The organism is Lactovum odontotermitis (assembly GCF_054658595.1).
Map to the genome: position 1 here is coordinate 1 of NZ_BAAGGQ010000016.1, position 54561 is coordinate 54561.

Genomic DNA, 54561 nt, shown 5'->3' on the forward strand with positions numbered 1-54561 from the left:
ACAAATCCGGTACAAATTTTTTGGAGACATACGATTCTCCACGATTTTATAAATTTATAAACCTTGTTATATCAATGTTTGTGAGGTCGTACAAAATCGTGAGAAGTCGTGATTATGATCCGGGCGGGGTTCGAACCCGCGACAACTCGCTTAGAAGGCGAGTGCTCTATCCAGCTGAGCTACCGGACCATAGAGAGAGCTAGGCTCTCAAATAATTTATTGACTTGCTGTATCACTTGTGATGTCTGATGATGAAGCTGACGACGACGAAGAGCTGCTGTCAGCCTCAACGGCGCCGCCGCTTGTTGAGACATACTTGTCAGCATTATCAGACGTGATGCTTACAAGACTTCCATCAGGGTCAACGCCTTTGACGGTCTGTTTTCCGTTCTCTGTGATGGTGACGGAGGGCAGGAAATAGGCACTTGGCTCGTAGCCGATATAGTTATCATAAGTAATGATGTCCGGATTTACATCAGCAATCGTCGGCTGGTCAATCGATTTCAGCATCAAATTCTGCACTGCAAGCAAAGTCTGGTCTGCTGTCAACTGATAAGAGCCGCCGTCAGCCGGATTTGTATACCCAACACCTTGATACTGAACGGACACGATTTTTTTGAAGCAGCTTCTGTAAGCGAGTAAAGACTGCAAATTGCTGTCACTCACCTGAATATTGGTCTTGATGTCTGCGCTGGCACTGCTCAAAAAGGTCTGATACTTACTCAGATTGTTCATGTTCAGCAGTTTCTTCATTAGCTGGGTAATGACTTCACGCTGCGCCGCAATACGGCCGTAATCACCGTTTGCACGGTGGTGGCGGTCACGGGCATAAACCAGTGCATGCTCACCGTCCAGCGTCTGTTCGCCCGGTGGAATGAAAACTCCGTCATATCCCGCGGTATCGGAAATATAAATTGTGCCTTCTGGATAAGCGTTGTCAGCGGTAGCTACCCAATTGTTCGGGTCGTTGTAAACGGTGATTCCACCCACGGCATTGACCAGGCTTATCAAGCCATTCATATTAATCGCTACAAATTTATCCAAACTGATGCCGACTTGCTGTGCCACAGTGTTCATTGACCAGGAGGCCGCACCTGTTATCCCATCCGCATTATAACCATTCGGGTAAGCCGAGTTCAGTTTTCCTCCGGACAACTCTGTATCCCCGTCCGAATCCAGAATATTGGCCACCGTGTCACGTTCCATTGAAACCATGGTTGTCGTATCGGTCTTCGGATTTAGTGTCACAACAATCATTGAGTCTGAATTTCCCTGCCAGGAATCTGTGCCGCCGCGGTCGTTATCTCCTGTGTCAACGCCCATTAAAAGAACGGTCAATGGCTCTGTCGCCTTGATTGTCTCAGCTCCTGCTTTTCCTACGCTGGTATAAGTCGTCTTCAGCGTCGTTTTCGTCGTCCCCCAAATCGTTGCCGCGTAAGCAAAGATGGTTCCGGCCGAAAGCGCAATTAACGCAAAAAGCATGAGTATGGTCTTTTGCCAAAGTTTCATCTGCTTATTATCTCAAAACTTTTGCCACTAATCAAGCGAAAATCATAAAAATCCGGAAATTATAGCTCGACTAATTCGCCGGATTGCAGGTATACCACCCATTCGCAGACATTTTTGGCAAAGTCGCCGATTCTTTCCAAATGCATCAAAGTCATCAGGTAATCTTTGCCCATTGCGACGCTGTCGTAATTTTCCTGCATAAAGGCAAGCACCGATTTCTGGATTTCATCAGCCATCTGGTCGATTTCTTTGTCCAATGTGGCGATGTCGCGGGCGCGCACGTCATCACGCTGGATGTAGGCGTTGAGCGAGGCATCTAAAATTATCTTGACTTTTTCGCCAAGCTTGCTGATGTCGGATTCGACGCCGAGAAGCGGCTCTTCGGGCGAGATGTTCTGCAGTGAGCGGGCGATTCCAACGGCATGGTCGCCGACACGCTCCAAATCGCTCGAAGCTTTCAGGACGGTGATAATGGTCCGCAAGTCGCTGGATACGGGCTGCTGGAGGGCAATCATCTCAAAAGACTTGATTTCCAGCTTAACTTCCAGCGCATTGATGTCCTGGTCGCCCTCGATGACTTCTTCGGCCAGGTCATGGTCACGGCTCACAAAAGCACGCACAGCCTTATTCAGCTGGGCGGAAACCTGCGTGCCCATGGCGTAAAACTGATTATGAAGTTTATTTAATTCTTCATCAAATTGTGTTCTTAGCATTTTATTTCTTCCTTTCGGTGTTTTCTTGGTTTAGGGGAAAATGGACAGTTTATCCGAATTTGCCTGCCACATAGTCCTCCGTTTCCCGCTTTTGGGGAGTCAGGAAAATGGACTTCGTGTCATTGTATTCAATCAAGCTGCCGTCCAGCATAAAGGCGGTTTTGTCTGAGATACGTGAGGCCTGCTGCATATTATGCGTGACGATTAGCAGAGTGTAGTCATTCTTCAGCGCTAAAAGTGTTTCCTCGACTCGTCCGCTGGAAATGGGGTCCAGTGCCGAAGTGGGTTCATCAAGCAGGATGATGTTCGGCTTGACCGCCAGCACCCGAGCAATGCAGACACGCTGCTGCTGCCCGCCTGATAGACCAAGAGCCGAGCTGTGCAGTTTGTCTTTGACTTCGTCCCAGATGTTGGCAGCTTTGAGCGACGTTTCAACGGCTTCATCCAGCACCGCTTTATCGCGCTCGCCTTTTAGACGCAGGCCGTAAATGACGTTTTCATAAATCGAAAAAGGGAAGGGGTTCGGCTGCTGAAAGACCATGCCGATTTCCTTGCGCAGCTCAACTGTGTCCACGCGCGAGCTGTAGATATTTTCGCCTTTATAGACAATCGAACCCGTAATCGAAACAGACTCAATCAGGTCATTCATGCGGTTAATGGAGCGCAGCAGAGTCGACTTGCCGCAGCCGGAGGGACCAATCAGTGCCGTGATTTCATTGGGAAAATAGTCCATGGTGATATGGTTCAGGGCCTGTTTCTTGTCGTAAAACAGGTCTAAATCCTTAATTTCTAAAATAGATTCTGTCATTCTATATCCTTTCCAGCTTTAACCGAAGTGGCCAGAAACGTAATCTTCTGTTGATTTCAGCGACGGGTTGGTAAAGACTTTGAGTGTCTCGTCGTATTCAATCAGGTCGCCTGAGTAGAAAAAGGCGGTGTAGTCGCTGACACGCGAAGCCTGCTGCATGTTGTGCGTGACGATGATAATTGTATAATTCTTCTTCAGCTCGGTCATGGTTTCCTCAATTTGCGAGGTTGAAATCGGGTCCAGGGCTGAAGCCGGCTCGTCCATCAGAAGAATATCCGGCTTGACAGAGACTGCCCGCGCGATGCAAAGCCGCTGTGCCTGCCCGCCAGACAAGGCCAGGGCTGATTTCCCCAGATTATCCTTGACCTGCTCCCAGAGCGCTGCCTGCTTGAGCGAGGTTTCAACAATCTCATCCAGCTTCTTTCTGTCTTTGATGCCTTCTCTGCGGTGAATAAAGGCAATATTCTCATAGATTGATTTCGCAAAGGGGTTCGGCCGCTGAAAGACCATGCCGATTTGCTTGCGGACTTCGTAGACATTCACGCGCTTTTCGTTGATATCTACATCCTCGTACATAATTTTCCCTGTGACACGGGCGCCGTCAATCGTATCATTCATGCGGTTCAATGCCCGCAGATAGGTCGATTTGCCTGAGCCAGACGGTCCAATCAGTGACGTGATATGATTTTCCGGAAATTGCATTGTCACACCGTGAATCGCTTCTTTGTCGCCATTGTAAAAGACGCGCAAATCTTCTGTGTGAAGAACGATGTTACTGTCAAATGTTTTGATATGCCGTTGATTCCAGTCATATGTAGCCATAGTTCTCCCTCCTTAAGCCGATGTTAGTTTTTTGTAAATGGCGCGGCCGATAAAGCGTGCGCTCAGATTAAACAGAAGCACGAATATAATGAGTACTGCACCTGCGCCTGCTGAAATCTGCTGCGCGGTCGAAATCGTGCCTTCCGTATTGAGCGCCCAGATATGAACGGCCAGTGTCTCTGCCGGACGAAAGAGGCTCAGCGGACTTGTCAGCTCGAAGGGATTCCAGTTTGACCAGTTAATCGGCAGGTTCGTTTGTCCCGCGGTGTAAATCAAGGCTGCGGCTTCTCCAAAAACGCGTCCTGAGGAGAGGATAATGCCTGTGATAATTCCTGGTACAGCCTCTGGCAGTATGATTCTCGTGGCCGTTTCCCACTTAGATAAGCCTAGAGCTAGTCCGCCCTCACGCTGGATGGTCGAGATGGCCCGCAGTGATTCTTCGACGTTTCGTGTCATCAGGGGCAGGTTGAAGACGGTCAAGGCAAGTGCGCCCGATAAAACTGAGAAGCCGAGGCCGAACTGGAGTACAAAAATCAGCATGCCGAAGAGGCCGACAACGATTGACGGGAGTGAACTCAGCACTTCAATGGCAGAGCGAATCATGCCTGTCAGCCAATGTTTCTGGTTGGCGTATTCTGAGAGATAAATTCCCGCGCCCAGTGACAAAGGCACTGAAATAATCAGCGTGACAATCAGTAAATAGACAGAATTAAAAAGCTGTACAGCAATTCCGCCGCCGGTTAATGGATTAGAGGCGGTTGTCAGGAAAGTCCAGGACACATGCGGCAGGCCTTTTACCAGTATGTAAATCAGCAGAAATGCCAGAATCGCGATGATGATGCCTGAAAGAAAATAAAGTACAAATGTGGCGATTTTGTCTGTTCGTTTTGCGTTCATTTAAAGCTCCCCCTCTTTGCAATCGCCCGCATGGCAAGGTTGAAGACTAATGACATGATAAGCAGTAAAAGCGCCAGCGACCAGAGCACGTTGAGCTGCAGGCCAGGCGTGGCATTTGGAATACCGGAAGTCAGAATTGATGTCAGCGTTGAAGCAGGCGAAACCAGACTTGTCGGCATAATGGCCGCATTTCCGACGACCATTTGAATGGCCAGCGCTTCACCAAAGGCACGCGCCATGCCGAAAATCACTGCGGTCAGAATTCCTGGTGCCGCTGCACGCAGCAGAACACGCCAAATCGTCTGCCAGCGTGTTGCTCCAAGCCCCAGTGAAGCTTCACGATAATGCCTGGGAATAGCCTTCATGGCATCCACCGTCATTGACGTGACCGTCGGCAGAATCATGACAAAGAGCACGAAAACGCCGGATAAAAGTCCGAGTCCTGTGCCGCCGAACCAGCCGCGAATTAGCGGAACAACTACTGTCAGGCCGATAAAGCCGTAAACCACGGACGGAATCCCGACCAGCAGTTCAATGACCGGCTGCAGGATTTTCGCTCCGCGCTTGGGTGAGATTTCCGTCATATAGATGGCCGCACCAATCGCAAAAGGGGTAGCCACAATCGCAGACAAGACGGTTACAATTAGTGAGCCTGTAAACATCGGCAGGGCGCCGACCGCAGGTTTTCCGTCAGGCCCAATTGAGCCGGGTGACCAGTTCGTGCCGAAGAGGAAGCTGAAAGGATTCACGCCGTCTGAAAAAAATGTTGACAAACCTTTTTGTGCAACAAAAATTAGAATCAGAGCGACCACGAAAACGATGACTGCAATACAAAAGAACGTGAGGCTGCGGCCGAATTTTTCGAGACGTGAATTTTTATTACCGGATAGTAATTTTTCTCGGATTTCTGAGTGCTGATTTTCCATATTTATACTTATAGGTTCACAGTGAATCACTGTGAACCGTCTCCTTTGAGTTTAACACTATTACTTGATTTTCGTGACGTTGCCGTCGGCGTCGCGGTCGACTTTCATTGCAGAGGTTTTATAATAGCCGAGCAACTCCAGATTCTTGCTGTCATCTGCAACATATTTGATGAAATCTTCCTCGACGGTATTGTCATTGGACTTGTTGAGGTACATGTGCTCGTAAGACCAGATTTTCCAGGCATTGTCGGCAACGTTTGTGTAATCAGGCTCAACGCCGTCAATGCTCAGCGCCTTGATATTCGGCTTTGAGCTGTAGCTGAAGGCCACATAGCTGATGGCGCCAGGGGTCTGACCCACTAGCTGTACAACTGAGCCCGACGCGTCTTGTGTGGGGCCGTTTATCTCAGTGGCATTATTTAGGCCGTATTTATCGAAATTGACGCGGGTTCCGGAGCCGGCAGTCCGTCCGATGACCGTAATCGCCAGGTCTTGTCCGCCGACTTCTTTCCAGTTGGTGACTTTGCCGGTGAAGATGTCAATGAGCTGCTGCTGTGTCAGATTTGAGACCGAAACTTTTCCATTGGCAATCGGCGCGATGCCCAGAACGGCGACTTTGTAGTCGACCAGCTTCGAGGCGTCAATCCCGGATTTTTCTTCCGCAAAAATATCTGAATTTCCAATCTTAAAAGAGCCCGCAGCAACTTGCGCGAGACCCACACCAGAGCCGCCGCCCTGGACCATTATAATCTTCTCCGTATTGGTTTTCATATAGTTCAGTGAAGCCTGCTCGACCAAAGGCTGCAGCGCTGTTGAGCCGCCGGCAATCACCTGTTTATTTCCGGCACCGCAGGCGCTCAGGATTGACAGAAATAATGCCGCGAGCATTACCAAGAGGAAGTTCTTTCTCCGATTTTTCATACTCTGATTTTAACATAAGTTCTTTTCAAAAGTCAAAAAATCGACTATTAATGTCCATTTTCAGCAATTTGGCTGCTCCTTTCACTACTTTTTCAGGCAATGAGAGGAGCAGCCTACCAAATATATTCAATTGTACAAAACTAGAATTAGAAGCTCTTTACTTGTTAGTGACTGTGCCTTCGGCATCACGGTCAACTTTCATATCTGAAACTGCGATGTAGCCGAGTTTTTCAATATCTGCTGTGTCTGATGCAACATAATCAATGAATGCTTTATCTGCATCTGTTTCTTTCTTAGTGTTCGTGTACATATGCTCGTAAGCCCAGACTTTCCAGTCATTGCTTTCAACATTTTCATTTGTCGCTTCTACACCGTCAAGTTTGACTGCTTTGATTGTGTCGCTGGTGCTGATGTAGCTGAGTGCGACATAGCTGATTGCGCCCGGCGTCTGTCCGACCATTGTGACAACGGCGCCTGTGGCGTCCTGAGTAGGGCCTGCGACCTCTTCTCTGTTTTTAAGCGCAAATTTGTCGAAATTCACACGTGTACCGGAGCCTTCTGTACGGCCGATAACGGTGATTTCCAGGTCTTTTCCGCCGACGTCTTTCCAGTTTGTTACTTTACCAGTAAAGATGTCAATCAGCTGGTCCTGCGTCAGATTTGAGACAGAATTGTCAGCATTGATAATAGGTGCAATTCCGACCACGGCCACTTTGTAGTCAGTCAGGGCTGAAGTGTCCAGTCCAGTTTTTTCTTCGGCGAAAATGTCTGAATTACCAATCTGGAAAGTGCCTGCGGCTACTTGTGTCAGACCGACGCCGGAGCCGCCGCCTTGAACAGTTAATTGGACTTTAGGATTATCTGCCATGAATTCTTCAGCCGCTTGCTGAGCCAATGGCTGCAGGGCAGTTGAGCCGCCGGCAATTACTTTTCCGGAAAGAGCCTTGCTTGAGCTGGAAGCTGATGAACCTGAGCCGTCAGAGGTGCTAGTGCTGCTGCAGGCAGCTAAAGTAACGAGTGAAAGTCCAGCGACCAGACCAAGAATAAGTTTCTTTTTCATTGTTTTTTCCTTTTTTGGGTCAATTTGAATGTGAACTTTTATTCACAAATTCATCTTAACATGGAATCCGGAATTTTCAGGTAAACCTTTAGTAAACGAAATGTAAATAGTTTGTAAATGTAATTGTCCAGCGCCGATTCTGCCGCTTCTTCTGTTAAAATAAAAGCATGAAGAAAATATTGATTGCAGATGATGAGCCGGCAATTCTCACGCTGCTGGACTTTCATTTTCAAGCGGCTGACTTTGACGTGACACTGGCTCATGACGGGCAGGAAGCCTTGGAATTGACGCGGCAGCATGATTTCGACCTGCTTCTGCTTGACGTCATGATGCCGAAATTCAGCGGCATTGACCTGGTCAAGATTCTGCGTCAGGAGAAGAATTTTGTTCCCATATTGATTTTAACCGCCCGCGACGACGAAGAGATGCGCCTGTCCGGGCTTGACCTCGGAGCCGATGACTATCTGGATAAAACGGTCAACATGGAGGAAGTCGTGCTCCGAGCCAAAGGCCTGATACGGCGGGCGCAGGATTACAAAAAGTCCGACTCTAAAAACTTTGAGTCGGCAGATTTACAGGTCGATTTTCAAAAAAAGGCGGTCAAACTTGACGGGCAGCTGATTGAGCTAACCAGGCGCGAGTTCGACATTCTGGAGTTTCTCATCAGACATCAGGGGGAAATCGTCAGCCGTGACGCCTTGCTGCAGGCCTTCTGGGGCGTCACCAATGCAGACGTCGAAACGCGCACCATCGATGTCCTCGTCGGCCGCCTGCGAAAAAAGCTAGACAACCGTTTCATCAAGTCAAAACGCGGATTCGGGTATATTTTCGATGAAAAATACTAAAAAATCAATTTTACTGGTAACTTTTCTTACAGCTGTCCTTCTGGCAGTTTCGATTTTTATGCTGCGGGAAAACGCGCTGCGCGCTGATACCACGCGCATAAACAGTGAGCTGGACAAAGTCATCCTCACTGACGCTCCTGACAAAGCCGCCGGCACATCAGTCAGGCAGCTTTCGAGAAATACTCAGTCAGATGCCACAAACGCCATCAAGAATGGGGCCTCCTACAGCCGCCAGGTCAAAAACAGCCAGCTGACCATCACCAAGGCCTACTATGAAAATGGACAGATTCTGGGCTTTCTCGCTTTGACAGAGGAGAGAACGAGTGCCAGCGGGTCGATTCAGCTGATGATTGTCGTTGTTGTGATTTTCTACGTTGTGTTGTTAGCGCTGATTCTTAAAGGGCGAAAAGTTGACGGCGGAGCACCGCAGGAGCCGGCCATTGTCCCGCAGACGGAAACTGAGAAGCCTTATGAATTTACAGAATTTTTCAATTTTCCGATTTTTATTTATGATAATTATGGGAAAATCCGCTACGGGAATGGGGCGTTTGAGCGTGAATTCCCGGGCCATTCGGAGATTAGCCAGTTCAGCGGCCAGCTTGATTTTCTGAACTTTTTGCTCGGAAAAATGCTTAATCCCAGTCCGGCCGAGGCACTGATTCATTTTGAGGCATTGAATCAGGATTTTGAGACACAATTCCTACCGATGTCCGAAAACAATAACTTTCTCGTCACCCTTCGTGATGTCACGGCTTATCGCAATGCGCTGCAGGCACAGAAGGAGCTCATCGCCAATGTTTCGCACGAGCTCAAGACGCCGATTGCCTCAATTCATGGACTCGCCGAGCTTTTGGGGACTCATCCGGAGCTGACCGAGGAGAAAAAACAGGAATTTGTCCGGCTCATTGCCGCAGAAAGCGACCGCCTGCTTGAACTGGTAACGGACATTCTACTGCTCTCGCAGACTCCAGCGGGACAGGTTTCAAAGACAGAGGTCAATCTCAAGAGGCTGCTTGAGCAGACCTTGGCGCAGTTTCAGCGAGAAATTGAGCGCAAAAAACTGGACATTGAGACCAGCTTTGATGAAATTTCTTTCATGAGCAACGAGAAAAAACTCCGGGCAATTTTTAAAAATCTTATTGAAAATGCTGTCTTTTACAGCAATCTCAACGGGAAAGTTGTTTTACGTCTGCATCAGAACAAAGACACCATCAATTTCAGCATCACAAATACCGGGCAAGGACTCAGCGAAGTCGAGAAAAACAGGATTTTTGAGCGTTTTTACAGAGCAGAAAGCGCCGGCCGCATGAATCCGAAAGGCACTGGGCTCGGGCTGGCGATTGTTCAGAAGAATCTGCTTGAGCTTGGCGGGAAAATCAGTGTTGAGAGTGTTGGCGGGCTTGAGACAAGTTTTCAGGTAACATTTACGCGCTAAAATATAGTTCGCGATGCCGACCGAAAACCACATTGACGGCACAATGTGGCTTATTATTTCTTCGAACGAGGAAAAGTCATTACCGTGTCTGATAATTCTTCAACTGCCGCTTCACATCACGATTAATGTCTTTACGCTTGATTGACTCACGTTTATCATAATTATGCTTCCCGCGCGCCAGGCCCATCAGCACCTTGGCGAAGCCGTTCTTCAGGTAAACTTTCAGCGGAATGAAAGTCATACCGCCGTCCTGCAGCTGCTTTTCAATTTGGGCAATTTGCTTTTTATGCAGTAAAAGCTTACGCGTACGCATTTCCTCATGATTAAAAATATTGCCTTGTGTGTATTCGGCAATATGAACGCCGGACAGCCAGACCTCGCCGTTTCTGACCCGTGCAAAACCGTCGCGCAGCTGAATTTTGCCCGCGCGGATAGATTTAATTTCCGTCCCTGTCAATACAAGCCCAGCTTCAAAAGTCTCCACGATTTCATAATCATGGCTGGCTTTTTTATTTTGTGCCAAGGGCTTGTCTAAAGCTGTTTTCACCATCTCATTCCTAACTGAGTTCAGCGCGCCTGAAGCTAGGAAATTAGATAAATCGGAACCTGCCCTGCGGGCAGAACCGCGATTTCCTAAGCAGACTCTTACCGCTTTAGCGGTTTAGAGGTCGCTTTCCCCTTTAGGGGTAAATTTCTACGCTTCATAACGGGCGCGCTTCACATCTTATTTTTTCTTTCGTTTTTGCTGTTTTTTCGCAACTTTCTTATAAAACGCCTGCTTGGGCTTCTTCTCAGACATGGTATATGGGTGTTTGCCTGATTTTTTACCCTTCCCAGGTTTCGCTGTCGTTTTTGCCGAGGCTTTGCCCGAAGTCTTTCCAGAAACTTTCCCAGAAACCTTCCGTCCTTTTCTGTCCGATTTCCCGGTTTTAGCAGATTTCTCAAAAACATCCAAATCAGATTTCACATAAGCAAAGTCAATCTCACCCGTCATTTTGTCAGCGCGCACAACCTTAATCCGAATCGGCTGGCCAATTCTGAGCGTCAGCCCCGTCTTCTCCGAGCGCAGCGACAAATCACGCTCATTATAGCGCATGTATTCTTTCTTGAAAGAATTCACATGAATCAAGCCCTCGACCGTATTCGGCAGCTCAATAAAGGCGCCGAAAGCGGTCACGCTCGAGACAATCCCGTTAAACTCCATATCCACAAAGGCCGACAAGTACTCAGCCTTCTTCATCTTGTCCACTTCACGCTCCGCATCCACGGCACGGCGTTCACGCGACGAGCTCTGCTGAGCAATCTCAGGAATCTTTTCCGCCCAGAAATCAGCCTTGGATGTCCCCTCAAGATAGTCGTCAATCAAACGGTGCACCAGCAAATCCGGATAACGCCGGATCGGACTCGTAAAATGCGTATAATCCTCCGCCGCCAGACCAAAATGCCCGACATTGTGCTCAGAATAGCGCGCCTGCTGCATCGAGCGCAGCAGCAGCATTGACAGCACCTGCTCATAAGGCTGACCGGCAATCCGGCGGGAAATCTCCTGCAAATCCTTCTGCTCCATATGATTCGCAGTTCCCGGGGTTTTTATGCCAAAAGTTCCAGCCAAGTCGATAAATTTCTGCAACTTTTCTGCTTTCGGTGTCTCATGAATCCGGTAGATGAAGGGCAAATCCAGACGGGCAAAATGCGCCGCCACGCACTCATTGGCCGCCAGCATAAAGGACTCAATCATCCGCTCTGCCAGGCCGCGTTCGCGTTTGACAATCTCTGTAGGAACCCCATTCTCATCTACGAGAATGCGTGCTTCGTTCTCAGCAAAATCCAATGCCCCGCGCTCACGCCGCATGGTCGCGAGAATCTTATGCAGCCTGACCGCATTTTTTACAGATTCCGTGATTTTGTCAAATAATGCCGATGTTGCGGCATCACCATTAATTATCAGATTCACATCATCATAAGTCATCCGGTAAGTCGTTTTGATGACACTGTGTACAATTCTGTGCTCAACAACCCGCCCTGCCTGGTCAATCTCCATGACGCAGGACTGCGTCAGCCGGTCCACCTGCGGATTGAGCGAGCAAATGCCGTTAGACAGCGCCTCCGGCAGCATTGGCACCACACGGTCCGTCACATAAACTGAAGTTCCGCGCTCCAGCGCCTCCTTGTCCAGCGCCGTGCCCATTTTTACATAATGCGACACATCCGCAATATGCACACCCAGCTCATAATGTCCATTATCGAGCCGCTTGACATGAATCGCATCATCCAGGTCTTTAGCATCCGCGCCGTCAATCGTATAGACAATTTCTCCGCGGAAATCTTCCCGCCCGCGTAAATCAGCAGCAGTAACCTCACTCGGAATCGCAGCCACTTCAGCCGTCACAGCTTCAGGAAAGGCACTGCGGATGCCCATACCCTCAAGCACCTCCAGCACATCCATGCCCTTGTCATCGCTGTTTCCGATAACCTTGGTGATTGCAGCCACAACTGTTGTCGGGAATTTTTGGCTCGGGAAATCAATAATTTCAGCAGAGACGACCTGCCCAGGCGCAGCCTTCAAACCTTTACCGGAAACCAGTATCTGCCAGTTGAATTTTCGCTCACGGCTGACAATCTGACCAATAAAGCCCTCAGTGTCTGTGCTTTTAAATTCGCCGACAACACGACTCCAGTTACGCGACTTAACCGCAGTGATTTTTCCCTCCGCCGCCGTACCGGATAAAGGATTTGCCGTTTTAGAAATCACAAGGCTGACCTCATCGCCGTCCATCGCAAAAGCTGTCTGGCCTTTCGCCACGAAAACATCCGGCTCGCTTGCGTCAATCGTCACAAAACCGAAACCAGCCGCATTAGCATGGAAAATTCCCGTCAATTCAGGCTCAAAACTGTGCAGGCTGACCGTCCCAAAGTCTGTAAAGTCAATCAGCTGCTCCTTTTCCATTAAAGTCAGGATTTTTACCAGTTCGCGAAAATCCTTGGCTGCTGCCAGCCCAAGGTCATTCGCCATTTCACGCGTCGTCACCGACATCTTCGGCTTCTGCCGCAAATAATTTAAAATTTTTTCTTTCATATTCCAATCAAACTGTTCATTAGTATTTTATAAAACGGCACAAGAAAAAGCCGTTTGCCGGCTTCTCTCATTTTGTTGATAAAATAACAAGCGCAAAGCCGATGAGCATCCAGAGTCCAATCATCACGGCCGTGAATGTTTGCATAACTGCCTCAAAACCGCGTGCCTTATGACGCTCAAACAAATCATCAGAACCGCTGGAACCCGAAAAGAGGCCAGCCGACCCGTCTTGGCGCGAAGGCTGAAGTAAAATCGCAATCAGAATGATAAAGGAAACCACCAGCAATAGCACGATTAAAACGTCATAAATTGTTTTCTGCATAACTTAAGTTATTATACCCTAAAAGCCTGAAAAAGGCAAGAAATTGCCTTGATGTAAGTGTCCAAAATTACAAACTGGTGATATATTTATAAGCTTCATTCGCCGCCAAAGCCCCGTCGCCCACAGCAGTCGTGATTTGACGCAAATCCTTCTGACGCACATCCCCAATCGCGAAAACGCCAGGAATCGCCGTATGCATGCGCTCATCCGTCTTTATCCAGCCATCGGCGTCTGTAATACCGAGCTCCGCCACAGCCGCTGACTGCGGAATCAGGCCGACATAGATAAACACGCCTTGAACAGCCTTCTCCGTAATTTTGCCCGTCTTGACATTCTTTAATTTGACCGACTGAACTTTACGCTCATCGCCCGAAATCTCTTCCAGCACAGTGTCCCAGATAAATTTCAGCTTCGGGTCTTTAAAGGCACGTTCTTGAATAATCTTCTGAGCACGCAGTTCATCGCGCCGATGCACGATTGTCACTTCGCGACCGAAACGTGTCAGAAACATGGCTTCTTCAACCGCAGAATCGCCGCCGCCAATCACTAGAATCTCTTTGTCACGGAAAAATGCCCCATCGCAGACTGCGCAGTATGACACACCGCGGGCCGCATATTCTTCTTCGCCGGGAACGCCGAGTTTACGGTAGCGTGCGCCTGTTGCCACAATCACTGCTTTTGTCACATAGACGGCATCTTCAGTGATGACGCGTTTTATCTGGCCGCCGTTTTCGACTGACTGGACGATGCCGTAGGCATTTTCGACGCCGAGAGCTTCGAGCGGTTCGTACATCTTCATTGATAGCTCAGGACCCATGATTTGTCCGTAGCCGGGATAATTCTCGATTTCGGCTGTGTTGTTCATCTGGCCGCCGGGCGCCCCCTGCTCCAGTAAGAGCACTTTGAGATTGCTGCGGGCCGCATAAAGGGCGGATGTCATACCGCCGGGGCCTGCGCCGATTATTACCAAGTCATATATTTCATTCATTTTTAAGTCCTCTTTCGTTTACAAGTGTAAATTTATTTTATCATGAACTTGCCATTTAGACAAAAACTCTGCTCAGACGGCCAAAGAGCGCATGACCACCATCACAGACAGAATCGCAAAGCTCAGCACTGGAATTACCAGCAAATTCAAGATTAAAAGCTCATGCATAAAGCGGCTGGCCCGTCTTTTTCGCCGGCTGCTTTTACCAGTCAGGAAAATAATCGTATAAATCAGACTGAGAATCACCGCAATCACAAGTGTAATCAGGAATGCCGGAATGTAAAATTGTAAAACTAAATTAATCATCTCAAGCCAAACCTCTTATTCTTTGATAGAAACTGTTTCATGCGCTCTGTTTTCGGGTGATTGAAGACTTCATCCGAGCTGCCGGATTCAATCATCTGCCCTTGGTCAAGAAAATAGACTTTTGTGGCCACTTCGTAGACAAAGTCCATCTCATGACTGACGAGAATCATGGTCTGTCCCTGTTTCGCCGCCCGCAGAATCGAGTCTTGAACCTCGCCGACCAGCTCCGGGTCAAGCGCTGAAGTCGGCTCGTCCAATAACAGCAGCTCAGGCTTCATGGCCAAGGCACGGGCAATGCCGACACGCTGCTTCTGCCCGCCTGACAGGAACTTAGGATAGTAGTCCAGACGGTCTTCCAGACCAACCTTTATCAGCTCCTCGCGGGCTTCTTTTTCGGCCTCGGCCTTATTTATCTTCTTAACCTGAGTGAGCCCTTCCATAACGTTCTGCAGCACGGTGCGGCGCTCGAAAAGGTTGAACTGCTGAAAGACCATGGCGGTGCGGCGGCGAAGCTCCAGAATCTGATTTTTCGTCATTGCCGCAAAATCGGCTTCAAAGCCGTCATCAAACGTGATAGAGCCGCTGTCAGGTTCAACCAGGTAATTAATTGAGCGCAGAAAAGTTGATTTACCCGCGCCGGATGCGCCGATAATCGCCACTACGTCACTTTCGCTGACATTAAGACTGATATTGTCCAAAACCTTTTCATCTGAAAATGATTTTGTGAGCTTGGAAATTTTTATCATAAATTACACACCTCCAGCCTTATTATGGACAGTTGACGTTTTTTCTTCAGTGCGGACAATGGTTTCGGGGTCAAACGGACTGCGGCTCAGTGAAATCTTAGCAGGGTTCTTGCGCTCATCTTTCATTTCAATGCGAAGCCATTTTTCCACCCGCCCTATCAGGATTTCCAAGATGATGCACATAATCCAGTAGAGCACGGCCAGAGCCAGGTAGTTCTCGAAGAAGCGGAAGGTCGAGCCGCCGGTAATCTGGGCTTGGGCGGTCATCTCGACATAGCTGACGACGAACGCCAGCGATGTGCCTTTGAGCAGGCCGATGAGCGCATTGCCTAGAGGTGCTGTGGCTACGACTGCGGCCTCTTTCAAGGTCACGCGCATGAAGACCTGGAAATTGGTCATGCCGAGCGACTTTGCGGCCTCTATCTGGCCGGTGTCCACCGACTCAATGGCCGAGCGAATCGTCTCAGAACCGTAGGCCGCCTCGTTTAAGCCGAACGCCAGGATAACGTAAAAGAGCTCAGAAATCCCGTTGACGTTCCAGTGCGTGCCGTAGTTCAGGTTGATGGCCTGCAGAATCAGCGGAATACCAGTGTAGGACAGGTAAAGCTGGACAATCAGCGGCGTCCCGCGGATAAAGCTGACAAAGAGTGCCCGCAGCTGATTCAGAACCGGCACCTTGTTGATTTTTATAAGCGCCAGCAGCAGGCCCAGAAAGAGCCCGACAATGGCCGAGATAAAGGTGGCAATCAGCGTCGCAGGAATTTTCGCAATAATCAGCGGAAAAGCATCCACAAAAGCCTTCAGATTGAAAATCTTGTCAAAAAACATTCCCCAGAAGGCGTTGAAGCTGTATTTACCCGAAAGTACCAGAAAAGGGATGACCAATGCCAGCAGAATCACCAGCAGCACGCCGATTCCAATAAAATAAGGTAACTTACTATTCTTTTTCTTCATATCCTAACCCTAACCACGCTCACGCCTAAAATTTATCTGCAGCCGGCACAAAGGCATCGCCCAAATACTTCTCCGAGAGCTCTTTCAATGTTCCGTCCGCCTCAAGCTTCTTCAACTCGGCATTCACAGCGCTCTGAAGCTTCTTGCCCGCATCCGTCTTGGCAAAGAGAAAATACTCATAGCCGTCATGCTCCGCATCTGAGGACGTGGCATCAATCTTCTCGACCTTGAGCTGACTGTCAAAGCCCATGTCCTTAATCGACTGTTTAAGCGAAATCGCGTCATAGAGCACAAAATCAATCTTGCCGGAAGCCGTGTCTGACAGACGATTCGAAAATGGCGACTGGCCAGAAACATAATTGACCTTCACAGCCTTATCAGCATTTTTATCATTATAATCCCGCAGAATCTTAGCATAATTCGACGCCGCATTCACCTCTGTCGACAGGCCGGCCAAATCCGCTAAACTCTTATAAACTTTGGCGTCAGACTTGACCGCGACCGCATTATCCGACTTGGACAAAGGCGATGAAAAATAATACTTCTCATCACGCTCCGCCGTCCAGCCGAAATCATTCGCCCCCATCTGATAACGCCCCGAGTCAATCCCCGTCACAATCGTCGCGAAATCCGTCACCTGAAACTTGACCTGATACTGCGGCAGCTTCTTGAACACCGCCCGCGCCACTTCAATATCATAGCCGGTCAGCTTGTTGTTTTCCGTATAGTCAAAAGGCTTTGTCGCCCCATCCGTCGCGATGACAATGGTCTCAGTTTTATCAGCCCCAGCACTCTTTTCAGACGCAGCAGACGAGCAGGCCGTCAGCAGAGCCAGCGCACTGACAGCCGCAAAACTAAACCCTACAATTTTTTTAGCAATTTTCATATTAGTTCCCTCAATTATACCATTTCCAAATCTCTGTACAGAGTATTAAATCTCCATTGTTAGAATAAAAAATCCGCTTCTGCCAAACAGAAAACGGACTTACGTCATTTCAGTTTAAAACAGTTTCTACAGTCAACATCGAAAAAACACCTGAGCACGACAGCCCACGTAAAAACACATGACTTGATTTTTTTCAGAACTTTTAGTTTTCACAACTGTCTCCTTGGTTTTAAAAAGACTAAATATTTAAGACTTGACCGACAGCGAGGACATTTGCATCTGACAGTCCGTTCATGGCGGCTAAATCGTCCACGCTGTGACCGCTGCTTGCTGCAATCGACCAGAGAGTGTCGCCCGACTGGACGGTATAAGTGCCTGTGCTGACTGTGCTGTCCGCTACTGTTGCTTGGCCTGACAAAACAAGCTGCTGGCCTTCCTGCAGAATTGAATTTTCGTCAATCCCGTTCAGCGCCGCCAGATTTGCAGTTGTCGTGCCGTTTGCCTGAGAGATTGTCCAGAGGCTGTCGCCGGATTGGATAGTGTATGTGCCTGTTGCAGCAGCATTATTGGCGCTCGTGTCAGCGGCTGTACTGCCGGACAAAACGATACTTTGGCCAATCTGCAGCATTGAATTCTGGTCAATGCCGTTGATTGCGGCCAGATTTTCAGCTGTTGTCCCATTGGCCTGGGCAATTGACCAGAGGCTGTCGCCGGATTGGACAACATAACTGCCGGCTGGTGCAGCAGCTGCCGCCGTATTTGTATAGCCCGCGCCGCCGTCATAGGCCGTCAAATCATAACTAGTGATAATGCTGTTAAGCAGACCGGCATAGTTCGGGTCTGTCGCATAACGTCCCTGCAGAGCATCCAGCGCATCCAGATAAGAACTCGTATTTGCAACCAGAGTCCCTGGATAATAGCCGCTCAAGAGTTCAGCATGTGCCGCAAAAGACTCTGCCGCCGAGCCGTAGACCTGAAAAGACTCCGTCACAGTTTGGGCAACGCCGTCAATATATTCCGTCGTCGGCATTTCAACGCTAGAGCCGGACGTATACTTAACGCCGAAATAATTATTATACTGCGAAGCCAGCTCGCTTGAGCCGCTGCCCGACTCCAAAATCGCCTGCGCAATCATGACCGACGGATAAAGGCCGTATTCATTGGCAACCGGCACAGCGGACGCCGCAATATTCTGAATGCTTTCAGCGCTGGCCGTGATTCCGCCAATGCCCGCCAAGCCTACGGTAAAGGCTGCACCTGCCGCAATTTTCTTCTTTTTCGAGACCATTTATTCACTCTCCTTTTGGAACAGCTTCATGTATTTTTTCTATTATACCATATCGGCCCCAAAACAGGCCGAAAATGGACTGTCCTTGTCTTAGTGTCCCTAAACTGTTAAAATAATGTCATGAAACTTCAAAAATATGTCAATTCTGTTGCAGTGGAAAATACCTATCTGCTGACCTCTGATTCCGGCGCGCAGCTCTTGATTGACCCGGGCTCCGGCCTCCAGTACCTGCCGGATTTGACGAACCCTGCGGCTGTTCTACTGACGCACGCGCATTTTGACCACATCATGGGCCTGTCCGCCGTGCACGAAAAATTTCCCGAGCTGCCCATCTGGCTGGCCGAAGCCGAAAAAGACTGGCCCCATGAACCGGAGTATAACTGCTCGATTTTTATGATGGGAAAAGCTACGCTGGCACCGAGTGCGACGAATTTCTACAGCTTCGGTCAAAAGCTGGAGATTGCCGATTTCAAGCTGGAGGTTCGGGCTACGCCGGGACATTCCATCGGCAGCGTGAGCCTCGTGTTCAGCGACGCAAGAATGGTAATTTCCGGCGACGCACTGTTCAAAAATTCCATCGGCCGAACAGATTTGCCGACTGGTAACTATAATCAGCTCATCCAGTCCATCAAAACAGAGCTGCTGGCCTTACCGGACGACTACAAAGTCTATCCCGGGCACGGCGAACACACAACCATCGGCGAGGAAAGAGTGTTCAACCCATTTTTAAGTTAATTTTTCCAGAACCCGACGGAAAACTGTCAGAAACTGCTCGACTTCGGCCATCGTATTGAGCGCGTCAAGGCTGATTCGCACGGCGCTGGTTGCCAGCTTAGGCTCAACTTTCATCGCGGTCAGAGTTCCTGCGGCTGCATTCTTTTTGGACGAACAGGCGCTAGTTGTAGACAAGTAAATCTCGTGCTCCTCAAAGGCGTGCACGACCACTTCTCCGCGAATCCCCGGAATTCCCCAGGTGAGAATATTTGGAGCAAAATTATCCATTTGACTGAAAAGCACAACTTCAGAGTGTTTGAGCATTTCGTCGTAGATGGTCTGCTTCATGGCGCGGACATGCTGACGTTTGGCCGCATCATCCTCCAGCGCCAGGCGCAGTGCTTTCGCAGCGGCTGCAATTCCAGGCAGGTTTTCAGTTGTAGCACGCTGGCCTGATTCCTGGCCGCCGCCGTGTATCAGCGGGGTGATTCTTTTGCCTGACTTCGCGTAGACAATGCCCACACCGCGCGGGCCGTGAAATTTGTGCGCTGAAAAGGTCGCGAAATCAACGCGCGCAAGCATGAAATCCGCCAGCGGCAGTTTGCCGATTGCCTGTACTGCGTCCACATGAAAATTGACCGTCGGCCGGTCGGCCAAGAGTTCAGAAATTTCTCTCAGCGGCTGGATTGAGCCGATTTCATTGTTCACGGCCATCACAGAGACAATAATAGTGTCATCGCGCAGCAAATCGGCCAGTGCATCCAGCTTGACAAAGCCGTTTTTGTCCACAGGCGCAGTGTCAACCTCAAAACCTTGGCTCGTGAGCCACTCTGCAGCATTTTTGACAGCTGGATGTTCAATGCTGGAAATGATGATATGTTTTCCGAACTGCTGCTTCTCAAAAGCCAATCCTTTTAACACCCAATTGTCCCCCTCGGAACCGCCGCTGGTAAAGAAAATCTCTTCTGATTCGACGCCCAAAAGCTCGGCGATTTGCCGTCTGGAGGCGTCAAGCAGGCGCGCCGCTGTCGTTCCTAAGTTGTGCAAGCTTGACGGATTCCCCATGATGCGTGTCGCCACATCGCTGTAAGTCCGCAGTACTAAAGGATTTATCGCCGTTGTCGCGGCATTGTCAAAGTAAATCATGATAATATCATACAACAAATTCGTGAAATTTTCATAAAGAAGTGATAAAATTAGAGTAAGGAAATGGAGGTTTGCAAAAATGGTTGACAATTATCATAAAATAGTGGTTGGAATTGACGGTTCCGTAGAAGCCACAAAGGCATTTGACAAAGCAGTTGCAATCGCACTGCGCAACAAGGCCGAACTCATTCTGATTAACATCATCGACCTGCGCGCCTATCAGTCGCTTGCATCATACGGCAGTGCAGTTTTGGCCGAAGACACGCAAAAAGGCGCAGAAAATCTGATTAAGGATTTCGCCGATGAAGCACATCAAGCTGGGGTTGAAAAAGTCAAGCCGCGCGTTGAATTCGGCTCGCCGAAAGTCATGCTTGGCCAGACAATTCCCAAAGAGGAAGGCGCTGACCTGATTGTGCTCGGCGCAACAGGACTTTCCTATGTTGAGCGCATTTTCATCGGTTCTGTCGCTCAGTACATCATCAATCGGGCACCTTGTGACACTCTGATTGTCCGCTAATGGTTCTTGAAATTTAAAAGGAAAAGTGTATAATAGCATTATGGCTAAATACAAAAAGAAATCGACTCCTTTTATGACTTTTGTCAAGGTTGTCATTGTGCTCATGTTTCTAATCATGATTATCTTTACTGTTGGCGGCTATCTCATGAGCTTGCCCATCTTTCACTAAAAACGACAAAAAAAGCAGTTTTCTCCTGAACTGCTTTTTTTGTTACATCATATCTTTCTTTCTCAAAAGCCAGATTGCCCAGCTGGTAATCAGCAGTGTGACGCCCAGAATCAGCCAGACCATCCAGAGGAATTTCTGACCCGGAATGGGCACATTGATGCCGTAAAAGCCGAAGATTATCGCAGGAATACCGAGAACAAAGGTTGCGGAGGTCATGATTTTCATGACGATGTTCAAATTATTGGCCACAATATTTGAGAACAAGTCACGCAGATTTTCAATCAATTTGGACTGAATACGTGCTTCTTTTCCTGCCTGCTCAGTTTCAATGCAGAGGTCAAAAACTCGCTCTGAAAAACCGTCTTCACCTTTTTTCTGCAATAATGCCATAAATTTTCTCAGGACTGACAGATTATTGTCCAGCGCTTCCTGAAAATAGACCAGACTTGCCTGCATGCGAATCATTTCCAGCAATTGGTCGTTTTGTGTGGATTTTTTGATTGTCTTTTGAATTTCATTGCGGCGCGTTCGGAATTCCCGCAGGTAATCGTCAAATCGCCTGGTCATTTCTGATACGATATGATAGAAAAGCTGATGCCTAATACGCTTTTCCTCATATTCAGCCGATAAAATATCGCTCAAATCTACTTCATGATTCAAAGCGAACACAACCTGATGGCTTGCCGTACTGACCAGTGCATAAGGAAAAGTCTCAATTTCCCCCGTCTCAGCAGGCTCTGGATACTGCAGCAAAAGCAGCGCATTTTCGTGCGCATCTACCTCAAAACGCGCATTTTCATAATCATCTAAAATACCGCCGATATAGTCAAAAGGAAATCCGAAGTATGCTGATACCTTGCCGATTTCTTCCCTATCGGGCTTTAGAACATATGTAAAATCCCCCAGAGTTGAAGATTCGCCTAACCGGTGTTTACTGGTTAAATTGTATTTTTTTAGCATAATTAGATTATAACAAATCCGCTGAAAATCGGCAGTCTTAAAGAATGCCAGCTCCCGCTATTTTGCAATAACATAAACTTCTTTTCGATAAGTATAAACAATCCAGCGGTCATTTTCCAAGACTTTTACAGCTTTACCATCCGCGATGTTCTGTTCCTGGGCTTGAGTAAACTCGCCTGTCTGCTCTTGAGCCGCCCCAATCGTCTCAGCAGGAGGAGTATTCAGATACAAGTTCTGCATAATCTGAAGACGAATTAACTCTTGGCTGGTCTGAGTGTTTGACAGAAAAAGCTGTGTATAGCCGCCGTTCAAAATCGGATAATTCTTCTGTGAATTCTTTAATGTCGCTGAGTCGGAGAAAAGGAAATCTGAAAAATAAAGTTTTACCCCTTTTAAATCAACTTTTTCTAAAGAATTTTCTAGTTTGACAGACTGCTGCTGCAAGGCTTCGCGCTGACTCTGCAAAGTTCCGGCATACACGAACGAAAATTGAATAATAAAGAAAGACAGGAGGACTGGAACAAATTTACCTACTCTCCCCAACACACGGATTTTCTCTTTTTGCCCGTCAAACAGCATAATAGCCAGGCAAGCCAGAAAGAATGGAAAACCATAGATGTACCTGAGAGCAGGAGTCAGCTGCTGGAGAAAAAGATAGATGCCGAATGAAAGAAATGTTCCAAGAACAAAGAAAACAGTGAGATAAAGTGAACTAAAGGCTAAGTTATTGTCAGAATTGATGATTTCTTTTATGATGAAAACAACCAGTAAGACTGCGAAAATTGCTATCCAAACCTTAGCACTGTTATACTTGAATGCTGACAAAAACAGGCGGACATTGGTGAACGGCTGAAGAAAAATATTCTGCGACAGCATTGAATTGCTGCTGTGCCCCTCTGCGACTGGAAGAACTTTCAGCTGGACAAAGTAGGCAATTGTCGGAAGAAGAAAAGATAAACCGCCCATTAAAACATTCGTTCTTAACTTTTTCGCATCAATTCTCTGCGTTAAGCTCCTGTAAATTTTTATCAGAAAAATCACCAGGAAAATGCCCGAGCTTGCTTGATAAGTATTGTACATAAGGAAAAGCGCGAAAAAGGAAATCACGGCAAACTGCCGCTTCTCCCAGAATAAAAAGGGAATGATACTCATTAAGACACTTACCGCCATGAACGGAGAATCAAATTTGAAAGAGAACAAGCCCAAAGACCAGGGATTTAATCCAATCATTAAGGACACAAAAAGCGACACATAATTGACCTTTGAAATGACCGAAACCAGTAAAAGACTCGACAAAGCAAGAATTAAAGCCGTCACAATAAAATTGGTCAATCCTGTATCAACCAGATGCCGGCTTCCCTGTAAAATCCAGGCTAAAAACTCACTTCCCCATCGTGAATAATCGTTGCCGAAAGCAGTGTAGCCCATGGCACGGCGTGAAGTATCATCCAGATAAGGATAATTTGAAAGACCGATTGCAATGAGAGGAACCGCATAGCAGATAAAGGTGAACGAAAAATACTTGAGGAATTCCTTCTGAGTCATGTTTAATAGCCTGATTCTTTTGTTCATTGTTATTATTCCCCTTGTAAAAGCATTCACGCTGTGAGTCAGCTTACGTCACTGAATTTATCTGTTTTTGTTTATCTATGTTTATAATACAACAATTTTAAAGCGATTGCAATAGCTTACAAAAAATTCGTGAAGTATTTTGAAAATTTAGCCTGTTTTTCCGAATAAAATAAAACAGAAATCGAATTGACTTCTGTTCTATTTTATATGTAATTTTTTGAGCCATCATCGTCCAAAAAAGTTTTATACTTTTTGTACAACTATCAGCTTTTCACTGCATCTATGCTTAAAAATCTGACCAGCTATCGTCATCATTGACCGGCTCTGCCTCTTTAACTTTTCGCTCCGTCTGATATTTATTCGGATTTGACTGGTAGAAGTTTCCTGAATTCCGGGAACTGCTTTCCCATGGTTTCTCATAGGGTGAACGCTGATAGGGGCTAGCTGAGCTTGCGCTTGGTAATATAACAGCCAAGATGATATAGAGAAGAAGCGTTGTGCCCATTCCTACAAATACTGAAAACGCCCAAATGACACGGATAATTGTAATGACGCTTTCATCTAGTCCGAAATACTCGCCGATACCGCCGATAACACCTGATATCATCCGGTTTGATTTAGACTTTGTTAAACGTTTTCCCATCAGATTATTCTCCATCCTTTAACCAAATCGTGCCTGATTTTGTCTCAAGCTCGAAGGTTAGATTATCTTCACCAGAGCGAACTACTGCCGCTCCGCTCTTACCGGATTCGAAGGGCTGGTCCAGACGCAGGCGAGTTTTGTAGCTCCCGAATACGGTCTTGACACGGCCTGTCAGTGCTAACGGCTCCGGCACAGACAGTTTCACTTCACCATTGATAACTTTGGCTGTCAGATTTTTTGCACGATTGTCATGCTGAGTCAGACGAATGCCGCCGTTTGTCAAGAGAACTTGACCATCTACGAATGAACCGTCAAACTTGATGTCGCCATTGATTAAATCCAGAGCCAATTTGTCAGCTTTTGTACTGATGATTGTTAATTCGCCGTTCTTGCTTGAAGCAGCCAGATTGCTGGCTTCTATGCCATCCACCATGATTTTGCCGTTAAGCAGTTTGAAAGTCAGGTCCTCATAGCTGCGGCTTGGTAAATAGAGCTCTACATAAGCGGCGATACGCCCAGCTGCTGAAATCTCAAGAATTCCTTCTTCGGTTGAAATCTTTGTATTTTCAGCCAAGTAATCGTCAATATCAGAGACTGCACCGTAAATTTTGTAATCAACTTTTATGTGGGCATTGTCGCCTGGCTTCACTGTTACTTTGCCGCCCTTGACATCCAGATTCACTGAATCAAATGGCTCAAGGATATCAAACTCAACTGTCTTTTCAATGGTCTTGACTTTTGGCCAGCCTTTCGAAAAGTCAACATTGTCATCAACTGTTTTCGACAGGCCTTTGAAAAGATCCGAGAGCTTGTCGGCTGCCTGGTTCAGTGTATTTTTAATCGATTCACCTGTGTCCTGACGGTGATTTTCAAAGCCTTCAGCATCAATTTTTGACTTAATTTCAGATTCAATTTCTTTCTCTGAAGCAGCTTCTGCACCCTTTTCTGCGTCTTGGGAATCGGTTGAATCGCCTGCTTCCATCTTTTCGAGTAATTCAAGTGCCTCTTCATTGGTGATGACACCTCTACGCATCAAATCCATGATTCTCTCTTTTTTGTCAGCCATTTTAATTAACCTCCATGCTTTGCCTTGTCAGCAAGCTTTAATGTTTTTGACGCTTTCAATGGTCGCGCCTTACCTTTCACCCTTCCTGTTCATTAAAAGGGCTTCTTTTATTTACATGTTTATTTTAGCAGAGTTCAACTCGAAAAAAATCAGCCCTAAGACTGATTTTCGGATATGAGCAAATCTAATTGGATTATATCATAATATCTTCATCTTCTTCCACAGCTTCCGGCATCTCCACTTGATAGATATAGTCCGGTTTAGCCATCATTTCTGTCGGGCGCTTCGGCTCAATTACTGCAGCTGTCGGCTCGTCCGGCTCAATCGGGATAGGAATATTGCGAGGCGAATTAATTGTCACTTCAGTATTCATCAGTGACTCTGACATTGTAATCGGCTTGTCATTAAAGACCAGTGTGTCGTTAGCCGTTGTGTCAATGATACGGTTGGCAACTTTTGTCAGGCCTCCTGCACGGCGAATCGCGTTAGTGAGTGAGGACACTTCAGTCACTGAGCTCTCTAAAAGCTGGTAATTTTTTTCAAGACTGCTCTTCAAATAGCGCTCAAGGTCAAAGTCGTCATTGACGATACCAGTGATTTGAATATTATCAGTCGAAATTCCTGTAGTAATTTGGAAATGCTGAATCTGCTTGTTCAAATTTTCTAAGCTGTCATGATAATTCACCTTAAGACTGTTCAGAATTCGCAAGAAGTTTGAGACATTATTCTTAATCAAATTCAAACCGTGCTCGTAATAATTGACACGGAAAATTTGTTTCAGCTCCTCGGCCGAACGCGGCTTTGTCAGCTCTGCTGCTGCTATTCCCAAATGTGAAACCAGCTGGTTGATATCGCCGTAATCTGCGCTATACATGTCTGTATAGTCAGGAACGGAATTAATCAAACTAAGGACAGACTGAACCCCTTCCTGAATATTCAGATTTCCGGAGACCAGACTGATGAGCTGCTGCTCACGGTCAAGGTAGGAAGTATAGGCGTTGAGCAGCACAGCAAAGGCTTTTTCGCGCGTCTCATAATCTTTCATCCAATCGGCAACCTGCTGGTCCAGCGCCGCAACGTAACCTGCCAAATCAATACCGGTATAAGCCGCGCGATTGGCATCAACTTCTTTCAAACGGTCGCCGCCGACTTCTAAATACTTGTCATAAGTCTCCTGGTACTGATTTAATGAGAGCGCAAAGCCGCTTGCAGCCTGAGCCAGCTCTTCACGAATCTTCTGGTAGGTCGTCAGCCATGCATCTAACTGCGGCTTTTCTTTCAGAGACAAAGAGTCCACGGCCGTCCGCATCAAGGTCGGTAAATTGAAATTATCAACATAGTTATGGCCGGTTGACTCGTAAATTGGGAAAGTCAAACTGTTGTCCTGAATAAACAGGGTTTTCAGATGTGCAGCAGCCTGGTCAAAATTCTGTTTCTTTGCCTGAACTGCTTTTAAATCGGTCTGAACTTTCTGATACTCTTCATAAACCTTGTCATAATAATCTTTGTCAGCTTCATAGGTTTTCTGAACTTCTGAATACATCGCAGAGACATACGCGCCATGGTCTAGAAAGGACTGATAAGCCTCAGAAATTGACGCGTACTCATCATCGGCCAAGCGGTAGAGGCTTGCGGTCTTCTGGTAATCCTGGTCAATTCGTTTATAATTGTGGCCGTAGCTTGAATGAACTTCAGAATACTTGTCATATTGTTCCACTAACTCTTCATACTTGCTCGAAACATCTGTGTAATGGACTTTGGCAGTTTCCAAGGTTTTGACGGCTAAATCCTCGGCATTATCGGCATCTTTTTGAAGTTTCTCAAGTGCAGCCGCTTTTTCATCACTGTCAGACTTGATATCATCAAAACTCTGTTTAACCTCAGCCAGTAAATTCGTGACGTCGGATAATTGCTCTGAAGACCTGTCAAAGGCAGCTTGTGCTTCATTGCGGTCACGCTGAGCTTTTTCGATTTTAGCCTGGAGTCCTTCGTGAGCTTGGGTTGATTTCTTCAATGAAGCAGTTAATGGGTCAAATTTCTGACGTTCAGCTTCATATTTAGTGACTGCTGTTTCATAATCATCAGCAATCTCTTTATATTGCCCCTCTTTGGCTGCAAGATTTGCCGCTAAGATGCCGTTCTGCGTCTGGATATAATCATAAGATTCTTCAACCTTATTGTAAGTATGTTTGGCTTCGTCAAGCTGTTTTTGTGAGGTCTGCAGATTTTCACGCGCTTCAGAAAACATTTTCGACATTTTCTGATAATTTGCATCGATGACATCAAATGCAGCTTTCTGCTCATGATAGGCTTCTTCAACTGGTTTGAACTCATCCAGAACACGATTCAGCAAGGTTTTTGCTGAATTATATTCTTCTGTTACATAATGCAAAGCCACGCGGTTCGCACTGTCCGAATTTGACAAATCGGAATAATTCTTTTCAATACGCGCAAAATTGGCGGCTTCTGTGTCGTAGCGCTCTTTGAGTTCCAGGTAATTTGACTCAGTTTTTTCAAATTGACTTTTTTCCTGCTGGTAGCGCTCATCTGTACCGCTCAACGGCGTGATTGTGAAATCACCGATTTTTTCCGCAACGTCTGCCTTAACCTTATTCTGATTCAGCACATTTTGAACTTCATCCAAGTTAACCTTAGCAGCTTCTTCTTGCACTTGCATTTTGGCATACTGTGTGCTTAAAGTATCGTATTCATTCTTAATCTGAGTTACAAAAGTATACTGGTCTTTGGCTGCCTCGAAATTCGGCTCTTCTGCTTCAAATTCGGCTTTCAGTTTATCAAGCCGGCCTGATAGCAGCTCCATATCTTCTGTGGCCACGCTTAAAATATCAGCTCGTGATTTTAAATCTGCTTCTTTTTCAGTCTTTTCATTCGTCTTAGATTCAAACTCTGCTGCAGCCTCTGTGGCAGCGGCTGTGATTTCTTTCAGCTGTGTCTGGCGGCGCTCAAATTCAGCTTGAAGATTGGTCAATTTCAGCTGTAGATTTTGACGTTCATCACTTGCAAACCTGTAGCCTTTCAAATCTTCTTCATATTGGCTTTTTCCTGCTTTATAGTCCGAAATTTCATCGTCGTAAATCTTTTTTGCTGCATTAATGGTATTGCTCAAAACGATAAAACCTGTCAGTTTCTCGTTCAAGCCTTGCTTAAGCGTCTCGTACTCATTAAGGATTTTATCATAATTCTGCTTGCTTACTTCGAAGTCATGCTGGTGGTGCTGATATTGTAATAATTCTTCGGTATAGTTTTTGGTATAGTCGTTTCTTGGAGAGGACAAGGCCAGATTTTCCAAAGCGGATGAATTGGTTTTAGAATTTTCAGCCGTTTCAGGTCCAGCCGAAAGAATCGGCTCCTCAACCTTTAATTTTTCCAATGGGTCAACACTTTTTTGCGGTTCGATAGTTTTCTGTTCTTCCATTTTCAAGGCTTCTTCTGGAGCTGGGTCAAAAACTTCCTTTTGAACTTCTTCTTTAAGTTCTTTTTTCTCTTCACTACCGCTGAAAAGATTTCCAAAGAATGATTTCTTATTTTTATCAGGCATAAGCGTAGTTTCTCCGATACTATAATCTTGCTTTATTCTACCAGAAATCATGAGATTATGCAACAATGTCCGATGATTTCACGTTATTTTCACATAAGTCGCATTATCGTCTGAAAATATAGAGCTAAATGAGTTGTCTGCTGGCGCAATCGTGCTTAATCAACTACTTTCATGTTCTCTGGGCTTCCAATAATCTGCGCGACCTGATTAAGGAAGAACTGCCGCGACATGTCATTTCCGGTTGCTGTGAGCGCATGGCTTGCTGCGTCCTGCTCTGTATAATCTTTCAGAAATTTGACATTGAAGTCGGCATTGTAGGAATCATATTGACCCGTGATAACCGTGATAGTGGGCAAAATCGTCGCATTTTCGACGGAAACTTGTCCTTTGTCCACTTTTATTGACCACTTGACGGCAAGACCAAGCATTCCCATGTTGGTATCCTGAGCCGAGAGAAAATTACCCATCGAGTAGGCGACGAGTACTTTCTGGCCGGAACTCGCAGTGATCCAGTCCAGCGGCTCAATGACGTGAGGGTGCTCGGCAATGATAACGTCAACGCCGAGGTCGGCCAGATACTGCGCCAGCTCTTTCTGCTCGTCGTCTACGCCGGTGTTGTACTCTGTTCCCCAGTGCATGTTGACAATCTGCACGTCTGAGACTTTTTTCATGGCCTCAACCTGCGATTTTATCAGTTTCTTGCTTGTCAGGTTCACGAGATAGTCTTTCCCGGATGGCAGTTCATAGCCGTTTAGGCCATAGGTGAAACTGTCAAAAGCGATGGTGATGCCGTTTTTAGTCAGTGTTTTTATGTTGTTCTGGTCTTCCAGCGAAGCGTTTGCCCCCGTCTCAAGCATGCCTAGCTGGTTCACGTGCTGCAGTTCGGCCAGAATTCCTTCCTCGCCGCGGTCAAACGAATGGTTGGAAGCCAGGTTTATCCAGTCAAAACCGGTCGACTGGAGTCCTTCCAGAATCTGAGTCGGGCCGTTGAAAGTCGGGTAGGACGATAAACCGCCGATTTCTTGGCCGGCAAATGGCGTTTCCTGGTTGACGAAAGCAATGTCGGTCTTTTCAACCTCTGCTTTCACTCCGCTATAAAAAGAACTGAAATCATATGTTCCGTCTGTTGAATGGCCTTGAGCGACACCATAAACCATGCCGTGTATCAGATTGTCACCCGCGGCAAAAAAGGTGATTTCGCCGGACTTATCAGTCCCTTTTGACACCACCCTGGCTGAACTAGAAGCCGTTTTGCCGGAAGAGGCAGTCGCAGCAGGAGCTTTTGGCTTTGTTGAAGCAGCTAAAAAATGACTGAGCGCAAAAGTCACACCGATTCCTAAAATAATCAGAGCCCCCAGAGCTAGCACAATTCGGTCATATCTTAGCTTTTTCTTCCGTTTTCTTCTTCTCTGCATCATTAATTATCGCTCCATAAACTTAATTCCAGCCAATCAGCTTGGCGACAAGAATCAGAGTTGAGCCGAGCACCGCCAGAATACAAATTGCAAAGCGGAGCGTGAAGAGCTTTGTCCCGTCGCCGTTGTAGCTTTTCACTGACTTGCGGCCGCGGTAGCTGAACAGGGCAATCCAGGCCAGAAGCGTTAAAATCCACTGCAGCCAGACGATTTCACCCAGGAAATATATATTGGCCAGCGAGCCGATTCCGGCGATTAAAGCAAGTAATACTGACACTATTTATAACCTCTCAATTTTCTCAATCGCCTTTCCTTTGGCCAGTTCGTCAACGATTTTATCCAGCTGACGGGCGAATCTGATGGTCGAATCGGTTATTTCTTCCACACGAACGCCGCAAATGACGCCTTTGATTTCGGAGGCTTTGGGATTGATTTGTAGTGTTGACGCGAGTTCCTCGTAGCTGCCGGTCAATTTTGACGGCTCAGCAACGCCGGTCAGCCAGCGGATGATTTCGTCGAGTTCGGCCTGGCTGCGGCCTTTTCGCTCGACTTTCGCCAGCAGCAATGGATAGACGGATTCGTAAGTCATTTTGTAGATTCGATTTGAGCGGTCGGCCATTTTTATTTCCTTTATTTAAGATTTTAGCAAAAATGAGGACAGTTGTCCCCATTTTGTCTTTTATATTAATTGAGTTTCTTGTATTGAGCCACGACATTTTCCACAGTAAAACCATACTCCTCAAGAACTTTAGGAGCCGGTGCGCTGGCGCCCCATTTATCAACTGTAACGGTGCCTCCGTCAATGCCGACATATTTTGCCCAGCCGAAACTTGTGCCTGCTTCAACTGCTAGGCGGCGACGAATGCGCATCGGCAGAACTTTCTCGCGATAAGCGGAATCCTGCTCGTCAAAGCGGTTCATTGACGGCATAGATACGACGCGGACACCGTCGCCGAGCTGTTTCTGAGCTTCTACAGCCAAAGCAACTTCTGAGCCGGTCGCGATAATGATGCCTGTCAATTGGCCTTTTTCTTCTGAGAGGATGTAAGCGCCGCGGTCTACGCCTTCTTCGGCTAATTCGGCAGTGCCTTCAAGTACAGGCAGGTTCTGACGGGTCAGAATCAGAGCGGTTGGGCGTGTCATTGAGTTGACAGCGTGGCGCCAAGCTGCAACGACTTCATTGCCGTCTGCCGGGCGAATGACGTCCAGGTTCGGCATTGAGCGGACGCTGGCCAATTGCTCAACTGGTTCATGCGTCGGGCCGTCTTCGCCGACAGCGATGGAATCGTGTGTCCAGACATAAGTGACTGGCAGGTTCTGCAGTGCAGCCATTCGGACTGACGGCAGCATGTAATTGCTGAAGACGAAGAATGTGCCGCCGTAAACACGTGTGCCGCCGTGCAGTGCGATTCCGTTCATGATGGCGCCCATTGCGAATTCGCGGACGCCGAACCAGATGTTGCGGCCGGCACGGTTATCCGGCATGAAGTCAGATTCGGCTTTGGCCATGGTATTGTTTGAAGCTGACAGGTCAGCTGAGCCGCCCCAGAAGTTCGGCATTTGTACGGACAGCTCCTGAATGGCTTCTTGTGAAGTCACTCTTGAAGCTTTGGAGGAGCTGACTTCGTGTTTTGTCAGATTGAGTTCTGGTGTTTCGTCGGCAAAGGCACGTTCGTATTGCTCGGCTAATTCAGGGTATTTCTCGGCATAGGCTTCAAATTGGCGGTTCCAGACTTGCTCCATTGATTCGCCGCGGGCTGCGATTGTTTCGCTGAAGCGTTGTGCGACTTCTTCTGGCACGCTAAAGTCAGGGTAGTTCCAGCCGTAGCTGGCTTTGGCGAATTTAACGCCTTCTACGCCGAGCGGTGCACCGTGAACAGCATTAGTGCCTTCTTTTTCAGCGCCGAAGCCGATGATTGTCTTGACTTCGATGATAGTTGGTTTCGTTTTCTCAGCCTTTGCACGCTCAACTGCGGTGGAAATCTCTTCCAGGCTGTTACCGTCTTTGACGAGGATATGCTGCCAGCCGTAAGACTCGAAGCGCATTTTGACGTCGTCAATGAAGGCCTGGTCCAGATTGCCGTCCAGTGAAATGTTGTTGCTGTCGTAGAAGAGAATCAGTTTGCCGAGCTTCTGTTTGCCGGCCAGTGAAGCGGCTTCCTGCGAGACACCTTCCATCAGGTCGCCGTCACCGTTCAGCGCATAGGTATAATGGTCAACGATGTCAAAACCTTCGCGGTTGTATTGAGCCGCCAGGTGCGCCTCGGCCATAGCCATACCGACCGCGTTGGCAATCCCTTGTCCGAGCGGGCCTGTTGTAGCCTCAACGCCGTCTGTGTGGTTGACTTCAGGATGCCCAGGGGTTTTTGAGCCCCATTGGCGGAAGTTTTTCAGGTCGTCAATAGTAACTTTGTAGCCTGCCAGGTGCAGGAGGCTGTAGAGCATTGCTGAGCCGTGACCAGCTGACAGGACAAAGCGGTCACGGTCTGACCAGGTGCGGCCGGACTTTGGATTAACATTCAGAAATTTGCTCCAAAGTACATAGGCCATCGGTGCTGAGCCCATGGGCAGGCCCGGATGGCCGCTATTTGCTTTCTGAATCATGTCCATTGAAAGTGTACGAATCGTGTTAACCGCGAGTTGGTCAGTATAATCAAACATATTACGCATCTCCATTTTTTCTTTTTGTTAGTTCTAATTATACCACATCACAGGGGCGTATTTTCGGCAAAATATCCGATTTCTTAGTGGAAAAATTGTTCTTTCACTGCCCTGATGAATTATTTGCTGATTTTCGATTTTTCCCGTGAATTCAGAACTGTGCTGACGATGACGACCACAACTGTAAAACCGACAATCAGCGCAATGAGCGCGCCAGAGCCAGCCTTGCCGACCATACCGATGATGCCGCCTGGAATCAGATAATCCGTATCCGCAAAGGTCACTGAGGCACCTGCCTGAAAGGCTCCCAGTGCAGGTAGAATCGCCAGCGGCAGCCATGACAGCATCAAGCCGTTCACAAATGAACCGATTACCGCACCGCGGCGGCCGCCTGTAGAATTACCGAAGATTCCCGCAGCTGCGCCGCAGAAGAAATGTCCGACGACGCCTGGAATAATGACTGTCGTGCCCATTGCCACCATGCCGAACATGGAGATGACGCCTGCGATGAAGGACACGATGAAGCCGATGAGCACAGCGTTTGGCGCATATGGAAAGACGATGGGAACGTCAAGTGCCGGCTTCGAGTTGGGAACCAGCTTTTGAGCGATTCCCTGGAAGGCTGGAATAATTTCTGCTAGAATCATGCGCACACCCTGCAGTACCACAACAAATCCTGCAGCAAATGTTCCCGCCTGAACGATTGAGAAAATCAGGAAATTTGTCCCGTTTGACAGTTTGGACTCGACATAGTTTGGACCCGCTACAATTGCCAGCACCACATAGACGACAATCATAACCAGTGAGATGGAAACCGTGGAGTCGCGCATGAAGCCGAGGCTCTTCGGCATTTTCATCTTTTCAGTGGATTTTTCGGGGTCAGGCGTGCCGAACCACTTGCCCATCAGGCCTGCGGCTGCGTAACCCATATTTCCGGTGTGTCCCATCGCAACGCCGTCCTGCCCCGTGATTTTGCGCATGAAGGGCTGGCAGAGCGCAGGTGTGACTGTGAGCAGGGTACCTTCAAAGAGGCCGCCCAGCAGAATCGTTGCCCAGGAAGTGCCCATGCCGGCTGAGGCAAGCACAACGGCTGCCATGGTTGAAACATAAAGCATGGCTTGACCGGTCAGGAAGATGTATTTGAAGCGGGTGAAGCGCGCGAGCAGGATGTTGACCAGGAAGCCGACAAGCATAATCAGCGCGGCAGGCGTGCCGTATTTGACAAGCGCCAGAGCGACGACGCCTTCATTTGTCGGGACAACGCCCTTGACGTTAAAGGCGTGCTGGAACATGGAGGCAAAGGGCGTCAGCGCGTTGACCAAGATTCCTGCGCCGCCGACGAGGACGAGAAATCCGGCAAATGTTTTGATTGAGCCTTGGATGACGGCGGTGGCTGGTTTTTTCTGTAAAATTAGTCCGAGCATGGCAATCAGACCGACTAAGAGCGCCGGTGTGGTTGCAACTGAAACGATAAAATTCAGTACTCCATTCATTATTTTCTCCTTTTGCGGTTCTGCCGCTTAGTCTTAGTTATGTAAAATGTTTTCTTTATCAAGCACGGTGTTCAGCGCCGCGCGGGCAATTTCCTTGTCAATGATTGAGGCCAGCGGCACGATTTTATCCTCTGGAATATTCGGCAGGGCGGCGGTCAACGTCGACTCGACGAAGAAATAGTCCGCCGCATCGGGTGTGGCTGAGCCGACATCCATGTGGTCAATGCTGATGTCCTGGGTCACGCTTTCCTCCTGCAGGATGGACTGCAGATTCATTTGAACCATAAAGCTCGTTCCGAGCCCTGATTGACATACACAAGCAAATTTCATGATTTGCTCCTTTCTTTGTCTGTATTTGTGTTTAAGATGCTGATGACTTCTGCGGCATTCGTCGCGGCCAAGAGCTGGTTCAGGCGTGCACTGTCAGACAGGATGCCCGTCAGTTCAGACAGCGCCTTGAGATGGGCTTCATTGTCCACGGCGGCCAGCAGGATGAAGAGCTTGACTTCATGGCTGGGGTCGTCCAGAAGCTGAACCGGCTCCTCGCAGCGCAGAAAGGTCATGCCTATCTGGTTAACGCCGTCCTCAGGCCGGGCATGCGGCAGGCAGATGCCTAGACCGAGGTCGATATAAGGGCCGAATTCACGGACGCGGCTGATAATCGCAGCCGGGTAACTTTTTTCGATGGCGCCGCTTTTCAGGAGCGGCTGAGCGGCAAGCTGAATCGCCTCCTCCCAGTTGAGCGTCTGATCACTGAACTGGATGGTCTCTTTTTTGATTAAATCTGATAACATCGGACTTCCTAGCTCCATTTCTATACTTTTATTATTTAATTTCCGGTCGATAATTTTGAGGATTTTTTCTTTGCTAATCCTGGTCTTCAGCAGAATATAAGGCTCTATCGACTGGAAAATCTCAACTGCCGAGGACTTCTGAAAGCCAGGCAGTGAGAAATCCTGCAGCACTTGATTATACAGCGCGGCTTCCTCCTCGTGACTGGGCAGCGGACTCATCAGATAAACTTTCTTTCCGTGAGCAGCCGGTAAAGCAACGGTAGAAAAGATGAGGTCGTAGGAACTCGGACTAATTTCCTTAAACTGTCCGATTGAGCTGGCAGACACAAAGTCCATTGAAGGAAAGACACTTTCGAGCCGTTTGCTCATAATCAGGCTCGAGCTGATGCCGTTGACGCAGAGCACCAGAGCGCGCGGATTCTTGCTGTACTTCCGCCTGTAAACTTCGCCCCCAAAGAGAATCACGAAGTAGCCGAGTTCCGCTTCGGGCAAGGGGCCGGTCAATTCTGCCAGAGGAAGAATCGCCTGCTCCATGAGCGTGAACAAATCCCGGTACTCACGCTTAATCCGGTCAAGTAGAACATTTTCCACCTCGAAATGATAAGTCAGCCGGAAGTAGGTCGAGGTCAAATGGGACAATAAGGCCAGAAATGTCCTTGTGAAATCCTCAAACTCGATGGCCGTCAGCTTCATGACGTTTTCCATGATTTGAAAGGCCAGCCGGTAGAGAAAGTCAAGCCCGGGGTCTCTGAAGTCGCCGTCACTGCCCGCAATCAGCAGGGCCAGAAAATAATCTTCTTCGGCCTGACTCAAGTGCTCACTGTCGAAAATCGCTGTCTCGAGCTTTATCAGGTGATGGACATTATCTGTCAATGTGTGCTTTTCCTTGCGCAGCAGCAGCAGACTTGTGAACATGAGCAGCGGCAGGAAACGGCTTTGAACCTGTCTTATCTGCAATTTCTCCGTGAGCTGTGTCAGCCAGCGCTCAACGTGCGACAGCCGCAGCGGATTCTCCTGATTCAGAAAACGTGAAAGGACAAAATAGCCGTTTTCGCCTTCCAGCTTTTGCATGGCTGCCCAGGCGAACTGCCGGATTTCCAGCTCCCGGCCTTCCAGATAGAAGCCGGACTTTCTGGAGTTTTTCAGCTGAATGTCCATTTTCGAGAGCATCTCCCGCAGGCGCTTAATGTCCGCGATGGTCGTGTTTTTGCTGACGACCAGATTGTCTTGGAAGTCCTGCAGCGTCATGCTGGACAAGCTTGAGAAGACCAGCAGGTAGATGAGATAAGGACGCTCTGCCTCTTTGATGACAAATTCCCGCGGATTGATCGAAAAGCGAAGCCTCTCGAAGTCCGGCAGCGTTTTTGGAAGTACGAGCACATCGTCCTTCAGCTGCAGAAGCGTATCCTTGCGCACTGCCAGGCCATGATTTATCGTTTCAATGTCCTCCAGAAACTCCTGCCGGCTAAGGCCGGTTTCCTCAAGAATTGTGTTTATTTTCCAGAGTCTTTTTTTGGAGAAAAGATAGGAATCAAGCGTGTAACTGAGCATTTATCCTCCGTTGGAATAGCATTCGCGCAAGCGCTCGGCCATAATCGCTACACATAGCTTGTTCACAGGAACTTACAAAACTATTGTAGCGCATTATTCAGCGCAAAAATCGCCTGTTAAGTCCAAATGGGCAGGCGATTTTTTATTTCATTGTACCAAAAATAGTGCAGAACTTTCTTAACAAATAAGAGACAATTGTCCTTGTTTTTCCTCTAACGCTGGGAAATCACAATTCTGATAAGATTTTACCCAAAGTTAATTTGACATATTTCATCTGTTCCCGTGTTCCTATCGTCAAACGGATGGCGTCTGGCTCAAAAAACGAAACTGCAATTTTATATTTAAGCAGTTTTTGACGAATATGTTTATTTTCCGGATGTATAAAATAGACAAAATTTGCATGTGATTCATAAACTTTTATGTGCGGAAACGATGTTAAGTATTGAATAAAACTATCTCGCTCCTCACAGATTAATCGCACTTGCTCCTCCACTTTCGATGTATGTTCAAGCACCATTCCGGCAATATTAGCATTGATTTCACTGACCACAAAGGGACCTTGAACGGCTATGAGAAACTGAATAATTTTTTCCGCAGCAAGTGCAAAACCGATGCGTAAGTTGGCAATACCAAATGCTTTTGATAAAGTTCTTAAAATAACCAGCTGGGGATACTTTCCTTGTTCTATTAAATCCGCCAAACTTTCTCCGCAGAATTCAGCGTATGCCTCGTCAACAACGACATAACAGTGAGTATTCTCAAGCAGACGAATCAAATCCTCCCGAGAATAGATTCGTCCTAGTGGATTATTGGGATTGGAGAGAATAATCATTTCAACTTGCTCACGGTTTGCTTTTTCAATCAATTGCTCAATGATGTTATCCTCCTCGTTAAACGGAACGTGAAGCATTTGACGGTTCAGCACTAAAGCGATTTCTTTATAACGGAAAAAGTCAGGGTCTGGAGAAAGAATCTTACCACTTGTACTATTTTCAGTAAGCGCATTAAACAAAAGCGGAATCAGGCTTTCAGAGCCTGGTCCCAGCATTATCTTATCGGAACTAACATTAATATACTGTGAATACCGGTTCACAAGTCCTTGGTGAATCGCTGGTCCGTAATTTAGAAAGGAGCATTTCTTAATCATTTCAGTAATTTCAGTGATTAAACTTGTATTCCAGTCACTGTAAAAATTTTCATTATTTCCTAAATTTAAAACATCTAGAGCTGGTGAATGATAGATTTTCAGTGAGTTGAGTTCTTCTCTCATTTTAATTCACTTTCTGAGAAGCAGCATATTCTTCTTCGATAATCTTGTCCATTTCACCGCTCTTCTTCAATTCCGAAATCGTTTCATTCACCTTCTTCTGCAGCTCTTTTGAACCCTTTTTGATAACGACAGCCTTTCCGGAGATGTCAGACGACGCCGGAATTTTTACATTTGCAATTGCTAATGCAGGATTTGTATCCGCATAATTCTTTGCCACCATATAATTCATAACTGTCCCAGCAATCTTTCCATTTATCACTTCATTGATTTCCTCGCCCGCATCCTCTAAGGAAACGAGATTAGCCCCTTTAATCTGCTCTTTAATGGCAGTTTCTTGGACAGAACCTGTCTGTCCTGCCAAGCTTTCCCCTTTGAAATCATTAAGATCATTATACTTACTCAAATCAGATTCCTTAACAATAATCACATTTTCATCCGAATAATAAGCATCGGAAAAATCGAAAGTCTTCTCACGCTCTTTTGTGATACTTATGCCAGAAATTGCCACATCTGCCTTTCCTGTAGAAACTGCACCTAATACATTGTCGAAACTCATATTACTGATTCTCAATTTCACCCCAATATGTTTTGCAATTGCTTTTGCAATATCAATGTCAATGCCGACTGTCTGGTCCTTGCCGTCGACAATCGTTTTGTACTCAAAAGGAGGATAGTCAGGACTGATTGCGACCGTCAATTCTCCCTTATCTTGTATCTTTTGCAGTCCATTCTTCGAACTTGACCCGCTGCTGCATGCAGCAAGCGAAGCAGCTACGCTAAGTCCGAGAATTCCAAGCACAATCTTTTTAAATTTCATAATTTTCCTTGCTTTCTAATTTTGGGTATTATTATACACTATTTTTATTATTTTGCAAGTATTAAAATACAAATATCGTTTATTATCGCTCGAAAGTGATAAATTGCAAAAAACTAGGAAAACTAATGACATAAAGTTGACAATTATGAACTCACATGTTACAATAACTAAGTAAAAAGCAGAGAAAGCTGGTGTCTTCCTCTGCCGTAAGTCCTGGAACTTATACAGCTTAGCGCTTCTTACGAAGTGCTTTTCTTATACAGTGAGCAATTGCCGAGTCGATTTTGAATCGTCCCAGCGCTAATTGAGTTCAACACGCCTGAAGCTAGAGAATTAGATAAATCGGAACCTGCCCTACGGGCAGAACCACGATTTCCTAAATTCTTACGCTCCAAAACGGGCGTGTTTCACATCTTAATCGCAGTATAATCGCTATCGAGATAGCAGCTGTAAGCATTCCTGTTTTCCTTTCACTCATTTTGGTAACGACCTCCTTGTCCTGGTAGAATTTGAAAAGGGTCACCATCTTAGCTCCATTAAACAGACTCACAGGCAATAGAGTTAATTAGGCTCTATTTGCCGTGCTGTTATTATACTATATCGTCTCTCTTCTTGTCTCCTGTCAAGGTTGATTTTCGTACAAACCTCTGAAAAGTGAACAAAACCGTCTCACCAGATGAGCTTGATGAGACGGTTTTGTTATGAATCAGGAAATTTTACCACTTGTACTGGTCAACGTTGTCCTTGGTGACGAGATAAATTGGCGAGATGGTTGTCTTTTTGACAGTTTTGCCGGCGTAGTGGTCGTAAGCGGCCTGCATGGCTTCTTCTGCCATTTTGGCCGGCTGTTGTGCAACTGTCGCGGTCATTGAGCCGTCTTTGATGGCTGCATCTGCGTCTGGTTCACCGTCAATACCGATAATGAGAACATTTGTCAGACCTGCAGATTTCACTGCTTGAGCCGCGCCTAGAGCCATTTCATCATTTTGTGCAAAGATGGCTTTGACGTCTTTATTGGCTTGAAGCATGTTCTGTGTGACGTCGAGCGCTTTAGCCCGGTCAAAATTGGCAGACTGGCTGGAAAGGATATTGAGTGAGCCTTTGGCGGTATCCTCAAATCCTTTACCTCGGTCAATGGTTGACGACGCGCCTGGCGTGCCTGAAAGTTCCAGTGTGTTGGCATTTTTGCCGAGTTGCTTGGCAACGTATTCTGCTGCCATTTTACCTGCTGCGACGTTGTCTGAAGCGACGGTTGTCAGAACTGTTCCGCCGTTAGCGCCGCGGTCAACACAAATAACAGGGATATTGGCGGAGTTGGCTGCCTTGACTGCGGGTACAATAGCATCTGAGTCCACAGGATTTACAATGATGATGTCAACTTTCTGGCTGATAAAGTTGTTCATGTCGTTGGACTGTGTGGCTGAGTCATTCTGAGCATCGGCGGTTTTGACGCTGGTGCTGTTTTTCTCGGCAAAGCTTTCAAGTCCGTTTTTCATGGACACGAAGTAAGGATTGTTGGTGGTTGAAACTGAGAAGCCGACTTTGATTTCACTTGGTTTTTTCTGTGTGACCTCTTTTGAGCTGCTGTCTGAGCCTGATTTCAGGCCCGTTGTGCCGCAGGCTGCTAATCCGAGTACAGCTACTCCAGTAACTGCTGCTAGCAGAATTTTTTTGAATTTCTTCATGAGAATCTCCTTTTTTTATTTTGATTTCGACTTGAACCTGTCAAGTAAAACCGCGATTAGAATGACCAGTCCTTTGACAACTTGCTGCCAAAAGGCTGAGACGCCGATGATTGTCAGACCGTTGTTCAGGACACCGATAATCAGTGCACCAATTAGTGTGCCGACTAGGCGACCTTTACCGCCGGAGAGGGACGCGCCGCCTAATACGACTGCGGCGATAGCATCCATTTCATAGCTGGCCCCTGCACCAGGCTGTGCCGAGCTGAGCCGCGACGTGACAATCAGACCTGAGATTGCAGCCATCATACCTGAAATTGAGTAAATGATGATTTTGACCTTGTTCAGTTTGACGCCCGCAATATAGGCCGCTTTTTCGTTTCCGCCGATGGCGTAGACGGACTTGCCGAAAGCCATTTTATGAAGCAGAATGTAGAGAATGACAAAGACAATAATCATCAAAATGACCGGAAATGGAATGCCGAAGAGGTAGCCTTGTCCAATGTACTGGAAGAGGAAGCTGTCCCCCAACCCTTTGGTGATTGGATTGCCGTCGGTAAAGACCATGGTAAAGCCGCGGTAAGTCGTCATGGTTGCCAAAGTGACGATAAAGGGCGCCAGTTTTCCGAAGGCCACAAAGAGGCCGTTGACCATGCCGAGCAGGCCACCGATAATCAGTGCCAGAATGACAGCCAGCCAAACGGGCAAACCGCTGACCATGAAACCTGCCGTGAGTGCACTGGAGAGCGCCAGAATAGCACCTACAGACAAGTCAATACCGCCGGTCAAGATGACAAAAGTCATACCAAAGGCAATGAAGCCGTTTGCTGTGACCTGCAGCAGCAGGTTGAGCAGGTTATCCGTTCTCAAAAAGCTCGGATTGATGATAGTGACAACAATCATCAAGGCAATGAGGGCGATGAGAGTAGTGAGGCTGCTGAATTTTTTTAGAATTGCCATTTATTGAATCTCCTGATAGTTATTTTGTGAGTTGGCCGCGGCTGTTTTTTCATCGGCACACTCACCCGTCGCAAGCTGCATAATCAGCTCCTGCGTGGCCTCGGCCTTATTCAGAATCCCGGTGATTTTGCCTTCGTGCATGACGGCAATACGGTCTGAGACGCCGAGGATTTCCGGTAAATCTGAGGAAACCATGATAATCGGTACGCCGCGCTCAGCCAGTTCGTCCATCAGCTGATAAATCTCGCGTTTAGCACCAACATCGACACCTCGGGTCGGTTCGTCCAAAATCAGAACTTTCGGCGCAATGCCAATCCACTTTGCCAGAACAACTTTCTGCTGATTGCCGCCTGACAAGTCGCCTACAATCATGTTTTCGCCGGTCGCTTTAACACTCAGACGTTCAATCAGTTTCTGTACAAAATCAGCTGCGGTTTTATCATCAAATAAGCCATGATGTATAAAATCTTTGGTTGAAGGCAGAGTGACATTATCTTTAATCGTGAAATCAAGAATTAACCCCTCTTCTTTGCGGTCCTCGGTCAAGAAACCAATGCCCTGGCTGATTGCATCGGACGGACTCTTGATTTTAAGTGCCTGGCCATTCAGCTTAATCGTGCCTTGTTTCACCGGGTCGAGCCCAAAGATAGCACGCATGACCTCGGTACGGCCTGCGCCCATCAAGCCTGCGAATCCCAGAATCTCACCGGATTTCACAGAGAATGAAATGTCGCTGAATTTGCTGTCTGTCAGATTTTCAACTTCAAAGACCGTCTCTCGAATTGCCGCCGTTTTTTCAGGATAATAGTCCGTTAACTCGCGGCCGACCATTTTCTTGACCAGTTCGTCTTTGCTGGTGCTGGCTGTGGGAACGGTGTCGACGACAATGCCGTCGCGCATGACAGTGACTTTGTCGGTAATCTGGAAGATTTCTTCCATTCGGTGGCTGATGTAGACAATGCCCACGCCTTGCGCTTTCAGCTGAGCAATCACTTTAAACAGTTTCTCGGTCTCCCGTTCTGTCAGGGCGGAAGTCGGTTCGTCCATGATGAGAATTTTGAGAGAGCTTAAAAATGACTTGGCGATTTCAATCATCTGCTGCTGGCCGACGGATAGTTCGCCAATCTCCTTGTCCAGCGGGATTTCTACGCCTAAACGCGCAAAAGCTTCTTTGGCTTTGGCTCTCATGGCTTTATTGTCAAGCATTCCCAGCTTCGTTTTGATTTGACGCCCTAAAAAGAGGTTTTCGACCACGGTCATGGCCGGCCAGGTGTTCATCTCCTGGTGGATAAAGCTGATGCCTGCTTCCTCGGCGGCTTGCGGGTTACTGAAGCTCTTCTCAAAACCATCTATCTGTATGGAGCCGCTCGTAGCTGGGAAAAGGCCTGTCAGAATGTTCATCAGCGTGGACTTCCCAGCACCGTTTTCACCCATCAGGGCATGGACTTCGCCGGATTCAATGCTCAAGCTGATATCGCTCAGAACCTGGTTGCTGCCGAAGGATTTCGAGATGTTCTGCATTTCAATTTTCATCAAATCGTAACCCCCGATTCAAGAATGATGTTAGAATACGGCGTCGCTTCACCGGTCCGAATGACGGCTTTGACGTCTGAATTCATCCGTTTCAGCTCTTCGTGGCTGACAAAGCAGATTTCAATGTTCTCCGGCAGTCTTTCTTCAATGAGCGCCAGCTGGCGCGGGTTGCTGACTTTGATTTCCTCGGCCAGGAAGACTTTCTGCACAAGGATGTTTTCCAGGTAATTTGCGAGGACTTGCTGAAAGCTGGGCAGCCCGTGAGTCAGAGCTAAATCAATTTTTTTCACGCCTTTGGGGACGGGGAGTCCGAGGTCTCCGATACAAACTTGGTCTGTATGTCCTAAATCATCGGCAACTTTGGCAATTTCGCTATTTAAGATTCCATTTTTCTTCATATGCTGGATGCTCCTTTATTTCTTTGAGTGTCGGCATGCCGCCCTGGGCACCGAATTTCTGGACGGACAAGTGCGAGGCGATGACGGCAAATTTGACGGCGTCAATGTTTGCAAGGCCGCGTGTGACGGCAAATCCGAAGGCGCCGTTGAAAGTGTCGCCTGCGCCAGTTGTGTCCACGACATCTGCCTTTATCGCAGGAACTTTGATTATTTTCTCAGCGTCGTAGAAGCTGACACCGGATACCCCCTGCGTGACGATAAGTTTGTTCGGGTACTTTTTCAGCGCTTCTTCCAGGCTATCGCTCGGGAACATCTGCGCGCATTCATGCTCATTCGGCGTGATAAAATCGGCGTAGTCAATCATCTCAAGGTCGGTTTCACGCGCCGGGGCCGGATTGTAGAGAACTTTGATATTTTTTTCTTTACAGTATTCGGCAATGGTCAGATTTGTCTGATGCGGGATTTCATTCTGCAGGACAACAAGTGCTGCATTGTCCAATATTGAAAGGTCATCTCCGGCGAGCCGGACTTCGTTGTTGGCGCCGGGCACCACGATGATGCGGTTGTCATTGTCAAACAGGGTAATTTGGGCAATACCTGTCGAATGTGATACCGTTCCCACATTTTCGGTAAAAATATTATTCCGAATCAGATTTTCTTTTAAAACCTGACCAAATGTGTCTTCTCCCACAGCGCCAATCATTGCCACCTCGTTCGGAGCGAGTCTTGCCGCAGCCACCGCCTGGTTTGCGCCCTTACCGCCGGGAACCATTGAAAACTCCCGGCCGAGCACCGTTTCGCCCTGATTCGGGACAATTTCTGTGCTGGTGACCAAATCCATGGCAATACTTCCGACAACTATCATATTTGTCATTTATTTTCTCCTCAAAGTTTCTCTTTCAATATAATAAACAGGCAATTTTAATTGATGATTAGGAACCGAACGCGCCGATGAAAGCTCCAGAATCATTTTTGCAGCCTCCATCCCCATCTCATAGGCCGGCTGGTGAATCGTCGACAGCGCCGGATAAATGAAGCTGCTCATCAGAATATCATCATAGCCAATCACCTGAATATCCTCAGGAATCGTAAGCCCGCGGCTCAGAATCTCGCTGATAAAAGCCACCGCGTGAATATCAGAGGGGGCAATAATACTGTCAAGCTCGGGAAAATCGTCTAACACAGCTTTTGCCTCGTCTCGCACCACAGAAAAGTTATAATCCAGGCTGTAATAAGTCCGAAAATCAGCCTGATGCTCAGTCAAAACCGCCGCACTCGCTTTGAAACGATTATTGATGGACTGTGCGTTAATCGGCCCGGAAACCAGCGCAATATGCTTCCCGCCAGCCTGCAGAATTTTCTCCGCCGCCAGACGGCCGCCGGCCTCATTGTCGCTCAGCACGCTGAATTTACTGTGATGTCCCACTCGGTCAACCACCACAACAGGAATGTCCAAATCAGGATATTTGTCCGAAAAATCAAAGGCCGTAATAATTCCAGCCGCATTGCTCTGAATCAGAATCTTCAAACTGTCTCCGGCCAGCGCCCCATCATCACCTATGTTACTGAAAAGAACCTGGTATCCTTCCCCCTGCAAATATTCCTCGACACCTTTGGCCAGCATCGGGAAGAAAGGATTGGTGATATCCGGCAGCAGGAGACCGATAATATTGGTCTTCTTCGTCTTGAGCGAGCGGGCGGACAGATTCGGCGAAAAATCCAGCGCCTTGATGGCCGCTTCAATTTTGACAGCGGCTTCTTTGCCGACATAGCCGTTCTGTGCGATGTACCGCGAAACAGTTGACTTGGACACGCCTGCGGCTTCTGCCACTTCTTTGATTGTAGCCACGGATTTTCCTTTCTAATGCTGCTGTTTTGGCGGGAATTTGTGGAACCGTTCCCATTTCTTTAAAATAATTATAGCGCTTTCAAAAACTTTTGTCAAGGGAAAAATACATTTAATTCCAGAACATTTACACATTTTGGTAAAACGTACAAAAAGGTCACTCCAGCCTTGACACCAGCCATTGAAAGCGCTATAATTCATTTTAGAGACAAGGTTTTAGTTCTAAACTCCGAGAGAGCAGGCGGTTGATGTGAGCCTGTAGTGGAAAACTAAGACTACTCCTCTATCTTTTCTATGCAAACATAGAACCGGGCTGACAGGTTACGTCAAAGACGAGAATCTTTCTGTAAAAAAGAGATTGAATGAAGGTGGTAACACGCGGTTTGCGTCCTTTGACAGGGGCAAATGGCGTTTTTTGGTTTATTTAGCAAGGTTTGCACACAAAAAGGCACACACTGTAAACCTAGATGTGCACCTTTTCTCAATATTTGCTGCCAAATTTCAGGCCGCTTTGTTATTCTGCATATAGCGGTAAATCGGGTAACCAATCAAAGTGACGATAATCCCGACAATCGCAGGCACCTGATATCCCCAAAGGCTGCCGGTCAGCGTCATAAATAGCATGAAGACCGCACCCGCAATCGCGACAATCGGAATCACAGGATACAACGGCACCTTGTAAGGCCGCGCCAGTTCTGGCTCTCTCTTACGCAGCAGGAAGACCGTGATAAAGACCATGGTGTAGAAAATCCAGGTTGCAAAAATCAGCATGTTAGTCAGGATGCCGAAGGCACCACCGGCCTCCAGCGGCACAATTGACGCAGGCAGCAGGTTCGTCAGCGTCAGAATAATCGCAATCACAGCCTGCAGCAGGCCGGAATTCACAGGCACACCGCTCTTCGACAGCTTGCCGAGTGTCTTCCAGAATGGGAAATTCTTTTCAATGGCCAGTGAATATGCGGCACGCATGCCTGTCATCGTATAGCCGTTCATCGTTCCGTAGACAGAAATCATGATACCTAATGTCACGAGTTTACCAGCGCCGTTGCCGAACAAACTATCAGAAACCATCACCGGCAGAACGTTTGTGCCCTGCTCATTTGTAATCGAGACTAGATTGTCCACGCCGAGCGTCTTGATGTAGGCCGCATTGACCAAAACATAAATAATCGTAATCGCGATTAAGCCGAAGATAATCGCACGAGGCAAATCTTTCTTCGGATTCTTCATTTCACCGGCCACATTGCCGACGTACATCCAGCCGTCATAGGCGAACATGGTTGCAAGGAGGCCAAGGCCAATAGCCTGCGGCAGAGATGGATGGTTCAGCACTGCATCACCAACTGCCACAGGCAGCAGTGAAAACTTGACAGGGTCAGGGTTGGCGAAAATCCCCACGATAATGATTAAAACAATAGGAATCAGCTTGATAATCATCGTCACGGACTGCACACCACCAGCCACCTTCGCACTGATAAAGTTGACGAGCATGATGCTGACAGTTCCGAGAACGGCTACAATCGTGAGTAGACCCGCATTTGAGCTTGATAAGCCGAACAGGTTGACAAACTGTGTCGCAAAAACGATACTCAGCGCGGCAATTTGAGCCGGATAATTAATCAGTGTTTGAGACCAGCCGGCAATAAATGACCAGGTCTTGCCGAAACCGCGCTCAATATAGCGAATCATTCCACCCGTTTCCGGAATCGCTGCTGCCAATTCTGCAGCCGTCAAGCCGCCGCAAAGTGAAATAAGTCCGCCCAGCACCCAAACTAAGAGATGCAATCCGGCATTATCAGTCAAGCCGGCAATTGTACCAGCTTTGAAAAAAACCCCGGAGCCAATAACGGTTCCCATGACCATTGCTAAAACCGGGAAAAAACCTAATGATTTTTTAAGTTCTCGTTTTTCTTCCATAAGAAAAACCTCCTAAATGATATAAGTAGCGCTAAAACTTATCCAATAAAAACTTTTTCAAGGTATCAGTAATGTTTCGAATTTTTAAGTTTACTGAATATTTTACAGAATTTTATTGAATAAGTCAAGCGCACTCATACGTAATTAAGTTAAATAGGCTGCTTTTAGATGCTTTCGCATCTGGAAACACTATTTATATATGAACTCAACTGAGTTCAGCCCAATTTTTCTTTAAGATGGTCCAGCATGTCAACGGTCATCGCATCAATGTCGTACTTCGGATTGAAGTTCCACTCTGCTTTGGCAGCACTTGCGTCTATCCAGTTAGGCCAACTGTCAGCAATTTTCTGTCTTGCAGGGTCAACTTTAAATCCAAGTGTGAAATCGGGCATCACTTTTTGAATAGCTGCGGCGAGTTCATTTGGTTCAAAACTCATGGCTGTAATGTTGTAAGCGTTACGGTTAATGAGTTTCTCGCCGTCAGCGTTCATCAAGTTAACAATCGCGTCAATGGCATCAGGCATGTACATCATGTCCATCTTAGTGCCTGCGGCGATAAAGCTGTCATAGTGGCCAGTTTTAATGGCCTCATAGTAAATATCCACCGCATAATCGGTCGTTCCGCCGCCAGGTAAGGTCTTGTAGGAAATCAGCCCAGGGAAGCGGACACCCCGCGTATCAACGCCGTATTTTGTGTGATAGTAGTCACAGAGCAGCTCACCTGCTACTTTGGTGACACCGTACATGGTGTTGGGGCGCTGAATGGTTACTTGAGGCGTGCCGTCCATTGGCGTGGATGGACCGAAAGCGGCGATGGATGACGGCATGAACATTTTGAGCTTCAGCTCACGCGCGGTTTCCAGCGCATTCATCAGGCCGCCCATATTGAGATTCCAGGCCACTTGCGGTTTCGTCTCAGCAACAGCTGAAAGGAGCGACGCCAGGTGAATCAGTGTGTCCACCTGATACTTCTTGGCCAAATCCAGCATTCTGTCCTTGTCCATGACATCGAGAATTTCAAAGATGCCGTCTTTCACAACAGGATTGTCGCCCAGTTCGCGGATATCCGTCGCAATCACATTGTCAGTCCCTAAATCTTTGCGCAGGCGCTCAACCAGTTCTGAGCCGATTTGCCCCAGAGAGCCGGTAATCATTACTTTTTTCATTGTTTTTTACCTTTTCTATTGAAAACTTTCAATTCAAGTTTTCAAATCAGACCAAGTTCCTTGCCGACTTTTTCGTAAACCGTGATGGCTTCGTCCAGCATCTCCTTGGTGTGTGCAGCCGTCGGCATATTGCGGATGCGTCCAGTGCCGAGCGGTACGGTTGGGAAAACGATTGGTTTTGCGTAGATACCGTTTTCAATTAGACGTTTGGAGAATTCCTGAGTTTTAAGCTCATCTCCCAGGATAACTGGTGTGATTGGAGTTTCTGAGACGCCGGTATCAAAACCAATACCTTTCAGTTTTTCCTTGAAGTATTTCGCATTGTCCCAAAGTTTTTCGACAATTTCAGGATGCTCCTCCATCAGAATGAATGCTTCCTTGGCAGCAGCCGCAGAGCCTGGTGTCAGCGAAGTTGAGAAGAGGAAAGGACGTCCCTGTGATTTCAGCCATTCAATCAGAAGTTTAGAACCGGCCACATAACCGCCAACCACGCCGATTGCCTTTGACAAAGTACCGATTTGGAAGTCAATCTTGTCAGAAAGACCGAAGGATTTGACCGTACCTGCGCCATGTCCCATAACGCCGGAGCCGTGTGCATCGTCAATATAAGTGATTAAGCCGTATTTCTCAGCAATTTCCACAATTGCAGGAATTTTGGCAACGTCGCCGTCCATTGAGAAGACGCCGTCTGAGATAAACATGACTTTGCCGTATTCACCCGATTCAGTTGCTTCTTTGGCTTTTGCTTCAAGGTCTGCCATATCACTGTGTTTCACACGAATAATCTTCGCGCCTGAAAGCCGACAGCCGTCAATGATGGACGCATGATTCAGCTCATCTGAAAGAATCGCATCGCCTTTTTTCATGACCGCAGAAATGGCGCCCATGTTGCAGTTAAAGCCCGACTGGAAAGCAATTGCAGCTTCAGTTCCTTTGAACTTGGCAATCTCTTCTTCCAGCTCAATGTGAACTTTCAAAGTACCATTGATTGTACGTACTGCACCAGCACCGGCACCGTACTTCTTGGTAGCCTCAATGTCTGCCTGGATGATTTCCGGACGTGTGGCAAAGCCCAGATAGTTGTTTGAGGCCAGATTAACCAGCTCCTTGCCGCCGACCGTAATCATCGGCCCGTTTGCACTTTCGAGCACGTCAATCGTGTTGAGAAGTCCTTTAGATTTCAGGTCTTCGAAGCCTTTCTCCAAGAACTCATTAAGAACTTTTGAAGTCATTTTATCTCCTTTTCTTTTTGTGATAAATTCACTTGTATATAAACAATGAGTGAATTCATGTGTGATATGTAAAGGTTGCGCAACCGCTTACAATGAAATTATACCAATTATTTTCTCATTATACAAGAATTTCATTCTCTAAAATTACTTTTCCAACAAACAAGGACAAAGTGTACATTTTTGTGAGCTTGTGAATGATTCACAAACAGAATTTTTCACTCCCGCAGAGCAGCTGACTTTTCCAACTATACCAATTTATTCGTAATAATATATCGTATTCAGAAAAAACATTTATTGACGGTATAAAAAATTCCAAGCTAAAATGAGTTTGGAATTTTTATACATTCTTCGTAAATTTTTAATCATCATGTTCTTGCTTTGGCTCGTCATCGACAATCTCAATGTTTTCCAGCTGTGCACGGAAATTTTCTTTGATACTGTCAATGTAGAGCTGGCGCAGATTCTGCTGCTCTGCGGCCTCGTCATCTGTCAGTCCTTCGGACTTTTTCTTGCGCGCCAGCTCATTGATACGCGCGATTTCTGCATCTGTTACCATTTTGCCACTTTCTTTCTATTTCGTTAATATAAGACTGAAATCAGCCATCGTGCCGGTCAAATCCGACAGCCTTTTGAGCAAGGCCAGACGGTTATTCTTCACCGCTTCGTCGTCAACCATGACCATGACATTTTCAAAGAAGGCCGTAATCAAAGGGGTAAATTCATGCACAATCGTATGGAATCTGTCCTCAGCTGACATAGCGCCCCAGCTCAAACTGATTTTTTCCAGAAAGTCATAAAGCTCTGTTTCTGCCGGACTTTCAAACAAGGCAGCATTTACATCCGCAGTGACTTTGTCCTTTTTGACAATGTTAATCACGCGGGAAACCGCTTCTACTGCTGGCTTAAACGGCTCATGGCCTTTATGCCGGTCAATCACGCACGCATTGTCCAGAATATGCAGCACATTGAGCTGCTTCACCGCCAGTGCCGCGTCAATAATATCACCGCGCACTTTATTTTCCAGCATCTTGGCAATACGGCCTTTGACAAAGTCAATCAGCTGAGCCGCATTTTCACCATCCGCAATGAATTCGTCCAAATCAAAATCCCAGCCCTGAGCTTCGATAATGCGCAGAAGACCTGCCGTCGCACGGCGCAGCGCATAAGGATCGTTCGAGCCGCTCGGAATCAAACCGGCAGCAAAGAAACTCATCAGACTGTCCAATTTATCAGCGGCAGCCAAGACGGAGCCGACTTTCGTCTCAGGCAGCAGACCGTCAGCCGAAGTCGGCATATAGTGCTCACGAATCGCGGCGGACACAGCGGCATTTTCACCCGCCAGCAGTGCGTATTTCTCGCCCATGATGCCCTGCAGTTCGTCAAACTCATTGACCATGCCGGTGGTCAGGTCAAACTTGTAAATCTCCGCGGCACGCGCAACATCAGTTTTTTCAGCGTCGCTTAAACCGGCAATATCCGCCAGACGCGCTGCCAGCACTCGAGTACGATCCATATGGTCGCTGAGCGAGCCGATTTTTGCATGGAAAGTAATGGCGGACAATTTCGCCACAAGGTCCTCAATTTTCAGCTTCTGGTCCTCTTCCCAGAAGAATTTAGCGTCCTCAAGCCTCGCCACCAGCACCTTCTCATTACCGGCGATGACATTTTCAAGATATTCCTCATTACCGTTGCGCACCGCGATAAAGTTCGGCGCCAGCTTACCTGTCGTCCCGTCGAAAACCTCGAAATAGCGCTGATTGTCGCGCATGCTAGTGATAAGCACCTCTTCGGGAAGCTCCAGATATTTCGGCTCAAAGCTGCCCACAAAGGCGGTCGGCCATTCCACCAGATTATTCACCTCTTCGAGCAAATCCGAGTGCAGCTCAACCTCCCAGCCATGCGCCTCGGCGATTTCTAGAATCTGCTGGGCGATGATAAATTTACGCGCAGGCGCGTAAACAATGACAAATTCATCCTGCAGTGCCTTTTCGTAAAACTTCGCATCGACCAATTCCACGGCCCGATTGGCCAAGAAGCGATGCCCCCGGGAACTGCGGCCAGCATTCACATCTAAAATCTGGAAAGGAATAATCTCTGTGTCTAAAAGACTAACCAGCCACTGAATCGGCCGAACAAAGAGAAAGTCATTGTTTCCCCACTTCATATAAGTCGAAAAAGTCATCTTGCGAATGATTTCATCGCCGACCTTTGTCAGAATTTCACTCGTCGGCAAGCCCTCAATATGCTTCTCAGCGAAGTAATAATCCCCCTTCAGCACAAGGTCGTCCGGCGTCAAACCCTGTCCGCGGCTGAAGCCCTGAATCGCCTTTGACCAGTTACCCTCAGCGTCTTTAGCAATTTTAGCCGCAGGTCCCTTGACCTCTTCGTCTGAAGCCAGCGACTTTTCGGCGATGCCCTCAACAAGCAGCGCCAGTCTGCGCGGCGTCGAAAACTCCAGAATCCGGGTAAATTCAACCCGGTTTTCCTGCAGAAATGCCGCCATCCGCTCGTTCAGCTGCTTAACCGCAGGCGTCACCAAATGCGCCGGCATCTCCTCCAGACCAATTTCCAATAAATAATTTGCCATTTTATATTTTACTCCTTTGTAAGAATCGCATGATGGAAGAAAGAAACGCTATTAAACTCCGGATTTTCAGCGACTTCCATCTCAAGTTTGTACATCTTGTCCGCCCAGCCAGGCGCAGTCTTGAACTCATTGGGCTGGATGCCGAAAAACGTTCGGACGCCGAAAAGCTTATCCAGCTTGAGCGGCAATGGGTCAACCAATTCTGACAGGTCATAATGATGAATCGGACCAAAACTTCCGGAGTGTCTCACTGTCCCGCTTAACAACTCCAAAGCCTCTTCAGTTTCATTTTCAAAAACCGCCCGCTGCATGATGGCCCCGTTAAAGTTATGTTTAATGATGGAAATGGCGCCGGCAGGCAGCAGCAGACGCATGAACTCCGCCATGATTTCCGCCCTCTCGTCCGCATTTTCGACATATTCCATGACATTGTGGCAGACAATCAAATCGAAACTCCCATCGGGAAAGTCTTTCAGACAGTGCACATCGCCCTGCTGCATCAGATAAGGATGCTCAGCCAAATGGGGTTTAACCATCTCGGGATTCGGCTCCACCGCGACCACCTCATTGCCCAGCCCTGCCAGATAATTTGCCGTCCAGCCGAAGCCTGCGCCGAAGTCCAGAACTTTCTTTCCGAACGTTTCGGGCAGTTGTGTATAAATCAGCCTGTAGAAAAGCTTCATCCACGGCGTATTTTGCTGATTGTAGAAATTTTGAAGTTTTTCGTTCATTTTTCGGCTTTCCGTGTATATTTCCCGTTCACACCCAAATATTTCTCACGCAGCGCCTCATCTTTCAGCAGCGGGAAGCCAAGCTTGGCACGCTCTTCGATAAAAGTCTTCGCCACCTTACGCGCCATTGTCCGCACACGATGCATATAGCCTGCCCGCTCAGTCACCGACACAGCCCCACGTGCATCCAGCAGATTAAAAGTATGGGAACTCTTCAGAATGTAGTCATAAGCCGGATGAACCAGCCCCTCATCAAGCAAACGCAGCGCCTCCGCCTCATATTCGCCGAAAAGCTCCAGCAAGAGCGCCTGATTTGACGCCTCAAACGCAAATTTCGAATGCTCGTACTCAGGCTCCGTGAAAATATCGCCGTAGGACACGCCATTTCCCCACTCAAGGTCGTAGACACTGTCCACATCCTGTATCACCGTGGCGATACGCTCAAGCCCATAAGTAATCTCACTCGTCACAGAATCCACTTCAATCCCGCCGACCTGCTGAAAATACGTAAACTGCGTACATTCCTGCCCGTCAATCCAAACCTCCCAGCCAATACCAGCACAGCCCATCGACGGATTCTCCCAGTTATCCTCGACGAAGCGGATATCATGCTCAAGCCCATTAATCCCGAGCTGTTCAAGCGACTGCAAATACAGCTCCTGAATATTCTTAGGCGACGGCTTCAGCACCACCTGAAACTGATGATGCTGGAAAAGCCGATTCGGATTCTCGCCATAACGCCCGTCAGCCGGACGCCGCGACGGCTGCACATAAGCCGCCCCCCAAGGCTCCGGGCCATTTGAGCGCAGAAAAGTATAAGGACTCATCGTCCCCGCCCCGACCTCATTATCATAGGCCTGCATGAGATTCGCGCCCTGCTTTGCCCAGAAAGCCTGCAGGGTTAGGATGATATCTTGGAATGATAATTTATTGTTTGTCAATTTTATTCCTCGTTTTCTATTGAAATTCTTTTTGCACGGTTCATTTTAGAAAAGCAAAACCGCACACAAATCCCTCTATTTTTTACAACAAAGGGCGCTCGCGCGCGGTTCCACCTTAATTTATAACTTTAATTCAGTTTAATTTCAAATACCATTTTGCCTTGGCTCTCACTCTCCCAAGTCGCTTATGAATTTATTTTACTCCAAAATGTCTAAACTGTCAAGATTCAATGTCGTCGTGTGAATTTCAAAGCACTTCATGGGTACGACAGTACATGAAATTAGACATAACCCTGAGTGGCTATGCCCCACATTTATTCTCAAAAATCAAAGTTTTTCCGCAAAAGAAACAGCGAATTATTTCTCGTTGTCCCGACTCGTCTTTTCCCGCAAAGTATTATACTGAGCAACTTCAGCAATAATCTGCAGGAAAGGCTGCATTTGCGCCTCACTCAAAGCGCTCATTTTAAGCGGCATTTGGTCATCATTGAGACCAAGCAAATAGTCTGATGAAGTGTCAAAAAGCTGACAAATCTTAATCAGCACCTCAATAGACGGATATTTCTGCCCTGTTTCATAAGCTGAAATCGTCCCCGTCACAAGATGCAGGCGCTTTGCAAGCTGTGTCTGCGTCCAGCCCTTACTTTTACGTATTGCTCTTAGTTTTTCTCCTAGATATTCTACACCCATAGAAATATTTTCTCCTTAAAGAAAATAAT

The 54561-nt window shown here is 47.3% G+C and carries 51 protein-coding genes and 1 tRNA gene; 5 read left to right on the top strand and 47 right to left on the bottom strand.

Going from position 1 to position 54561, the window contains the following annotated elements:
* Positions 1-115: 115 nt before the first annotated feature.
* The 9 genes from ACYQ2E_RS08745 to ACYQ2E_RS08785 form a co-directional block, all read right to left on the bottom strand.
* Positions 116-189: transfer RNA gene (locus ACYQ2E_RS08745), tRNA-Arg, on the bottom strand.
* 27 nt (positions 190-216) lie between these two features.
* The gene (locus tag ACYQ2E_RS08750; RefSeq protein WP_460017682.1) at positions 217-1509 is read right to left on the bottom strand and encodes an LCP family protein; all 1293 of its coding nucleotides are present in this window, start codon (positions 1507-1509) and stop codon (positions 217-219) included.
* A 59-nt stretch (positions 1510-1568) separates the two neighbouring features.
* Positions 1569-2222, bottom strand: a complete 654-nt coding sequence (gene phoU / locus ACYQ2E_RS08755) for a phosphate signaling complex protein PhoU (protein ID WP_460017683.1) — start codon at positions 2220-2222, stop codon at positions 1569-1571.
* A gap of 49 nt (positions 2223-2271) precedes the next feature.
* Entirely contained in the window at positions 2272-3030 is a 759-nt protein-coding gene (gene pstB / locus ACYQ2E_RS08760; protein WP_460017684.1) for a phosphate ABC transporter ATP-binding protein PstB, read from the bottom strand.
* An 18-nt stretch (positions 3031-3048) separates the two neighbouring features.
* On the bottom strand, positions 3049-3852 hold the full coding sequence (gene pstB / locus ACYQ2E_RS08765) for a phosphate ABC transporter ATP-binding protein PstB (protein WP_460017685.1): 804 nt from the start codon (positions 3850-3852) through the stop codon (positions 3049-3051).
* Positions 3853-3864: 12 nt separating this feature from the next.
* On the bottom strand, positions 3865-4749 hold the full coding sequence (pstA, locus tag ACYQ2E_RS08770; protein ID WP_460017686.1) for a phosphate ABC transporter permease PstA: 885 nt from the start codon (positions 4747-4749) through the stop codon (positions 3865-3867).
* Positions 4746-5675, bottom strand: a complete 930-nt coding sequence (gene pstC, locus ACYQ2E_RS08775; protein ID WP_460017729.1) for a phosphate ABC transporter permease subunit PstC — start codon at positions 5673-5675, stop codon at positions 4746-4748. Before pstC ends, pstA begins: the two co-directional genes overlap by 4 nt.
* A gap of 60 nt (positions 5676-5735) precedes the next feature.
* Entirely contained in the window at positions 5736-6596 is an 861-nt protein-coding gene (locus tag ACYQ2E_RS08780; RefSeq protein WP_460017687.1) for a phosphate ABC transporter substrate-binding protein, read from the bottom strand.
* 157 nt (positions 6597-6753) lie between these two features.
* Positions 6754-7656 carry a phosphate ABC transporter substrate-binding protein gene (locus tag ACYQ2E_RS08785; protein WP_460017688.1) on the bottom strand — a complete coding sequence of 301 codons (903 nt, stop codon included), beginning with the start codon at positions 7654-7656 and terminating at the stop codon, positions 6754-6756.
* Between the two features lie 167 nt (positions 7657-7823).
* Here ACYQ2E_RS08785 and ACYQ2E_RS08790 point away from each other — a divergent pair, with 167 nt between their 5' ends.
* The gene (locus ACYQ2E_RS08790; RefSeq protein ID WP_460017689.1) at positions 7824-8501 is read left to right on the top strand and encodes a response regulator transcription factor; all 678 of its coding nucleotides are present in this window, start codon (positions 7824-7826) and stop codon (positions 8499-8501) included.
* Positions 8488-9936, top strand: a complete 1449-nt coding sequence (locus ACYQ2E_RS08795; protein ID WP_460017690.1) for a sensor histidine kinase — start codon at positions 8488-8490, stop codon at positions 9934-9936. Before ACYQ2E_RS08790 ends, ACYQ2E_RS08795 begins: the two co-directional genes overlap by 14 nt.
* A 79-nt stretch (positions 9937-10015) precedes the next feature.
* Here the strand turns inward: ACYQ2E_RS08795 and smpB are convergent, their stop codons facing one another.
* The 9 genes from smpB to ACYQ2E_RS08840 all read right to left on the bottom strand — a co-directional run bounded on the left by smpB (position 10016) and on the right by ACYQ2E_RS08840 (position 18502).
* Positions 10016-10486, bottom strand: coding sequence for an SsrA-binding protein SmpB (gene smpB / locus ACYQ2E_RS08800; protein WP_460017691.1), 471 nt, complete (start codon positions 10484-10486; stop codon positions 10016-10018).
* Positions 10487-10660: 174 nt separating this feature from the next.
* Positions 10661-13012 (bottom strand): ribonuclease R, encoded by a 2352-nt coding sequence (gene rnr / locus ACYQ2E_RS08805; RefSeq protein ID WP_460017692.1) that lies wholly within the window; start codon positions 13010-13012, stop codon positions 10661-10663.
* A 67-nt stretch (positions 13013-13079) separates the two neighbouring features.
* The gene (gene secG / locus ACYQ2E_RS08810) at positions 13080-13322 is read right to left on the bottom strand and encodes a preprotein translocase subunit SecG (RefSeq protein ID WP_460017730.1); all 243 of its coding nucleotides are present in this window, start codon (positions 13320-13322) and stop codon (positions 13080-13082) included.
* Positions 13323-13401: 79 nt separating this feature from the next.
* Positions 13402-14313 carry a thioredoxin-disulfide reductase gene (trxB, locus tag ACYQ2E_RS08815; protein ID WP_460017731.1) on the bottom strand — a complete coding sequence of 304 codons (912 nt, stop codon included), beginning with the start codon at positions 14311-14313 and terminating at the stop codon, positions 13402-13404.
* 81 nt (positions 14314-14394) lie between these two features.
* The gene (locus ACYQ2E_RS08820; RefSeq protein WP_460017693.1) at positions 14395-14628 is read right to left on the bottom strand and encodes a DUF4059 family protein; all 234 of its coding nucleotides are present in this window, start codon (positions 14626-14628) and stop codon (positions 14395-14397) included.
* Positions 14625-15374, bottom strand: coding sequence for an amino acid ABC transporter ATP-binding protein (locus tag ACYQ2E_RS08825; RefSeq protein ID WP_460017694.1), 750 nt, complete (start codon positions 15372-15374; stop codon positions 14625-14627). Before ACYQ2E_RS08825 ends, ACYQ2E_RS08820 begins: the two co-directional genes overlap by 4 nt.
* A gap of 3 nt (positions 15375-15377) precedes the next feature.
* Entirely contained in the window at positions 15378-16328 is a 951-nt protein-coding gene (locus tag ACYQ2E_RS08830) for an amino acid ABC transporter permease (protein ID WP_460017695.1), read from the bottom strand.
* A 25-nt stretch (positions 16329-16353) separates the two neighbouring features.
* Positions 16354-17214: a transporter substrate-binding domain-containing protein gene (locus ACYQ2E_RS08835; protein ID WP_460017696.1), complete on the bottom strand. Its 861-nt coding sequence runs from the start codon at positions 17212-17214 to the stop codon at positions 16354-16356.
* A 238-nt stretch (positions 17215-17452) separates the two neighbouring features.
* The gene (locus ACYQ2E_RS08840; protein WP_460017697.1) at positions 17453-18502 is read right to left on the bottom strand and encodes a LysM peptidoglycan-binding domain-containing protein; all 1050 of its coding nucleotides are present in this window, start codon (positions 18500-18502) and stop codon (positions 17453-17455) included.
* A gap of 120 nt (positions 18503-18622) precedes the next feature.
* Here ACYQ2E_RS08840 and ACYQ2E_RS08845 point away from each other — a divergent pair, with 120 nt between their 5' ends.
* Complete coding sequence (locus ACYQ2E_RS08845) at positions 18623-19237, top strand: MBL fold metallo-hydrolase (RefSeq protein ID WP_460017698.1); 615 nt, start codon at positions 18623-18625, stop codon at positions 19235-19237.
* On the opposite strand, the gene ACYQ2E_RS08850 is transcribed toward ACYQ2E_RS08845, so the two are convergent.
* A complete protein-coding gene (locus ACYQ2E_RS08850; protein WP_460017699.1) occupies positions 19229-20362 on the bottom strand; it encodes a cysteine desulfurase family protein in 1134 nt (377 codons plus the stop codon). The two genes, ACYQ2E_RS08845 and ACYQ2E_RS08850, sit on opposite strands and share 9 nt — an antisense overlap.
* Before the next feature lie 79 nt (positions 20363-20441).
* On the opposite strand from ACYQ2E_RS08850, the gene ACYQ2E_RS08855 reads away from it, so the two are divergent.
* Both ACYQ2E_RS08855 and ACYQ2E_RS08860 read left to right on the top strand, forming a co-directional pair.
* The gene (locus tag ACYQ2E_RS08855; protein ID WP_460017700.1) at positions 20442-20879 is read left to right on the top strand and encodes a universal stress protein; all 438 of its coding nucleotides are present in this window, start codon (positions 20442-20444) and stop codon (positions 20877-20879) included.
* 40 nt (positions 20880-20919) lie between these two features.
* The gene (locus ACYQ2E_RS08860; RefSeq protein WP_460017701.1) at positions 20920-21048 is read left to right on the top strand and encodes a hypothetical protein; all 129 of its coding nucleotides are present in this window, start codon (positions 20920-20922) and stop codon (positions 21046-21048) included.
* Positions 21049-21090: 42 nt separating this feature from the next.
* On the opposite strand, the gene ACYQ2E_RS08865 is transcribed toward ACYQ2E_RS08860, so the two are convergent.
* The 28 genes from ACYQ2E_RS08865 to ACYQ2E_RS09000 form a co-directional block, all read right to left on the bottom strand.
* The gene (locus ACYQ2E_RS08865) at positions 21091-22008 is read right to left on the bottom strand and encodes a magnesium transporter CorA family protein (RefSeq protein ID WP_460017702.1); all 918 of its coding nucleotides are present in this window, start codon (positions 22006-22008) and stop codon (positions 21091-21093) included.
* Between the two features lie 57 nt (positions 22009-22065).
* Positions 22066-23580, bottom strand: a complete 1515-nt coding sequence (locus ACYQ2E_RS08870; protein ID WP_460017703.1) for a glucosyltransferase domain-containing protein — start codon at positions 23578-23580, stop codon at positions 22066-22068.
* A 286-nt stretch (positions 23581-23866) separates the two neighbouring features.
* A complete protein-coding gene (locus ACYQ2E_RS08875; protein ID WP_460017704.1) occupies positions 23867-24223 on the bottom strand; it encodes a PspC domain-containing protein in 357 nt (118 codons plus the stop codon).
* Between the two features lie 4 nt (positions 24224-24227).
* On the bottom strand, positions 24228-25289 hold the full coding sequence (locus tag ACYQ2E_RS08880) for a DUF4097 family beta strand repeat-containing protein (RefSeq protein ID WP_460017705.1): 1062 nt from the start codon (positions 25287-25289) through the stop codon (positions 24228-24230).
* 193 nt (positions 25290-25482) lie between these two features.
* The gene (locus ACYQ2E_RS08885) at positions 25483-28848 is read right to left on the bottom strand and encodes a hypothetical protein (protein WP_460017706.1); all 3366 of its coding nucleotides are present in this window, start codon (positions 28846-28848) and stop codon (positions 25483-25485) included.
* Positions 28849-29003: 155 nt separating this feature from the next.
* The gene (locus ACYQ2E_RS08890; RefSeq protein WP_460017707.1) at positions 29004-30266 is read right to left on the bottom strand and encodes a CapA family protein; all 1263 of its coding nucleotides are present in this window, start codon (positions 30264-30266) and stop codon (positions 29004-29006) included.
* 19 nt (positions 30267-30285) lie between these two features.
* On the bottom strand, positions 30286-30540 hold the full coding sequence (locus tag ACYQ2E_RS08895; protein WP_460017708.1) for a hypothetical protein: 255 nt from the start codon (positions 30538-30540) through the stop codon (positions 30286-30288).
* A gap of 3 nt (positions 30541-30543) precedes the next feature.
* Positions 30544-30882: a DUF2200 family protein gene (locus tag ACYQ2E_RS08900; RefSeq protein WP_460017709.1), complete on the bottom strand. Its 339-nt coding sequence runs from the start codon at positions 30880-30882 to the stop codon at positions 30544-30546.
* 65 nt (positions 30883-30947) lie between these two features.
* On the bottom strand, positions 30948-32924 hold the full coding sequence (gene tkt / locus ACYQ2E_RS08905) for a transketolase (RefSeq protein ID WP_460017710.1): 1977 nt from the start codon (positions 32922-32924) through the stop codon (positions 30948-30950).
* 119 nt (positions 32925-33043) lie between these two features.
* The gene (locus tag ACYQ2E_RS08910) at positions 33044-34417 is read right to left on the bottom strand and encodes a PTS ascorbate transporter subunit IIC (RefSeq protein WP_460017711.1); all 1374 of its coding nucleotides are present in this window, start codon (positions 34415-34417) and stop codon (positions 33044-33046) included.
* 33 nt (positions 34418-34450) lie between these two features.
* Positions 34451-34747 (bottom strand): PTS sugar transporter subunit IIB, encoded by a 297-nt coding sequence (locus tag ACYQ2E_RS08915; RefSeq protein ID WP_460017712.1) that lies wholly within the window; start codon positions 34745-34747, stop codon positions 34451-34453.
* Positions 34744-36762 (bottom strand): BglG family transcription antiterminator, encoded by a 2019-nt coding sequence (locus tag ACYQ2E_RS08920; RefSeq protein ID WP_460017713.1) that lies wholly within the window; start codon positions 36760-36762, stop codon positions 34744-34746. Before ACYQ2E_RS08920 ends, ACYQ2E_RS08915 begins: the two co-directional genes overlap by 4 nt.
* A gap of 226 nt (positions 36763-36988) precedes the next feature.
* The gene (locus tag ACYQ2E_RS08925; RefSeq protein WP_460017714.1) at positions 36989-38032 is read right to left on the bottom strand and encodes a pyridoxal phosphate-dependent aminotransferase; all 1044 of its coding nucleotides are present in this window, start codon (positions 38030-38032) and stop codon (positions 36989-36991) included.
* Between the two features lies 1 nt (position 38033).
* Positions 38034-38849, bottom strand: a complete 816-nt coding sequence (locus ACYQ2E_RS08930; RefSeq protein WP_460017715.1) for a transporter substrate-binding domain-containing protein — start codon at positions 38847-38849, stop codon at positions 38034-38036.
* 716 nt (positions 38850-39565) lie between these two features.
* Positions 39566-40534 (bottom strand): substrate-binding domain-containing protein, encoded by a 969-nt coding sequence (locus ACYQ2E_RS08935; RefSeq protein ID WP_460017716.1) that lies wholly within the window; start codon positions 40532-40534, stop codon positions 39566-39568.
* Between the two features lie 15 nt (positions 40535-40549).
* Positions 40550-41491, bottom strand: a complete 942-nt coding sequence (locus ACYQ2E_RS08940) for an ABC transporter permease subunit (RefSeq protein WP_460017717.1) — start codon at positions 41489-41491, stop codon at positions 40550-40552.
* The gene (locus tag ACYQ2E_RS08945) at positions 41492-43024 is read right to left on the bottom strand and encodes a sugar ABC transporter ATP-binding protein (RefSeq protein ID WP_460017732.1); all 1533 of its coding nucleotides are present in this window, start codon (positions 43022-43024) and stop codon (positions 41492-41494) included.
* The gene (gene rbsD, locus ACYQ2E_RS08950) at positions 43024-43422 is read right to left on the bottom strand and encodes a D-ribose pyranase (protein WP_460017718.1); all 399 of its coding nucleotides are present in this window, start codon (positions 43420-43422) and stop codon (positions 43024-43026) included. Before rbsD ends, ACYQ2E_RS08945 begins: the two co-directional genes overlap by 1 nt.
* The gene (gene rbsK, locus ACYQ2E_RS08955; protein ID WP_460017719.1) at positions 43397-44296 is read right to left on the bottom strand and encodes a ribokinase; all 900 of its coding nucleotides are present in this window, start codon (positions 44294-44296) and stop codon (positions 43397-43399) included. Before rbsK ends, rbsD begins: the two co-directional genes overlap by 26 nt.
* The gene (locus ACYQ2E_RS08960) at positions 44297-45271 is read right to left on the bottom strand and encodes a LacI family DNA-binding transcriptional regulator (protein WP_460017720.1); all 975 of its coding nucleotides are present in this window, start codon (positions 45269-45271) and stop codon (positions 44297-44299) included.
* 498 nt (positions 45272-45769) lie between these two features.
* Positions 45770-47185, bottom strand: a complete 1416-nt coding sequence (locus tag ACYQ2E_RS08965) for an APC family permease (protein ID WP_460017721.1) — start codon at positions 47183-47185, stop codon at positions 45770-45772.
* Between the two features lie 215 nt (positions 47186-47400).
* Positions 47401-48351 (bottom strand): L-threonine 3-dehydrogenase, encoded by a 951-nt coding sequence (locus ACYQ2E_RS08970; RefSeq protein WP_460017722.1) that lies wholly within the window; start codon positions 48349-48351, stop codon positions 47401-47403.
* Positions 48352-48392: 41 nt separating this feature from the next.
* Positions 48393-49583 (bottom strand): glycine C-acetyltransferase, encoded by a 1191-nt coding sequence (locus ACYQ2E_RS08975; RefSeq protein ID WP_460017723.1) that lies wholly within the window; start codon positions 49581-49583, stop codon positions 48393-48395.
* 358 nt (positions 49584-49941) lie between these two features.
* Positions 49942-50139 (bottom strand): DUF896 domain-containing protein, encoded by a 198-nt coding sequence (locus tag ACYQ2E_RS08980; protein ID WP_460017724.1) that lies wholly within the window; start codon positions 50137-50139, stop codon positions 49942-49944.
* Between the two features lie 15 nt (positions 50140-50154).
* On the bottom strand, positions 50155-52170 hold the full coding sequence (gene glyS / locus ACYQ2E_RS08985) for a glycine--tRNA ligase subunit beta (RefSeq protein WP_460017725.1): 2016 nt from the start codon (positions 52168-52170) through the stop codon (positions 50155-50157).
* Between the two features lie 8 nt (positions 52171-52178).
* Positions 52179-52901, bottom strand: coding sequence for a class I SAM-dependent methyltransferase (locus ACYQ2E_RS08990; protein WP_460017726.1), 723 nt, complete (start codon positions 52899-52901; stop codon positions 52179-52181).
* A complete protein-coding gene (gene glyQ, locus ACYQ2E_RS08995) occupies positions 52898-53842 on the bottom strand; it encodes a glycine--tRNA ligase subunit alpha (protein ID WP_460017727.1) in 945 nt (314 codons plus the stop codon). Before glyQ ends, ACYQ2E_RS08990 begins: the two co-directional genes overlap by 4 nt.
* A gap of 357 nt (positions 53843-54199) precedes the next feature.
* Complete coding sequence (locus ACYQ2E_RS09000; protein ID WP_460017728.1) at positions 54200-54532, bottom strand: helix-turn-helix domain-containing protein; 333 nt, start codon at positions 54530-54532, stop codon at positions 54200-54202.
* Positions 54533-54561: the final 29 nt, after the last annotated feature.

Coding starts and splice junctions, on each gene's coding strand:
- ACYQ2E_RS08750 (WP_460017682.1), bottom strand. CDS start 1,509: ATGAAACTTTGGCAAAAGACCATACTCATGCTTTTTGCGTTAATTGCG.
- phoU (WP_460017683.1), bottom strand. CDS start 2,222: ATGCTAAGAACACAATTTGATGAAGAATTAAATAAACTTCATAATCAG.
- pstB (WP_460017684.1), bottom strand. CDS start 3,030: ATGACAGAATCTATTTTAGAAATTAAGGATTTAGACCTGTTTTACGAC.
- pstB (WP_460017685.1), bottom strand. CDS start 3,852: ATGGCTACATATGACTGGAATCAACGGCATATCAAAACATTTGACAGT.
- pstA (WP_460017686.1), bottom strand. CDS start 4,749: ATGAACGCAAAACGAACAGACAAAATCGCCACATTTGTACTTTATTTT.
- pstC (WP_460017729.1), bottom strand. CDS start 5,675: ATGGAAAATCAGCACTCAGAAATCCGAGAAAAATTACTATCCGGTAAT.
- ACYQ2E_RS08780 (WP_460017687.1), bottom strand. CDS start 6,596: ATGAAAAATCGGAGAAAGAACTTCCTCTTGGTAATGCTCGCGGCATTA.
- ACYQ2E_RS08785 (WP_460017688.1), bottom strand. CDS start 7,656: ATGAAAAAGAAACTTATTCTTGGTCTGGTCGCTGGACTTTCACTCGTT.
- ACYQ2E_RS08790 (WP_460017689.1), top strand. CDS start 7,824: ATGAAGAAAATATTGATTGCAGATGATGAGCCGGCAATTCTCACGCTG.
- ACYQ2E_RS08795 (WP_460017690.1), top strand. CDS start 8,488: ATGAAAAATACTAAAAAATCAATTTTACTGGTAACTTTTCTTACAGCT.
- smpB (WP_460017691.1), bottom strand. CDS start 10,486: ATGGTGAAAACAGCTTTAGACAAGCCCTTGGCACAAAATAAAAAAGCC.
- rnr (WP_460017692.1), bottom strand. CDS start 13,012: ATGAAAGAAAAAATTTTAAATTATTTGCGGCAGAAGCCGAAGATGTCG.
- ACYQ2E_RS08820 (WP_460017693.1), bottom strand. CDS start 14,628: ATGATTAATTTAGTTTTACAATTTTACATTCCGGCATTCCTGATTACA.
- ACYQ2E_RS08825 (WP_460017694.1), bottom strand. CDS start 15,374: ATGATAAAAATTTCCAAGCTCACAAAATCATTTTCAGATGAAAAGGTT.
- ACYQ2E_RS08830 (WP_460017695.1), bottom strand. CDS start 16,328: ATGAAGAAAAAGAATAGTAAGTTACCTTATTTTATTGGAATCGGCGTG.
- ACYQ2E_RS08835 (WP_460017696.1), bottom strand. CDS start 17,214: ATGAAAATTGCTAAAAAAATTGTAGGGTTTAGTTTTGCGGCTGTCAGT.
- ACYQ2E_RS08840 (WP_460017697.1), bottom strand. CDS start 18,502: ATGGTCTCGAAAAAGAAGAAAATTGCGGCAGGTGCAGCCTTTACCGTA.
- ACYQ2E_RS08845 (WP_460017698.1), top strand. CDS start 18,623: ATGAAACTTCAAAAATATGTCAATTCTGTTGCAGTGGAAAATACCTAT.
- ACYQ2E_RS08850 (WP_460017699.1), bottom strand. CDS start 20,362: ATGATTTACTTTGACAATGCCGCGACAACGGCGATAAATCCTTTAGTA.
- ACYQ2E_RS08855 (WP_460017700.1), top strand. CDS start 20,442: ATGGTTGACAATTATCATAAAATAGTGGTTGGAATTGACGGTTCCGTA.
- ACYQ2E_RS08860 (WP_460017701.1), top strand. CDS start 20,920: ATGGCTAAATACAAAAAGAAATCGACTCCTTTTATGACTTTTGTCAAG.
- ACYQ2E_RS08865 (WP_460017702.1), bottom strand. CDS start 22,008: ATGCTAAAAAAATACAATTTAACCAGTAAACACCGGTTAGGCGAATCT.
- ACYQ2E_RS08870 (WP_460017703.1), bottom strand. CDS start 23,580: ATGAACAAAAGAATCAGGCTATTAAACATGACTCAGAAGGAATTCCTC.
- ACYQ2E_RS08875 (WP_460017704.1), bottom strand. CDS start 24,223: ATGGGAAAACGTTTAACAAAGTCTAAATCAAACCGGATGATATCAGGT.
- ACYQ2E_RS08880 (WP_460017705.1), bottom strand. CDS start 25,289: ATGGCTGACAAAAAAGAGAGAATCATGGATTTGATGCGTAGAGGTGTC.
- ACYQ2E_RS08885 (WP_460017706.1), bottom strand. CDS start 28,848: ATGCCTGATAAAAATAAGAAATCATTCTTTGGAAATCTTTTCAGCGGT.
- ACYQ2E_RS08890 (WP_460017707.1), bottom strand. CDS start 30,266: ATGATGCAGAGAAGAAGAAAACGGAAGAAAAAGCTAAGATATGACCGA.
- ACYQ2E_RS08900 (WP_460017709.1), bottom strand. CDS start 30,882: ATGGCCGACCGCTCAAATCGAATCTACAAAATGACTTACGAATCCGTC.
- tkt (WP_460017710.1), bottom strand. CDS start 32,924: ATGTTTGATTATACTGACCAACTCGCGGTTAACACGATTCGTACACTT.
- ACYQ2E_RS08910 (WP_460017711.1), bottom strand. CDS start 34,417: ATGAATGGAGTACTGAATTTTATCGTTTCAGTTGCAACCACACCGGCG.
- ACYQ2E_RS08915 (WP_460017712.1), bottom strand. CDS start 34,747: ATGAAATTTGCTTGTGTATGTCAATCAGGGCTCGGAACGAGCTTTATG.
- ACYQ2E_RS08920 (WP_460017713.1), bottom strand. CDS start 36,762: ATGCTCAGTTACACGCTTGATTCCTATCTTTTCTCCAAAAAAAGACTC.
- ACYQ2E_RS08925 (WP_460017714.1), bottom strand. CDS start 38,032: ATGAGAGAAGAACTCAACTCACTGAAAATCTATCATTCACCAGCTCTA.
- ACYQ2E_RS08930 (WP_460017715.1), bottom strand. CDS start 38,849: ATGAAATTTAAAAAGATTGTGCTTGGAATTCTCGGACTTAGCGTAGCT.
- ACYQ2E_RS08935 (WP_460017716.1), bottom strand. CDS start 40,534: ATGAAGAAATTCAAAAAAATTCTGCTAGCAGCAGTTACTGGAGTAGCT.
- ACYQ2E_RS08940 (WP_460017717.1), bottom strand. CDS start 41,491: ATGGCAATTCTAAAAAAATTCAGCAGCCTCACTACTCTCATCGCCCTC.
- ACYQ2E_RS08945 (WP_460017732.1), bottom strand. CDS start 43,024: ATGAAAATTGAAATGCAGAACATCTCGAAATCCTTCGGCAGCAACCAG.
- rbsD (WP_460017718.1), bottom strand. CDS start 43,422: ATGAAGAAAAATGGAATCTTAAATAGCGAAATTGCCAAAGTTGCCGAT.
- rbsK (WP_460017719.1), bottom strand. CDS start 44,296: ATGACAAATATGATAGTTGTCGGAAGTATTGCCATGGATTTGGTCACC.
- ACYQ2E_RS08965 (WP_460017721.1), bottom strand. CDS start 47,185: ATGGAAGAAAAACGAGAACTTAAAAAATCATTAGGTTTTTTCCCGGTT.
- ACYQ2E_RS08970 (WP_460017722.1), bottom strand. CDS start 48,351: ATGAAAAAAGTAATGATTACCGGCTCTCTGGGGCAAATCGGCTCAGAA.
- ACYQ2E_RS08975 (WP_460017723.1), bottom strand. CDS start 49,583: ATGACTTCAAAAGTTCTTAATGAGTTCTTGGAGAAAGGCTTCGAAGAC.
- ACYQ2E_RS08980 (WP_460017724.1), bottom strand. CDS start 50,139: ATGGTAACAGATGCAGAAATCGCGCGTATCAATGAGCTGGCGCGCAAG.
- glyS (WP_460017725.1), bottom strand. CDS start 52,170: ATGGCAAATTATTTATTGGAAATTGGTCTGGAGGAGATGCCGGCGCAT.
- ACYQ2E_RS08990 (WP_460017726.1), bottom strand. CDS start 52,901: ATGAACGAAAAACTTCAAAATTTCTACAATCAGCAAAATACGCCGTGG.
- ACYQ2E_RS09000 (WP_460017728.1), bottom strand. CDS start 54,532: ATGGGTGTAGAATATCTAGGAGAAAAACTAAGAGCAATACGTAAAAGT.